This is a genomic window from Cypionkella sp. (assembly GCF_036782355.1).
GTDB lineage: Bacteria > Pseudomonadota > Alphaproteobacteria > Rhodobacterales > Rhodobacteraceae > Cypionkella.
Window position 1 is genome coordinate 1 of the sequence record NZ_DAIPZF010000010.1, and the last position, 54962, is coordinate 54962.

The window sequence follows — 54962 nt, forward strand, 5'->3', positions numbered from 1 at the left end:
ACCCGGATCTGGCGATGGTCTATCCAGCCTCGGCGGCGGCGGTGCTGAGTGCGGCACTGGTGGCGCTGGTCTTGCTGGGCTGGGGACTGGCCGAGCGGGGGGTGGCGCGGGCGGGGCTGATCTGGCTGCGCCGGGGCGGGCGCGGGCGTGCAGAGGCGGGCGTGCTGCGGCTGGCCGCGGGCTTTGGCAGCGCCGTGCTGGGCTTGGGGATTGCAGCCCTTGTGGTGCTGCTGCTGTGGTCTTTCGCCTTTCGCTGGAGCTTTCCTGACCCGCTGCCCGAAAGCTGGAGCCTGCGGCTTTGGGCCAATCCGCAAGGCGGTTGGGGCCGCGCGGCGGGGTATACGCTTGGGCTGGGGCTGGCGGTGACAGCGCTTTGCCTGACGCTGGCGGTGGCTTGGCTTGAGGCCGAAGACCGCAGCCGCGCGCCAAGGGCTGCTTGGGCGACCGCGCTGATCTATCTGCCGCTGTTGCTGCCGCAGATCGGGTTTCTTTATGGGCTGAACCTTTTGTTTTTGCGCATGGGGCTGACGGGCGGTGTGGCGGCGGTGATCTGGGCGCAGGCTTTGTTCGTGTTTCCCTATGTGATGATTGCGCTGTCAGAGCCTTGGCGCGCGCTGGATCCAGCGCTGATCCGCACGGCGGCAAGCTTGGGGGCGGGGGCCAATCGGCGGCTGTTTTCGGTCAAGCTGCCCGCCCTTTTGGGGCCGATCTTGGTGGCCGCAGCGATTGGCTTTGCGGTTTCGGTGGCGCAATATCTGCCGACGCTGTTCATGGGAGCGGGGCGGATTGCAACGCTTGCGACCGAGGCGGTGACGCTGGCGTCTGGCTCTGACAGGCGGGTGGTTGGCACCTATGCGGTGCTGCAAGCGGCGCTGCCCTTTGCGGCTTATGGGCTGGCGCTGGCGGTGCCGCGCGTGCTTTATCGCAACCGGCGGGCTTTGCGGGGGGGGATGTGATGGCCTTGCAGATCGAGGCACTGACGATCAGCCCGCGCGGCGGGCCAGCGCTGTTTGCGCCGCTGACGCTGACGGTGGCACCTGCGGCGGTGGTCACGGTGATGGGGCCTTCGGGGGTGGGGAAATCGACGCTGCTGGATGCGATTGCCGGGCATTTGGCGCCGGGTTTTGTGCAAAGCGGGCGCATTTGGCTGGGCGGGCGCGATCTGACCACCCTGCCCGCCGAGGCGCGCGGCATCGGCATGATGTTTCAAGACGCGGTGATGTTTGGCCATTTGTCGGTGGGCGACAATCTGGCCTTTGGCTTGACCGCCGCACTGCGCGGGCGCGCAGCACGCCGCGCCGCTGTCGAGGCGGCCTTGCAGACGGCGGGGCTTGCGGGGTTTTACAACCGCGATCCCGCCACGCTTTCGGGCGGGCAGCGCGCGCGCGCGGCCCTAATGCGCACCCTGCTGGCCGAACCGCAAGCCCTGCTGCTGGACGAGCCCTTCTCTCGGCTTGATGCAGGTCTGCGCGCCGAGATCCGCAGCTTTGTCTTTGACCATGCCCGCGCCCGCGCCTTGCCGGTGTTGCTGGTCACCCATGACGGCGAAGATGCCGCCGCCGCAGCTGGGCCGGTGGTGCAGCTTTAGCGCTTCAGGGCTTTAGCGCTTTGGCGTCAGATGCCAGACCTGCTCGGAGGCAGCGCGGGCTTGCAGCCCACCCTTCGCAGGCTGATCCGCCAAGGCGCGGATGTCATAGCGCGCGCCATAAAGGCTTGTGACCTCTTGCCCTGAAACCGAAAACGGCGGGCCGGAAAAGCGGCTTTGGTCATAGGCAAAACAGATCAGCAACTGCGGCGCGCTTTGCGTCAGCGCGGTCAGATGGGCTGCGTAGCGCTGCCGCATCGCGGCGGGCAGCGCCACCAAGGCCGCGCGGTCATAGACCGCATCAATGTGCCCCAGCAGATCCGGCGTCAGCGCAAAGATATCGCCCGCAAAGACCGTCAGCCCATCGGCCTGATAGCAGCGCAACTCGCCCTGCTGGGTGATCGCAGGCACCACGCCCAGATCGGCAAACAGCTGATCGACGGCAAGCGGGCTTAACTCGGCCCCCGCCACTTGGATGCCTTGTGACAACAGCCAGCCGATGTCTTTGGTCTTGCCACAAAGCGGCAAAAACACCCGCGCTTGTGGCGCCAAGGCAAGGGCCTGAATATGCGCAAGCAACAGCGGGTTTTCTTGCGGCTCGTGAAAGCCGATCTGGTTTTGGCTCCACCGCGCGTGCCAAAAATCGGGATCCATCTTGCGGCCTTTCAAAGTTGAGGCCGGCAGAATGCGGCAGGCCAGCGCCAAAGACAAGATCGCCGGCCTAGGCCAGCGCCTGCTGTGCCAATGCGCCGCGGTATTGGATCACGCGGCCCGCAAGTGCCGCCCCCGCCGCAAGTGCCGCCTCGACCGGCTGACCGGCCAGCCAAGCGGTCAGAAAGCCCGCGTTAAAGCTGTCACCCGCTGCGGTGCTGTCAGTGACGCTTTGCACCGGGTCGGGGCTATGGGCATAGCTTTGGCCACCGATCTGCGCCAGCATCTGCGCAGCCCCATCCTTGACCACCACCGCCCGAGCCCCCGCGCCCAGATAACGCGCCAGCGTGGCTTGGCGGTCACCGTCGCCAAAATGCGCCGCCTCGTCGTCAAAGGACGCCAGCACAATGTCAGACAGGCCAGCAAAGCGGGTCAGGCAGGCGCGCATCTCAGCGTCGCTGGCCCAAAGCCTGCGCCGGATGTTGGGGTCAAAGGCAATCCGCGCCCCTGCCGCGCGCACCGCTTGCAGGGCCTGCGCCAGCCTGTCGCGCCCCTGCCCTTCAAGGATCGCCAGCGTAATGCCCGAAAACACCACCAGATCGGCCCCTGCAAAAGCCGCGTCCAGCGCAGCCGCATCCTCGGCCAAGCGGCGCGCGGCAGACTGGCTGCGCCAATAGGAAAAGCTGCGCTCGCCGTTTTGCAGCGAAATCATGTAAAGCCCAAGGCTGCGCTCGGGGATCACCCGCAGATGGGCGGTGCCAATCCCCGCCGCGGCCACAAAGCCCGAAAATTCGGCCGAGATCGCATCATCGCCTATCGCCGAGACGAAATCGGTTTGCCAGTCAGGCGCCAGCTTTTGCGCATACCATGCCATGTTGAAGGTATCGCCCGCAAAGCCGCGCCGATAAAGCCCGCCCTCGGGGGCAAGTTCGACCATCGCTTCGCCCACAAAAACCATCCGCATCGGCTAGCCCTCGTCCGAGAACCACGCGGCATTGGCCGCGCGCAGATCGGCGATGATGCCTTCGATCTGGCCCAAATGGGTGCGCAATTCCGCCACCGCCGCCTCGCCATCGCGCGCGCGCAGCGCGGCCAGAATGCGGATATGGCCTTCCATCGCGCGCGCAGAGCCTTCTGACAGCGACAGATAGCGCACGCGGTCGGTGTGGGCTTTGTTTTCGTGAATGGTCTCCCAGACAAAGCCGACGCCCGCGCCTTGGCACAGCAGATGATGAAAGGCGTCGTCCAAGCGGTGAAAGCGCGCGCGATCACCGCTTGCCACGGTCTGCTTTTGCTCGGCCAGATTGGCGTCAAGCTGCGCCAGCGCCTGCGCCGTCAGCCCTTGTGCTGCGCGGCGCATCACCTCGACCTCGATCGAGGTGCGCACAAAGCGCGCCCGCAGGATGTCTTGAATATGAATAGGGCTGACCTGCGTCGCCTTTTGCGGTTGGATCAGCAAAAACCCCAGCTTGGACAAGCGGTAAAACGCATCGCGCACCGGCTGGCGCGAGACATTCAGCTGCTTGGCAATCTCGGCCTCTGACATCTTGGTGCCTGGCGGCAAGGCCAGCGACAGCACTTGCTGATGCAGCACATCAAACACCTGATCGGCGATTGAAGCGCGGACCACCGGCTCGAGTGGGCTGAGCAAAGCGGTTTCAGACATGATGCCTCCTCTCATTAATGCTTGCATCAAACTAGCATATTAGTTTACCAGAATGCTAGTTGTGAATCACTTTAACCGATGCCTTAGATGACGGGAAGAGCCGCCTTGCCAAAATTGGACGCCGATAGATTGCTGCCGATCGACCCGCGCACGCGGGATCTGGCGCGCGGGCTTTACGACAGCGTCAAGGCCCTGCCGATTGTCAGCCCGCATGGCCATACCGACCCGCGCTGGTTTGCCGAAAACCTGCCCTTCCCCGATCCGGCCCAGCTGTTTGTCACCCCCGACCACTATGTGTTTCGCATGCTCTGCTCGCAGGGCGTGCAGCTCGAGTCGCTGGGGGTGCCGCGCGTCGATGGTGGGGCGGTGGAAACTGACGGCCGCAAGATTTGGCGGCTGTTTGCGCAGCATTACTACCTGCTGCGCGGCACACCTTCGTCTTTGTGGATCGACCATGCCTTTGCCGAGGTTTTTGGCCTGCAAGACCGCTTTGGCCCCGCCACGGCGGATGCGTTTTACGACCATATCGCCGATTGCCTGACCCGCCCCGAATTTCTGCCCCGCGCACTGTTTGAACGCTTTAACATCGAGGTTATCGCCACCACCGAAAGCCCGCTCGACGATCTGCGCTGGCACCGGATGATCGCGCAAAGCGGCTGGTCGGGCCGCGTGATCACTGCCTACCGCCCCGACGCGGTGGTTGACCCCGAATTTGCCGGATTTGCCGAGAATTTGGCGCAGTTTGGCGCATTGACGGGCGAAGATTGCAGCACCTGGACGGGCTATCTGGCAGCGCATCGCAAGCGGCGGGCCTATTTCATCGGCTTTGGCGCGACCTCTAGCGACCACGGCCACCCCACGGCACGCACAGAAAACCTGCCGCCCGCAGAAGCAGAGGCGCTGTTTGACCGCGTCAAGGGCGGGCAGGCCAGCGCCGAGGAGGCCGATTGCTTTCGCGGTCAGATGCTGACGGAAATGGCGCGGATGAGCCTTGATGACGGGTTGGTGCTGCAAATTCACCCCGGATCTGTGCGCAACCATTCGGGCGCGATGCTGGCGCGCTTTGGCCGCGACAAGGGCTTTGATATTCCCAGCCGCACCGATTACGTCCATGCGCTGCGCCCGCTACTGGATGCCTTTGGCACCGACCCGCGGCTGTCGATCATCGCCTTTACCTTGGATGAAACCACGCAAAGCCGCGAGCTTGCGCCCTTGGCGGGGGTTTATCCCGCGCTGAAACTGGGGCCACCCTGGTGGTTCTTTGATAGCCCCGAAGGCATGAAACGGTTTCGTCAAAACACCACCGAAACGGCAGGGTTTTATAACACTGTCGGCTTTAACGACGACACCCGCGCCTTTTGTTCGATCCCCGCGCGCCATGACGTCGCGCGCCGCGTGGATTGCGCCTACCTCGCTGAACTTGTCGCCACAGGGCGGCTGGCAGAAGACGAGGCCTATGAGGTCGCCTACGACCTTAGCTACAGCCTTGTAAAAAAGGCCTACCGGCTCTGAGAGAGCCTTTATTTGGGAGGAGAAAACTATGAAGATGAAGACCCTTATTGCAGCTTTGCTGTCGACGGCGGCCTTGGCTTCTGCGGCAAGTGCTTGCGAAGTCACTTTGCGCTCGTCTGACACCCATCCCGATGGCTATCCAACCGTGGAAGCGGTGAAGGCCATCGACAAAATGCTGCGCGAACGCACCGGCGACCGCGTTTGCATCGAGATCTTTGCCTCGGCCCAGCTTGGCGAGGAAAAAGACACCATCGAGCAGACCCAGTTCGGCGTGATTGATATGAACCGCGTCAGCCTTGGGCCGTTCAACAACATCATTCCAGAAACCCAAGTGCCGTCGCTGCCCTATATCTTCCGCTCGACCGAACATATGCACAATGTGATGGACGGACCCGTGGGCCAGCAGATCCTTGATGCCTTCGAGGCGCATGATCTGGTGGGTCTGGCGTTTTATGACGGCGGCTCGCGCAGCTTTTACAACAAGGAAAAGCCAATCACCTCGATCGCCGATATGGCTGGGATGAAATTCCGCGTCATGCAATCGGATATGTTCGTCGATATGGTCGCAGCGCTTGGTGCCAACGCAACCCCGATGCCTTACGGCGAGGTTTACTCCTCGATCCAGACCGGCGTTATCGATGGCGCCGAGAACAACTGGCCATCCTATGACACTTCGGGGCACTTTGAAGTCGCGAAATACTATACTCTGGACCAGCATTTGATCGTGCCAGAAGTTCTGGTGATGTCGAAAAAGTCCTTTGATAAGCTGAGTGCCGAAGATCAGGCCGCAGTCCGGCAGGCGGCCCGCGAGTCGATGCCGATCAACCGCGAGCTTTGGGCGGCCCAAGAAAAAATCTCGGAAGATAAAGTCATGGCCGCAGGCGTGCAGCTGATCAAAGACATCGACAAGACACCGTTTATCGAAGCCATGGTGCCGGTTTACGAAAAATATGTCACATCGGATGTCTTGAAGAAGATGGTCGCCGACATTCAAGCCACAAAATAAGCCAGCTTTTGGCCCGCGCAGATCTGCGCGGGCCTGCTTTTTCAAGGGAAATCATATGGAACGCGTGGCTTTGGCGACGGGGATCTTGGCGCGCGTAGCGCTTTGGGTGGCGGGCATTGGGCTTGTCCTGATGACGGTGATCATCGCAGCCCAAGTGTTTTTTCGCTACATTCTGAATTCAAGTCTGATCTGGTCCGAACCCGCTTCGGTGCTGATCATGGGCTGGTTTATCTTTCTAGGCGCCGCTGTCGGCATTCGCGAAGGCTATCACCTGTCGTTTGATGTGCTGCTTTATGTGCTGCCCAATACGGCCAAGCTGTGGCTTTACACGATTTCGGATCTGGCGGTCACGGGCTTTGGCGCGGGCATGCTGTGGTTTGGCGTGCAGTTGGCGCAAAATGCTGCGGGCCATAATGTGCCCTCTTTGGGCATTTCCGGCGCGTTTGATTTCCTGCCAGTAATCGCGGGCGGGGTGCTGGTGATGTTATTCTCGATCGAACGCATTGCCCGCCGCGCCGCTGGCCTTCCGACCGCGCGCTTTGGCGAAACCGAGATGGAGAGCTAGCATGGAACTTTGGGTGCTTTTTGGCAGTTTCAGCTTTTTGTTGCTGATCGGCACGCCGGTGGCCTTTTGTCTGGGGATTTCCAGCTTTGCCACGGTGGTCTATCTGGGGCTGCCGCCGGTGGTGGTGTTTCAGCGGTTGAATTCGGGGGTTTCGGTCTTTGCGCTGATGGCAATTCCCTTCTTTATCTTTGCTGGCGATCTGATGGTCCGCGGCGATATTGCGCGGCGTCTGGTGGCGCTGGCGGGCGCGATGGTCGGGCATTTGCGCGGCGGTTTGGGGCAAGTGAACGTGCTGGCCAGCGTGATGTTTGGCGGGGTCTCGGGCTCGGCTGCGGCGGATGCAAGTGCGGTGGGCGGGCTGATGGTGCCGCAGATGAAGGCGCGCGGCTATGATGTCGATTACGCGGTGAACCTGACGGTGGTCGGCTCGATCATCGCGCTGATGATCCCGCCCAGCCATAATATGATCATCTATTCGATCTCGGCAGGCGGCAAAATCTCGATCGCCGATCTGTTCACGGCGGGGATTATTCCGGGGCTGATCTTGGCACTAAGCTTGATGATCGCGGCCTATTTCGTCGCCAAAAGCCGCGGCTATCCGACCGAGGCTTTTCCGGGTTGGGCGGCCTTGGGGCAGATTTTCACCTCGGCGGTGCCGGGGCTTATTCTGATCTTGATCATCTTTGGCGGCGTACGTTCGGGGATATTCACCGCCTCGGAATCTTCGAATATCGCGGTGGTCTATGCCGCATTGATCACGTTTTTTGTCTATCGCTCGCTTAGCTGGCATGACTTTGTCGAGGCCACCTTTGCCGCCGTGCGCACCACTGCGATGGTGTTGATGGTGATCGGCTGTGCGGCGTCTTTTGGCTGGCTTTTGGCCTATACCCGGGTGCCGGCGCAGATGGTGGCGATGCTGCAAGGCGTGTCGGACAATCCGATTGTGATTTTGTTGCTGCTGAATGTGGTGCTGCTGATCCTTGGCACCTTTATGGATATGTCACCGCTGATCGTGATCACCACGCCGATTTTCCTGCCCGTCGCACAAGCCTTTGGTGTGGATCCGGTGCATTTCGGAGTGATCTTGATCTTGAACCTTGGCATCGGGCTTTGCACGCCACCAGTGGGGGCGGTGCTGTTTGTCGGCTGCGCGGTGGGGCGCATTCCGATTTCGCAGGCGATGCGCACGATCTGGCCGTTTTATGGCGCGGCCGTGGCGACCTTGCTGATGGTCACCTATGTGCCTGCGCTATCGCTTTGGCTGCCGTCGTTGTTCCACTGATGCGCGCGCCGATTGTTCCCACAGCCGAAGGGGTGACGCGGCAGGTTTTGGCACAAAACCCGGCGCTGATGCTGGTGGAGTTTCGCTTTGCAACCGGGGCCATCGGCGCACTGCATCAACACCCGCATGTGCAGGCAAGCTATGTGCAGTCGGGCCGCTTTCGCTTTACCCGCGGCGATGAGGTGGTCGATCTTGCCGCGGGCGACAGCCTGATGATCGCGGCCCATCAACCGCACGGCTGCCTCTGCCTTGAGGCTGGCGTGCTGATCGACAGCTTTGCGCCGATGCGCGAAGATTTTCTTTGAAAGGAAGCCGTTATGCTGACCGTTGAGACCCGCTATGCGATTGATCCGGCCTCGGCCAAGGCGCTGGACACCACGGGCCTGCGGGCGCATTTTCATGCAGGTGGTCTGTTTGCGGCGGGGCAAATCCGGCTGATCTATAGCCATTATGACCGCATGATTGTGGGGGCGGCGGTGCCGGATGGCGCGGATCTGCTGCTCGATCATGTCAAGGAATGCGGCACGGCTTCGGTGTTGGATCGGCGCGAGATGGCGGTTTTGAACGTCGGCGGCGCGGGCGTGGTTTCGGCTGCAGGCGTTGACTATGCGATGGGCAAGGGCGATGTGGTTTATCTGGGGCTGGGCTCTGGCCCGGTGCGGTTTTCGGGCGCGGGGCGGTTTTATATTCTGTCAGCGCCAGCCCATGCCGCCTATCCGGCGCGGCTGATCACGATCAAAGACGCGAAATCCTTTCGCACCGGCGCGCCCGAGACCGCAAATGACCGCACCATCTTTCAGTTTGTCCACCCCGAGGTGATGCAAAGCTGTCAGCTGGTGATGGGCTACACCCAGTTTCACGGCGGATCGGTTTGGAACACCATGCCCGCCCATCTGCATGATCGGCGGATGGAGGCCTATCTTTACTTCGACCTCGACCCGGCCCAGCGGGTATTTCACATCATGGGGGCTCCGCAAGAAACCCGCCATCTGGTGGTGGCCAATGAAGAGGCGGTGATCTCGCCACCTTGGTCGATCCATTGCGGTGCAGGTACCGGCAGCTATTCGTTTTGCTGGGCGATGGCGGGCGATAACACCGATTACCGCGATGTCGATATGGTGGCGATGGAGGCGCTGCGGTGACGCTGTTTTCGTTGCAGGGCAAGCGCGCACTGATCACCGGCGCCAACACCGGCATCGGCCAAGCCGTTGCGCTGGGGCTTGCGCAGGCGGGGGCCGAGCTGATCTTGGCTGGCCGCACGCACCCCGAAGCGACCTTGGCGCTGATCCCAAAGGCGCAGGTCTTGGCGTTGGATTTCAGCGACCCGCTGGCCGCGCGCGACGCCTTTGCGGGCCAAGCGGTTGATATTTTGGTCAATAACGCAGGCATCATTCGCCGCGCCGATGCGGTGGATTTCAGCGAAGACGATTGGGACGCGGTGATCGACACCAACCTGAAGGCGCAGTTCTTTACCGCCCAAGCCTTTGCCCGCGCGATCTTTGCCCGCAAGGCAAGCGGCAAGATCGTCAATATAGCCTCGCTGTTGTCGTTTCAGGGCGGCATTCGGGTGCCGTCTTATACCGCGTCAAAACATGGGGTTGCCGGGCTGACCAAGGCGCTTGCCAATGAATGGGCGGCGCGGGGCATCAACGTCAATGCGATTGCACCGGGCTATATTGCCACCAATAACACCGCAGCCCTGCGCGCCGATCCGGCCCGCAACGCTGCAATTTTAGACCGCATCCCCGCAGGGCGTTGGGGCGAGGCCAGCGACATCGCCGGCGCTGCGGTTTTCCTTGCGTCGGCTGCGGCAAACTATATCCACGGCGCGGTGCTGAATGTCGATGGAGGCTGGCTTGCAAGATAGGGTGACACGCAGGGCGGGTTTGCGGCCAGCGGTTGGCATTGTGCATCTGGGCCTTGGCGCGTTTTTCCGCGCGCATGGGGCGATTTATGTGGCCGAAGCCATGGCGGCCTCGGGCGGCGATTGGGGCATTCTGGCGGCAAGCCTGCAATCGGCGGGCATGCGCGACAGGCTTGCGCCGCAAGGCTTTGCTTATACAGCGCTTGAGGCTGGCCCCAAAGGCGATACCGCGCAGATCGTTGATGTGATTGAAAATATCCTTGTCGCCCCCGAAGACCCTGCGGCGCTGCTGGCGGCTATGGCCGATCCTGCGGTGCGCATTGTCAGCCTGACGGTGACAGAGAAAGGCTATTGCCACCTGCCCGCCAGCGGCGCGCTGAACTTTGACCATCCCGATATTGTGCAGGATTTGGCGAACCCGCTGCCGCGCTCGGCGATTGGCTATTTGGTGCGGGCCTTGGCCCTGCGCCGCCAAGCGGGGGTGGCGCCCTTTACCCTGCTGTCTTGCGATAACCTGCCGCATAATGGTGCGGTGCTGCGCGGCGTGGTTTTGCAGTTTGCCCGCGCGCTTGACGCCGATTTGGCCGATTGGATCGCCCAAAACGCGCGCTTTCCCGCCACGATGGTTGACAGGATCGTGCCTGCGACCAAGCCCGAGGATCTGGCGCGGGTGACCACGGCCACGGGCCTGCTGGATGCCGCCCCGGTGATCCATGAACCCTTTCGGCAATGGGTGATCGAGGATGATTTTGTAGGCGGCGCGCGGCCCGATTTTGCCGCCGTCGGCGTGCAGATGGTCAGGCATGTCGCGCCTTTCGAGCTGATGAAGCTGCGGATGCTGAACGGCACGCATTCGGCCCTTGCCTATCTGGGCTATCTGGCGGGGTTCGAGACCATCTCGGACACCGTCGCCGACCCCGATTTTGCCGCCTTCGCGCAGCTGCTTTGGGCCGAGATCACGCCGGTGCTGACCCCGCCGCAAGGCGTCGAGCTGCAAGCCTATGCGGCGGCCTTGCTGGCGCGCTATCAAAACCCCGCGATCCGGCACCGCTGCTGGCAAATCGCGATGGATGGCAGCCAAAAGCTGCCGCAGCGGATTTTGGGCACCATGGCCGAGGCCAAGGGCGATTGCCCCGGTCTGGCTTTGGCGGTGGCGGGCTGGATGCGCTATGTCTCGGGCCGCGATGAGGCGGGGGCTGCGATCGAGGTCAAAGATCCGATGGCCGCAGCTCTGCATCTGGCAGCCAATAGCGCCGATCCGGTGGGCGCGCTTTTGGCAGAGCGCGCGGTATTCTCGGCCGCCCAAGCCGCCCAGATTGACCCGATCCTGCGCCGCAGCTATGCGCAATTGCATCGCTTGGGCGCGCGGACAGCTGTGACCCAAACTCTGACAAGGAACGCGTAAGATGATCGAAAGCTGGCGCTGGTTTGGCCCTTTGGATGCCATCACCCTGCCCGAAATCGCCCAGACCGGTGCGACTGGGATCGTGACCGCCCTGCACGAGATCAGCTATGGCGAGGTCTGGCCGCGCGAGGCGATTGCGGCGCGCCGCGCCATGATCGAGGCTGCGGGTTTCACTTGGGAGGTGGTCGAAAGCCTGCCGATCCACGAGCGGATCAAACGCGGCGAGGGCGATCTGGCACCGCTTTTCGCCAATTACCGCGACAGCCTGCGCAATTTGGCGGCCGAGGGCGTCAAGGTGATCTGTTACAACTTTATGCCGCTGCTGGATTGGACCCGCACCGACCTTAAGGCCCCCGTAGCCGGTGGCGGGGCCTGTTTGCGCTTTGAGGCCTATAAGATGGCGGCCTTCGAGATCAATATGTTGGGCCGCGCCGAGGCAGAGGCCGATTATCCCGCCGCGGTGCGCGCGCGCGGGGCGGCTTGGTTTCAATCTGCCGATGAGGCCACGCGCGAAGGTCTGCTGCATGCGATCATGTCGGGCCTGCCCGGGGCCTATGACCGCTATGACATCGCAGGGCTGCGCGCGGCGCTAAAGCTTTATCAGGGCATTGGCCGCGACGAGCTGCGCGCCAATTACAAACGCTTTTTGCAAGAGGTGGTGCCTTGTGCCGCCGAATTGGGCATGCGGCTTTGCGTGCATCCCGACGATCCGCCGCGCGATATTCTGGGGCTGCCGCGCATTGTCTCGACTGCCGAAGATATCGCTTGGGTCCTGGCAGCGGTGGATGATCCGGCCAATGGCTTGACGCTGTGTTCGGGGTCATTGGGCGCCAATCCGGCCAATGATGTGCCCGCGATTGCCCGCCGCTTTGCCGATCGGATCTGGTTCGCGCATCTGCGCAATGTGCGCAAAGAGCCCGATGGATCCTTTGAAGAGGCAGCCCATCTGGACGGCGACACCGATATGGTGGCGCTGATCGCGGCGCTGCTGGCGGCCGAGGCAGGGCGCGATACCCCCCTGCCGATGCGCCCCGATCACGGCCATGATCTTTTGGCCGATATTGGCCGCGCCACCCATCCCGGCTATCCGCTGATCGGGCGGATGCGCGGGCTGGCGGAATTGCGCGGTGTGGCGCGGGCGTTGCGGAAATAATATTCCCACATTCATCTTTATAGATGTAATTTCAGTCCTATCTGTCTTAGCCTGTGCCGCAACGCGCATCAGGCGCGAAAGACCGAGAGGAGTGTCGCTTTGGAAACCGCATTTACGCCGCTGCAATCGCTGTTTGGCGGCAGCTTGATTGGCCTGTCGGCCGTGCTTTTGATGTTGACCTTGGGTCGCGTCATGGGGGCCACTGGCATTTTGGCTGGCGTCTTCGCGCCTGCCTCGCAAAAAGACTGGCTGTGGCGGGTCGCTGTGATCCTTGGCATGATGACCGGGCCTTGGGTGGTGTTTCTGGCTACGGGCAAGATGCCGGTGGTCGAGGCCGAGATGAGCCATAACGCGCTGGTTGTGGGCGGGGTTTTGGTGGGCATTGGCGTGACTTTGGGGGCGGGCTGCACCTCGGGGCATGGGGTCTGCGGGCTGGCGCGGATGTCGCCACGCTCTTTGGTGGCCGTGCTGGTTTTCATGGGATTTAGCGTCGCCACTGTCTATGTGCTGCGCCATGTGGTGGGGGCATAAATGCGTCTGATCGTAACCTATCTTATCGGCGTGATCTTTGGCACCGGCATTGCGGTGGCGGGCATGGCAAACCCTGCCAAGGTCTTGAATTTCTTTGACATCACCGGCACTTGGGACCCAAGTCTTGCCTTTGTGATGGGCGGCGCGCTGGCGGTGACCTTTGTGGGCTACCGGCTGGTTCTGCCCAAGGGCATGCCGCTGTTTGACAGCACATTCACGCTGCCCACCAGCCGCGTGATCGACGCGCGGCTGATCGGCGGCGCTGCGATTTTTGGCATTGGCTGGGGCATCACCGGATTTTGTCCGGGCGGCGCGCTGCCTGCCCTTGGCACCCTGCTGCCCGAGGTTTGGACCTTTATCGCCGCAATGGCGCTGGGAATGGTCGCCACCTCTTTTGTGACCGAGAAGAAAAAGAAAGCCTAACGTTATGAATTTCCGCCCCTTGCTGCGCTATTTGCCCATTCTAGACTGGGGCAAAACCTATTCGCGCGCCAGCCTGTCGAATGATCTGGTCGCGGCGCTGATCGTCACCATCATGCTTATTCCGCAATCTTTGGCCTATGCCATGCTTGCGGGTCTGCCGCCCGAGGCGGGGATCTATGCCTCGATCCTGCCGATCATGCTTTACGCGGTCTTTGGCACCAGCCGCGCGCTGGCGGTGGGGCCGGTGGCGGTGGTGTCGCTGATGACGGCGGCGACGATTGGCAAGGTGGCCGAGGCGGGCACGGCAGATTATGCCACGGCCGCACTGACGCTTGCGCTGTTGTCGGGGCTGATGCTGCTGGCCTTGGGGGTGTTTCGGCTGGGGTTTATCGCGAATTTTCTGTCCCATACGGTGGTGTCTGGTTTCATCACCGCCTCGGGCCTGTTGATCGCGATGAGCCAGATGAAGTCGATCTTTGGCGTCAAGGCCGAGGGCGAGACTTTGGTGCAGGTGCTGCCGTCGTTTCTGTCGCATCTGGGCAATACCAGCCTGATCACGCTGGCGATTGGCGGCTCGGCGACGGCGTTTTTGTTTTGGGTGCGGCGCGGCGGGCTAAAGGCGCTGCTGCTGGCGCGCGGCTGGCGAGGAAAATCGGTCGAGGTGGCGTCAAAGGCGGGGCCCGTGGCTGCGGTTGTGGTCACCACCCTGCTGGCTTGGGGGTTTAATCTGGGCGAGCATGGCGTGTCGATTGTGGGCAGCGTGCCACAGCAATTGCCGCCGCTGACACTGCCTTCGTTTTCGCCAAAGCTGATTGGCGATCTGTTGCTGCCGGCGCTGCTGATCTCGATCATCGGCTTTGTGGAATCGATCTCGGTGGCGCAAACCTTGGCCGCGAAAAAGCGGCAACGTATTGTGCCGGATCAGGAATTGATCGGGCTTGGCATGGCCAATATCGGGGCGGCCTTTACCGGCGGCTATCCGGTGACGGGGGGATTTGCGCGCTCGGTGGTGAATTATGATGCGGGGGCCGAGACGCCAGCGGCGGGGGCCTTTACCGCCGTTGGTCTGGCGATTGCTGCCGTGGCGCTGACGCCTTTGGTCTATTACCTGCCCAAGGCGACGCTGGCGGCCACGATCATTGTGGCGGTGCTGAGCCTTGTGGATTTCTCGATCCTGACGCGGGCTTGGGCCTATTCCAAGGCCGATTTCGCCGCCGTGCTGGTGACGATTTTGGCGACCTTGGGCTTTGGGGTTGAGATCGGGGTTTCGGGCGGGGTGCTGATCTCGTTGCTGCTGTTTCTTTACAAAACCTCGCGCCCGCATGTGGCCGAGGTGGGGCTGGTGCCGGGGACCGAGCATTTTCGCAACATCAACCGCCATGCCGTGCTGACCGATCCGGCCGTGGTGACGCTGCGGGTGGATGAGAGCCTGTATTTCGCCAATGCGCGGTTTCTTGAGGATTACATGCTGAACCGCGTTGCCGCCAATTGCCCGGTGCGGCATGTGATCTTGATGTGCGGCGCGGTGAACGAGATCGACCTTTCGGCACTAGAGGCACTAGAGGCGATCAACACCCGCTTTATCAGCATGGGCGTAGGCTTTCATCTGTCCGAGGTGAAAGGCCCGGTGATGGACCGGATGCGCGGCAGCGAGCTGTTGGCGCATCTGAACGGGCGGGTGTTCTTGACGCAGTATCAGGCTTGGACCGCGCTGACCAAGCCCGCTTAGGGCTTGGTCGCGGCAGCCAAGCGGGCCCTATTCGGGCCGAATGCGCGCCGCGGTGCCTTTGGCAAAGGCGTCAAGCCTGTCGCGGGCTGCGGGCTGGGTGTTGACCACGCCCGCCACCACCGCCTCGGCATAAGAGGCGTCAAAGGCCGACATATTGCCCATATGGCTGATCGCCGAGCAGATGGCGAAATTGGTCAGCGGCAGGTTTTGTGCGGCTTTGCGGGCCAAGCCCAGCGCCACCGCAAAGCTGTCCTCTACCAGATATTGCGCAAGGCCTACGTCAATCGCCTCTTGCCCCTTATAGACGCGGCCGGTCAGCATCATGTCGATCATCCGCGCCTTGCCCACCAGACCTGCCACGCGAATGGTGGCGCCGCCGCCGGTGAACAGCCCGCGCTGCCCCTCGGGCAAGGCGAAATAGGTCGAAGCATCGGCAACGCGCACATGCGCCGAAGACGCAAGCTCTAGCCCGCCGCCCACTACAGCGCCCTTTAGCGCTGCAATCACCGGCACGCCGCCATATTCCATTTTGTTAAAAGCCTCGTGCCAGCGCATGCACAGATGCATGAATTCGGCAGGCGAGCGGTCGGCCTTATGGTGTTCCACCAGATCCAGCCCGGCGCTAAAGTGATCGCCATTGGCCGCCAGCACCACCGCCCGCACCCCCGCGCGCGGGATGGCCGAAAACAGCGTCACCAATTCTTCGATCGTATCGGCATTCAGCGCGTTGCGCTTGGCCGCACGGTCCAGCGTCATCACCAAAACGCCGTCCTCGTGCAGATCAAGCGTCAGGTTTTTGGTGCCAAAGCCCAGAATATCAAGCGTCATAGCATGTCCTTATGCGTCGAGTGGGCCAAGATCGCGGGCCATGTTGCGCAGGATAAATTTCTGCACCTTGCCAGTCGAGGTCTTGGGAAGTTCGGCGAAAATCACCGATTTAGGGGTTTTAAAGCCCGCCAGATGGCTGCGACAAAAGCCGATGATCTCGGATTCGGTGACCGCCGCGTCATCGCGCAGCTCGACAAAGGCGCAGGGCACCTCGCCCCAGCGTTCATGCGCGCGCGCCACCACAGCGGCGGCTTTGATCGCGGGGTGACGGTACAGCACCGCCTCGACTTCGACCGAAGACACATTCTCGCCGCCCGAGATGATCACATCTTTCAGCCGGTCGCGAATTTGCACATAGCCATCGGGGTGCAGCACCGCCGCATCGCCCGACCAGAACCAGCCGCCCTTAAAGGCTTCGGCCGTAGCTTCGGGGTCTTTGTAATAGCCCTTCATCACGGTGTTGGCGCGAATGCCGATCTCGCCTTGGGTGACACCATCGGCGGGCACATCCAGCCCGGTGGCGCGGTCGACCACGCGGATCGGTTCGACCATCGGAAAGGCCACGCCCTGCAACGCCTGCTTTTCCGCCTGCTGCGAGATCGGCAGATCGGACCAAGGCGCTTGCCACAGGCATTGGCTGATATGGCCATAGGTTTCGGTCAGCCCGTAAACCTGCATCACCTCGAGCCCCAGTTTGGCGGCCTTTTCCAGCACGGCGGGCGGCGGTGGCGCGCCTGCGGTAAAGGCCTTGATCGGCGGGGAAAACCCGTCGGGCGGGGCGGCGGGGCTTTCGCACAGCATCTGCAAGATGACAGGGGCCGCCCCCAAATGGGTGACGCCGAATTCGGTCATGGTGGCCAAAAGCCCCGCAGGCGACATATCGCGCGCAAACACCAGATGCGCGCCGACAATCGCCATCGCCCAAGGGTGGTTCCAGCCGTTGCAATGAAACATCGGCACCACCGACAGATAGGTCGGATGCGCAGGCAAGGCCCAGCCCGCCACCGTGCCCAGCGCCATCAGATAAGCGCCGCGATGGTGATAGATCACCCCCTTGGGCCGCCCCGAGGTGCCAGAGGTATAGTTCAGCGCCAAGGCCTGCCATTCATCCGCAGGCAGCGCCCAAGCCGCGGGCGGGCCTGCGGCCATGGATTCGTAATCAGCCTCGCCAAAGCCTGGCCCCGCGGGGTCGGCGATATCGACCACCGGCAAGACCTTATCGTTGATCGCAAAGGCCTCGCGCAGCAGGGGCGCAAGGCTGGCATCGGCAAAGACCATGCGGCTGTCGGAATGGTCAAGGATATAGGCGACGGTTTCAGCCTCGAGCCGGGTGTTGATCGCGTTCAGCACCGCCCCCGCCATGGGCACGGCGTAATGCAGCTCGAACATCTCGGGCCGGTTGGGCGACAAAACCGAGACGGTATCGCCCAAACCGATGCCGCGCGCGCGCAAGGCTGCGGTGACAGCGGCCACCCTTGCCCCCACCTGCGCCCAGCTGCGGGTGACGCCCTGATAGCTGGTCGCGGGCAGCGGCGCATAGACGCTTGCCGCGCGCTCTAGAAACGAGATCGGCGACAGCGGCACGAAATTCGCCGGCGTTTGTGGTGCAGCTTCATAATGCGCGCGCATGGTGGTCCCCCCCTTGGCAGGCCGTTGCTTAAAGGAACGGCAGCTCGACCAGTGTAGCCGAAACCGGCCCCTTGTCGCGCATTACTTCGACCGTCTGCCCGACCTTTGCGTCAACCGAAACAAGCGCATAGCCGATATTGGCGTGAATGCGCGGCGACCAGACGCAATTGGTCATCATGCCGATGATCTCGCCCTCCAGCCGAATATCTTCGCGCCGAAAGCCCAGCGGCTCGGGGATGCCGCCGTCCAGCACCAGCCCCAACTGATGACGCTTGATGCCCTCGGCCTTGATCCGGCGCAGGGCTTGGATGCCAACGACATCATCGGCCACATCCAGATCGACGTATTTGCCCAGACGCACCTCGAAGGGATTGGTCATATCGTCGGTATCGCCGCCAACCGAGACCAGACCGCTTTCGGTGCGCTCTGCCGTGGCGGGGGCACCGGGGCCAATGCCCCAAGGCTGGCCCGCCTCTTTGAAGATATTCCACAGCCGCGTGCCTTGGGTGCCGTCTTTCAGATAAATCTCGAACCCGCCCTGCTTGGACCACCCCGAGCGTTGAACCGCCACGGGAATGCCTTCGATTTCGGTTTCCTTGAACCAGAAATATTTAAGCCCACGCACCCAATCGCCCATCACATGCGCCACCACATCTTCGGCCATCGGGCCTTGCAGCGCCATCGGCGAGACGTCGGGTTCCGAGATCTGCACATCCAAGCCGCGCTCGGCCGCAATGGCAGAGGCCCAGAACCACACGTCGCTGTCGGCGATCGACAGCCAGTAAAGATCTTCGTCCAGTTTCAGCAAGATCGGGTCATTGATGATGGTGCCACGGTGGTTGCACAACGGCACATATTTGCCCTGCCCGACCTGACATTTCGACAGATCACGCGGCGACAGGATCTGCGCCAGTTTACCCGCGTCTGGGCCCTTTAGCTGCACCTGCCGCTCGACCCCGACATCCCATTGCGACACGCCATTGATCAGCCGCCAATATTCCGCCGCCGGATCGCCGTAAGAGGTCGGCATGATCATGCGGTTGTAGATCGAGGCGGCGGTCATGCCCTCGGCGACAGCGCTTTCGTAAAACGGCGAAGGGCGCAGGCGGGCGGTTGGAAAGACGGAAAACATCGGCAGAGCTCCAAGTGAATTTCGCCCCAGATGAGGCCGCTGGCGGGGTCTGGTCAAATGATGTATTCAGCGCCAATGCCCCTACAAAAGGTTATGGCTGGGTTTGGAGTTTGCACGATGATCACTGATCTGCCGCCACTGACATGGTTGCGCGCCTTCGAGGCCGCGGCCCGCTCGCGCAGCTTTACCCATGCCGCGGCAGAGCTGCATCTGACGCAAGCGGCAATATCCAAACATGTCAAAGCCTTAGAACAGCATCTGCGCCAGCCTTTGTTCATTCGCCATGCCAGATCGCTGGAACTTACCAAATCGGGCGAGGCCTATCTGCCGTCGGTGCAAGACGCGCTGGAACGCTTGGCTGCGGGCACGCGCGAGGTGTTTGGCCCGCGCCGCACCGGAGTTTTGACGCTGCGCTGTGCGGTGGCCTTTGCGGTCAACTGGCTGGCGCCGCGCTTGCCTGCGTTTTTGGACGCCAACCCCGACATAAACCTGCGGGTGATCTCGACAGTTTGGAATGGGCCTTTTGACAATGACGCCTTTGATCTGGACATCCAATACGGGCGCGGTGATTGGGCGGGTTTCACCAGCCACCGCCTGACGCAAGAGACGATTACCCCAGTTTGCGCCCCCGATCTGCGCCTGAAAAGCCCCGACGATCTGCGCGACCAGCGCTTGTTGCATGTGCTGGGCTATCAAGAGGGTTGGGGGCTGTGGTTAAAGGCGGCGGGGGCCAGCGGGGTCGATGCAGGCAAAGGCCTGCAATTGGACAATTCGCTGACCGCTTTGGCGCTGGCGCGGCAGGGTGGCGGGGTGGCCTTGGGCCGCGCCTCGCTTGCCGCTGCGGATCTGGCCGAAGGGCGGCTGATCGCGCCCTTTGATCTGGCGCTGGCGTCCGCCGAAGGGTTTCATCTGTTGCAGCCCAGCCTTGGCAAGGGTCATGCCAAGGCGGGCCGCTTTGTCGATTGGATCCGGGCAGAGGCGGCTTAAACCTCGTCGTAACGCCGCAGCTTGTAGATCGCCATCGAGGCCAGCCAGCCAAAGATGAACAGCCCGATGATGCCATAGCCCAAAAGGCCAAAGTTTTCATTCAGCCCTGCGACACCGTCCCAGAACATACCGCCCAGCCCCAGCTTTTCTTGTAAAAGCCCAAGCGTTTCAATGCCCCCCACCAGCACAGCGACCGAAACCGACAGCGAGGTGATGGTGAGGTTGTAGAAAATCTTACGCATCGGTTTTTGAAACGCCCAGCCATAGGCGCCCAGCATCAAGATGCCGTCGATGGTATCCACCAAGGCCATGCCGGCGCAAAATAGCAGCGGAAAGATCAGGATCGCCCAATGCGACAGCCCGTCGCTGGCGGTTGCCGCCGAGATGCCCAAAAGGCTGACCTCGGTGGCGGTGTCAAAGCCAAGGCCAAACAGCAGCCCCAGCAAATAGATCTTCCAACCGCGATCCATCAGTCCAAACAGCCGCCGGAACCCGCGCGCCATCATGCCGCCGCCTGCGGTCATCAGGCTCATTTCGCCCTCTTCCAGCCTGCCTCCCGCCTTGACGCGTTTGAAATTGCTCCAGGTGGTGCGCAGGGCTGCGAAATTCATCGCCGCAATCGCAAACAGGAACGAAGCCGAGATCAAGGTGCTGATTATCCCGCCCATCTCGCGGTATTGGCTGAAAGAGCCTTCCAAGGCCTTGGCGGTAAAGGCCACCACCACCGTAAGCGCGACCACAGTGGTCGAATGCCCCAGCGAGAAATAAAGCCCCACCGAGACCGGACGCTGGCCCTCTTGCATCAGCTTGCGGGTGATATTGTCGACCGCCGCGATATGATCGGCGTCAACCGCATGGCGCAGACCAAAGCTATAGGCCAACAAGGATGTGCCGATCAGCAGCGGATGGCCGGCAAAGGCCACGAAAGCCACGCCCCAAGCCATAATATTAAAAACTATCAGAAAACTTATCATCAACACGACATTCCGCTTTAACTGCGGCGTCGCGGAATCGAAGATCCGGTTCAGCATCGTCATCACTTTCTTCGCGGCACCGCCCGTGCGCGAAACAAGGCCCCAAAGGACCGACCACAGGGTGACGGGCAGGTCTCCTGGCTCGCGGGTCATCCCACCTGCCCCACCTTCCCGGTTTCCCAGTGGCTTTGTGGACAGACAGTCGCCGCTTACAGTTGCGGGGGCAGCTGCGGATTGGGCCCCGATTGGGTCGTCCCTACCGCATTCCCTATTAATCCAGCAGGCTGCGCCTCGCATGGAACCAGTCAGAAACCTGTGTAGCTTGCGGGGTTCGGACTTGTCTAGCGGGGAAAGCGACCTGTTTGCGCGCGCCGCCGCCAAAACCGCGAGAGCGGCATTTGTGTCAAGATTGGTAACCAATTCGAAACAGAGCCGCGTCAAGACTTGACCAAAGCAAGGCTTCACGCAAAAACCAAAGCGTAAACGGCCGAAATGCCGAATAGGATAGTTGAGACCCATGCCAGTGACCGACCCCAAGACCGCGCCACAGGGCGACGCGCCCGCGCAGGGCGTGTTGATCAGGGCCGAGAATGGCGATGTGGTTGGCTTTGACGAAACCGGCCTGACGCTGCGGCTGTCAGATCGAGTGATTGCCGATTTGCGGCGACGTTTGGGCTTGCCTTTGACCGTCGAGCCGCAGGCAGCCCAGCTTTTGGGTGATATCGATGCTTGGGGTCTGCGCCAGATTGGCGATTGGCTGCATTTCACCGCAAGGTTGGAACCCGACCGACCGCCGCGCGATTTTCGCAAACCGCTGGATGGCGGCGACATCATCGCCGATGCAATTGGCCCTTTGCAAGCGATCCTCAGCATCGGCGGCGCACGACGTGCGGGCTTTAACAACGGCCCTCCCAGCTTTGCCTATCACATTCTGGCCCCTGCTGATGACATCTTTTCGGTCGGGCTTGAGGGCACGGATGAGGCGCATCCGGTCGCGGGTCTGCAACGCCTGCCCCATTGCAGCCGTGATGCGCTGACAGCCCAAGCCTTGTTGCAGATGCGCTATGAGGCGATGCAGGCGCTGCCCCTAATGCTGGTGCGGGCCGAGACGGATAATTCCGCCAGCCTCGAGGCTTTGATTGGCGGGCAGGCCTATGTGAACTTTCTCGCAGCGCTCGATTCGCTGAATTTGGCCGCCGCAAGCTTGGGCAAGCCCGCGCGGGTGCTGGCGGTGGCGATTGATCTGTCGCTGGAAGACCAGCTTGGCGCGCCTGACAGCAAACTTGTGGCGCTGCGGCGGCTGATGGCGCGGATCGAGGCCGATATGGCGGCGCGCGGCCTGCATCGGCCAACGTTTCTGCTGACAGCCGAGGCAGGCACCCAGCATCTAAGCCGACATCCAATGATCTTGGCGCATGCGGCTTTGGCTTGGGCGCATGGGCCGCACCGTGTGGCGCTGCCAGCACCGGGCTATATGTTTGAACAGACCCGATTTGCCCGCCCCACCCCTGCTGCGCGCATCCGTATGGCCGAGATGGACGCCTATGCGATTTCGGCCTTGGCGCGGCGGCAAGACTGGCGCTGCCCGCAGATCTTGCTGGCCGAGGTGATGGGGCGCACGCTGCGCGTCACCTGCCGCGCGATGGGCAATCTGGTGCTGGACGATCGCTTGGGCGCGGGGCCGGCGGGCGGCTTTCGTATTGAAACCAGCGGCAAGCCCGTGGCGATTACCGCGCTGCGCATCGCCGAGGATGACCCGCAGGCGTTGATCCTGACGCTGGACCGCGCGCTGACGGGCAAGGCCGATCTGGCCTATGCTTACGGCGCGCCAACGCCTTCTAGCGATGCTTTTCCCGCCAATCGTGGCGGATTGCGCGACGGCTGGTCCGCCCCCAGTCGGGCCGAGGGCGGCGCGCTGCATCGCTGGGCTCTGCCCGCGCTGATTCCTATTCATCAAGGGGTCTGGTGATGGTGATCTTCTATCCGGGCATGCTGCCCGCAGGCGTCTTGATTGACGCCGATTTCACCCCGCCCCCGGCGCCGGTGGTGATCGCGCCAAAACCGCTTGGCCCGCCTGCCCCGATCTGGTTTTCTACCCGCGACGCTGACAGTCTAGAGTTTACCAGCGCCAGCCGGGTCACCGGCTGGGCCGCCTGCGCCCCCAGCACCGCGCGCGCGCGGCCTGTGGGCTTTAACAAGGACGGCACTGGCTGGGATGCAGCCAGCCAATCGCTTGATTTCGTAGAAAAAACCCATGGCGGGCTTTGTGTTGCTGATGCGATTTCTGATGGCCGCTGCTTTAGCCTTGGGCTGATCTATACACCGCCGCCCAAGCGGGATGCGCAAACCCTGCTTAGTCTGCAAGCGCGCGAGGATGAGAGCTATGCGTTTCTCTCGGCGGAAAGCGGCTTTATCCGCTTTGGACTGAAGGGCGGCGAAGCCAGCCTGCATCTGCCAGACCCGCAGCGGCTGACGCTTTTGCTGTTGTCTTCGGATGGGCAGCGGGTGCGGATGAGCGCGAACCGCGATCTGGCGATTTCGGTGGCTTGCGCCCTGCCCGCCGCGCCGCTGGATCTGTTCTTGGGCTGTCGGGGGGGCAGTCGCAGCCTGCTGGGCAAATTAGGCAGCTTTCAGGCCAGCGATCTGCTGATCTGGCCTGATCAAGACGTATTGGCGGGCGAGGTTGCCCGCGCGCCCGAAGCCGCCCTTTCGCTGTGGCAAGAAAGGCTTCGCAATGGCAACTAAGACCAAATCTCGCGTCGCAGCCTTTGACCGCGCTGCGGCCGAGGCCAGCAATATCTGTGTGATCTGGATCGACGATATGATCGACATTTTCACATGGCGCGATGCTTTTGGCGTGACCATCCAAACCCCGAATATTGATCGGCTGATGGCCGAGGGCACGCGTTTTGCCAATGCCTATGCCACCATCCCGCTCTGCGCGCCCTGTCGGGCCGAGCTGACCACGGGCTTGTCGCCATTTCGCACCGGACTGGTAGATCTGAACCGGTTTTGGCGCGATGTGCTGCCCCCCACGGCGGCTTGGCAGTTTGATCTGCGCCGCGCGGGCTTTCGCACCTTTACCACCGGCAAGACCGACGCAAATTATCGCCCGATGCCAGAAGAGTATCGCCGCGTGCTGTTTCATGAAGATGTCTTGGCCGAAGATGCGGGCCGTCGCGGGCCGCTGACCGAATATCTTGACCGCGGCCCCGGCATTGCGGGGGTGAATGGGCCAAATGACGATGGCTCGGCCGATGCGACCTTTTACGATTATAGCGTGGCGCAAAACGCCATCGACTATCTGGGTCGCGCCGATCCTGCGCGGCGGCATCTGATCCAGCTTGGCTTTAAGCACCCGCATTACAATCTGGTTTGCCCGGATCGGTTTTATCAGATGTATGATGCAGCCGCGATCACCTGGCCTGCCAGCGCGCATCCCGATGATTTTACCGGGCCGCAACCCGGCATGGCGGTTTACGAGCTGGCCTATATCGTCAACGGCGCTTGGACGCCTGAAAAGGCCGGCGATGAAGGCTGGCGGCAGGTGGTGCGCGGCTATTTTGCGGCCTGTAGCCATGTTGACCACGAAATCGGCCGCTTTATGCAGGCCTTGCGGGCGTCAAAACTGGGCGATTGCACGACGGTGGTGCTGCTCTCGGACAATGGCTTTAACCTTGGCACCCACGACAGCTTTCACAAAATGAGCCAATGGGACAGCGCGGCCCATGTGCCCTTGGGGATCTGGCACGCCGGCATGACCCCGCAAGTGATTGATCTACCAGTGTCTTTGCATAATCTGCCCAAGACTATTCTGGATCTGGCAGGCCTGCCAGCGCGGCCTGAGTGGACCTCGGGGCAATCACTTTTGCCGCTGATAAATGCAGATTTCGGCAGCTTTGACCGCAGCAAATCGCCGCTGACGGCGGTGTTTGGCACGCTGTCGGTGCGCCCTTCCACCGAAGGGCTGACGCAATATCGCTATTTCCGCTATCCGAACGGCGAAGAGCATATTTATGATGTCGTCGCCGATAAGGGCGAGACGACCAATCTGATCGGCTGCGCTGACACCCAAGCCCTGCGCGACGAGCTGGTCGCGGCGGGTGCCCATATCGGCCTTGATCTGCGCGGGCTTGAACGGCCTGACAGCGGCATCTCGGCGATGATGGCGATGGACGGGATGGTGGTGTTGCAGGGCGGTTTTGCCGACACCCAAGTCTGGGCTTACGGTCAGGCCGCCGAAGCCGTGCGGGTGACCGAAGCCACCTATGACACGCTGTTTTATCTGGCAGGCCCTGATGGCTATAGCCTGAAAGTGCCGGCAGGCATCAATGTGGTAAAAATGGCCACCGTGGTTGCGCGCAATGAAACCGAAAGCGAGATCGGCAAGGCGGTGCGGATTGTGGCGCATCCTGACAGCGCGATTGAATTTGAAGCCTCGGAACGGGTTTCGGTGCATGTCACCGGCAGCCGTGGCGATGATGTTATGGTTGGCCCTGTCTATGCAGGAGCAGTGTTTGAAGGCGGTGCGGGCAATGATCTTTTGGTCGCGGCCTCGATGCGGCGCAATGACGATCATGCGTTTTATGGTGGGGCGGGCAATGACACCCTGCGCGGCGGAAATGGCCGCGACACGCTGGACGGCGGGCCGGGGGATGACGAGATCTACGGCGGCGACGGCTTTAACACCATCTATGGCGGGCCGGGGAATGATAAGATTTTCGACGGCGACCACAGCTCGACCATCCACACCGGACCAGGGCGCAACGAGGTCACTTCGGGCGCTGGGGCGGATCAGTTCTTTGTGGGGCCAGGCGAAAATCGCATCACCGGCGGCGAAGGCGGGGTAACCTATCATGTTGCTTGGGGCGGCGTCTTGACCATCACCGACCTGCGCGACGGCGATACGATTTCGCTGGCAAGCTGGCCGATCGCACCCAGTTATCATCAAGAGAGCGACCGCATCATCATCTCGGGCGGGCTCAGTTTCATCGAGGTGCTGAACATCTGCGATATCGCGGCGGTGCAGGCCATGGTGATCGGACGCAGTTAGCCTTGCCGCAAAATTGCCCCATTGTTGCCATTCAGGCGACAATGACCAAGGGCACTTTGGCGCGCAGCCCAAAGCCTTTTGTGATCGTGTTGTAAGTGGAAATGCAGTGCCCCTGACCCAAAGCCCGTTGCAGACAAAATGGACCAACCTGCCGATGTCGCAAGATCTTGCGGGCTTGCAAGAGGTGTTGCTGGTGCCTTGGGGGCAAAATGAGGTCAAGGGTGCCAAACGCGCTGCGGGGCTTTTTGATGCACAGGGGCAGTTTTTGCCCAGCGGCGACTGCCTGCGCTGGGCCAATGCGCCGGTGACGGTCGAACCCGAGATTGACCCAAGCGCCCCGCTTACCCGGCTGGAGGGGCGCTATCTTTATGGCGGCATGCTTTACGGCCATTTCGGACATTTTCTGTGTGAAAGCACGGCACGGCTTTGGGCATTGGCGCGCGATCAGGGCTTTGACGGCGTGGTCTGGTTGCCCAAGGTGCGACTGGGCCATGCAGCAAAGCTGGTCAAACCCTATCACAGCTTTTTTGCCGCCCTGGGCTTTGAGCGCATTGGCCTGTTTGCGCCACAAACCAATACGGTGATTGAAAGCCTGGTTATCCCCGAACAGGGGTTTGGCATCGGCGATCTGTCCTCGGGGCGGCCCGAATATCGCGATTTCATGCGCAAGCATCTGGGGGCCAACCTTGCGGCAGAAGGGGCGGAAAAGCTCTATATCTCGCGCGCGCGCCTGCCGGGAAAGCGCGGCTCGGTGCTGCTGGAACACCTGATAGAGGCGCGGCTGGAGGCCGAGGGCTATACGGTTTTTCATCCGCAAGATCATAGCCTTGCCGAGCAAATTGCCCAGTATAAGGCCGCGCGCCAGATTGTGGCGCTGGATGGCTCGGCGCTGCATCTGGCGGCGATGGTGATGCATCCCGCCTGCAAAGTTGCCATCATCAACCGCGGCCCTTCGCAGAATATCGACGACTATCTGCGCCAGTTCGAAGCCTTTACCGGGGCGGTGCCGACGCGGATTGATGCGGTGAAATCATATTGGTTTTACGAAGGCCGCCGGGTGGTGAAACGCGAAACCCACGCGCTGCTGGATTTTCCGGCGCTGGGGCGCGCGCTTGCCGCTGCAGGCTTTCGCTCCGCCACCGCCTGGCGCGCGCCCACCGCAGCCCAGATCGCCGCCGAAGTGGCCCTGCGCGAAGCCCGCGCCGAAATGCGCCTGACCCGATACGAGGTGTCAGACCAAGCCGAAGAGGCCGAAGCAGACCTGGGGGCAGCCCGATGAAAAAAGGCGACCTCAGCTTTGTCTTCGTGATCGAAGGGCCAAGGCTGCAAACCCAAAGCCTGCTGCTGGCCGACAGCCTGCGCCGCCATCATCCTTTGGCCGAGATTATCGCCTATTGTCCGGCAGGCTGTGATTTCCCGCCGGAAATTGCGGCGGTGTTACAGGCCTGCGCCGTGTCCTGTCGCCCGCTTGCGGTGCCGCAGGGGCTTTGGGCGGCGCCCTATCCGCACGGCAATAAGATCCTTGCGCTGGCCCAGCCGCGCGAGACGCGGTTTTCGATGTTTCTAGACACCGATATGGCAGCGATTGCGCCGATCGACCCCGATGATTTGCCTGGCGCGATGCAGGTCTCGGTGGTGCCCGAAGGCATTGCAAGCTGGGGCAAGGATCTGGCCCGCTGGGAAGTGGCGCATAGGTTTTTCGATCTGCCGATGCCAAGCGAGCGAATTCACTTACTGCGCGGCCGCAAGCGCGCGTTTTTGCCCTATTTCAACGCCGGCATGGTGGCGATCCGCGAGGAAGACCGCGTGCAAGGTTTAGGCTTTGGCGCTTTGTGGCGCAACACCGCCAGCGCCTTTGATTTTGGCGCAAAGGTCGGCGGCAAGCGGCCGTGGCTGGATCAGATCACCCTGCCGCTCACCATGCGCCGCTTTGGTTTTGCCCATAAAATCGTGGACGAGCGTAACAATTGTTCGATCTCGAATGACCGCAGGCTTGATGGGTTGAACCCTGCAATTTTGCACTATCACCGCTCGGGATTTTTGCGCAATTGGCCAGACTATGGCGATCTGATCAGCGCCATGCTTGACCGGCTGCCGCAACATCGCGCCGCCCTGAGCAATTGGCTGACCCAAGGCGGCTATTTGGGCGATCCGCAGCCAGAACCTGATGCGGCAGAGGGCGAAGACCATGGCTGACACAAGCGTGCACATGCGTGCCAAGGCTGGGCTCTGATGGGCTTTGTTGTCGCGGCGATTGTCAACGAACCAAGCGCGGTGCTAGAGCGATTTGTCAGCTGGTATTTGCGCCAAGGCGCGGATCGGGTGGCGCTGTATTTCGACGACCCTGCGCATCCCGATATAGCCCGCTTTGCCGCTCTGCCCTACGTCACCGTTACACCCTGCACGGCAGAGTTTTGGGCCAGCCTTGGGCTATCGGCCGAGGTCCGCTTTACGCTGCGGCAAAATGCTGCGCTGACCCATGCCTATCGCGCTCAGACCGAGGGCTGGCTGTTGAATGTCGATGCCGACGAGCTGATGTATGCAGCGGGCAAAACTTTGGCGGCGTGGTTGGCCACGCAAACCGAGCCGCAGAGCCTCCGCATCGCCAGCGCCGAACAGATCCACACCGCAGGCCCCCAGCAGCTGTTTCGCCTGCAAATCGCCAAGGCCGAGGTCAATGAGATTTATGGCGCCGAGTCCGATCTGTTTCGCCGCCGCTATGGCTTGATCGGTCATGCCGATGGCAAGTCTTTTCACCGCGCGGGGCGCAGCGATCTGCGGCTGCGCCAGCATTGGGCCGAGGATGCCAGCGGCGCCGAAGTGATCGGCACAAGGCTCTTTGCCCGCGATGGGGTGCATCTGTTGCACTATATGGCGCCCAATTACGCCGCATGGCGGAACAAGCTGGATTGGCGGTTAAACGCGCATGGCTTCCCCGCCCCGATCAAAGAACGTCTGCGCGCCTGTCAGGCCAGTGCCGACCCAGAGGCAGGCTTTCGTGCCCTGTTTGATCTGTTACACGCCCCCGACCCCAAGCAGATTGCGGCGCTTGAAGCCATTGGCGGGATTTTGCGCCTGCCTGCGGATTTTGGAGCCCCGCAGACAGGCTAAATCGGCCATGTTACACCGTTACAGTCGCAGCCTGTTACGGCGTTACACCCCGAAACGCTATCACGTTACAGCGTTACAGCTGTCAGCAGTGGCTGGCCGGAAAAATGCGCGGCAAGGTTGTCGCGCTGCAATTGCCCCATCGCGCGACGGGTGGCCTCGGTGGCTGAACCTTGGTGCGGTTGCAGCAAGACATTGGCCAGCGGCTTGAACCGCGGGTTGATGGCGGGTTCGCCCTCAAACACATCCAGCGCAGCCCCTGCGATCTGATTGGTCTCGAGCGCAGTCAGCAAGGCGTCTTCGTCGATATTGGCCGCACGCGAGATATTGATCAGCATGCCATTCGGCCCGAGGGCGCGCAGCACCTCGGCGTTGACGATATGGCGGGTTTCGGCATTGGCCAGCGTGACCACAAACAGAAAATCCACATGCGCGGCCAAAGCCACGGGATCGGGGATATAGGTATAGGAAACCGGCTTTTCGCTGCGCGCAGAATAGGCGATCTGCATGTCAAAGCCTTCCAGACGGCGCGCGATTTCGCTGCCAATCCGGCCCAGCCCCAAAATCCCCGCCTTGGCGCCAAAAAAGCGGCGTTGCAGCGGGAAATTCGCCGCCTCCCAAGCGCCCGAGCGGGCATGGGCATCGGCAGCAGGCACCGCACGGCTGAGGCCAAGCGCCATTGCCAGCGCCAGATCGGCGCAATCGCCGTCCAGCACCCCGGGGGTATTGGTGACACTGACACCACGCGCCTTGCACAGGCTAAGATTGATTGCATCATAGCCCACGCCATTGACCGCAATCAGCTCGAGCTTGGGGCAGGCCTGAATAATCGCATCGGAAACGCCTGCGCCGCCGGTGGTGGCAATGGCGCGGATCTCGCTGAGGTCTGGCGCAGCGCTCAGGTGATGCACATGGTAGGCCGCGTCGAGCGGGGTTTGATCCCATTCGGCATAGGGGCTGATTTGCAAGATATCCGGTTTGGTCATAGCGTTCCCTTGGGTTGGGCGTGAATTTCCGCGGCAAAGCGCGCCGCAACAGGCGGCAAAATCGCCCCTGTGCGGGTGATAAGTCCGAAGGCCGCAACCTCGATGCCAAGGTCGATGGCCAGCGCACGGTAGGGCGCATCAGCGGCAGAGGCAAAGCACTCGGCGACAGTGCGCGCCAAGGGCGCGATGCTGTCAGAATGCTGCAACAGCGCAAAGATCATCAAAAAGCTGTCCGTCGCCAGCACCTGTTTCGGGCTGGGCAGGCCGTGGGCGCGCAGGCGTTCCAGCACGGTACGGGTCAGGATCGCAGCGGGCGGCGGCATCACCCAATCATAGGCAGACAGATCGGCGGGCAAAAGCTTGGGTTTGCTTATCAAAGGATGGCTGCTGCGCACCACAAGGCTGACCGGCTCTGTCGCAATCGGTGTGATGTCAAACAGCGCACGGCTGGGGCCTTCGGGCAGGCGACCAATCGCAAAATCCAGATTTCCCGCCAAAAGCTGCTCGCACAGCTGCTCCGAGCCTGCGATCTTGACCTCGGCAGAAATGCGTGGCGCATGCAGGCAGACTTCGCGCAGCGCCGGCAGCACACGGCCAATCGCAGGCCCCGTGACAGAGCCGATGCGCACATGGCCGGTCTCGCCCGCCGCCACCTCGGCGATATCGCGGGCGGCATCGCGCAATTCGGTCTGAATGCGTTGCGCGCGCAGGGCCAAAGCCTCGCCCACCGGCGTCAGCACCATACCACGCCCCGTGCGCAGATGCACCGGCGCACCGACGATCCGCTCGACCTCGGCCAAAAGCCGCGAGGCCGCAGGCTGGGCGATGCTCATCCGGTCCGCAGCCTGCCCGATCTGCCCCGTCTCGGCCAAAGCCGCAAGCAGGCGCAGGTGGCTGAGTTTCAGTCCCCGATGGGCAAGCGTAGCGCTGTGCTGCGCAAGATGCATATCATTTCAGCCATAAATTACCTGCTTTGCATGTTCTAACCACAGGCGTGCAGATTGCAACTGGGACTGAAGCAGGTAGCGATTTTTAAACCCAAAGCCCCGAGGCAGACGCGGGCTGTTGCCGCTGGTGCCCGCACGCGCGGCGTGGCATTCTGCCCCCTGCCCCCTGCCCACAGTCTTATGGGCGCAATGCAAGGACAGACCATGCCCGCAGCCCCAGCCGATTCCGCGCTTTACCGCGATCTTTTTGCCGATCTGGACAGCGCGCGGCTGTTTTCGGATGCCGCCGAGCTGCGCGCGATGCTGCTGGTTGCGGGGGCTTTGGCGCGTGTGCAGGGCGATTTGGGGCTGATCCCCTTGCAGGCCGCGGGCTTTATTGAACGCAGCGCACGCGAAGTGCAGCTTGACCCATCGGCCATGGCAGCCGAGACAGCCAAGCTTGGCGATCCGGTTCCGGCCTTTCTGGCCGCCTTTCGCAAGGCAGCAGAGGCGCCCGATCTGATGCACTACCTGCATTGGAACGCGCAAAATCACGATCTGCACGCCACCGCTCAGGCGCTGCGGCTGCGGCGGGTGATGGATCTGTGGCAAGCGCGGCTAGAGGTGCTGATCGCGCAGGGCATCAAAGGGCTGCGCGCGCATCAGACCGCGCTGAGTGCCCTGCGCCCTGCGGTCGAGGTGGTCAGGCTTTCGGGCGATAACGCCGATCTGGCGGCGGCTTTGGCGGCGGCCTTGGGCTTGCAAGCCCCCAGCGCAGAGGCGCGCGGTTTGGCAGCGCTTGCCGCTTGGATGGCGGGGGTTTGTGGCTGTTTGGCCGATGATCTGGCCGGCCGCGCCCCGCTGTTGCGCGCGCTTTCGCGGCAGGTGACGGCGCTTTCGGCGCTGATCACCGAGCCTGCGCAAACCGCCAGCGAAGCGCGCTTTGCTGAATGGCTGGCGCTGGCGCAACTTGCCATCTCGACCGGGCGTGCCTTGGCGCTTGCGGTCGAAATCGCAGCGCCGCAGCCTTAGCCAAGCCAAGCCGCGTAATCGCTGACCAAAAGATGGGTCGGGGCGACATCTTCCTCGATCTCGGCAAAGCGCCCGATCGGTTCACGAAAGATATTGTCGGTCTCGTCATCATTGACCGTCGAGACCTCGCCGATCAGCACATCGCCGCCCTCGCCCCAAAACGCATGCCAATCGCCCGGCATCAGGGTGACGGATTCACCCGGCGCAAGTTTCAGCTTGTCGCCCGCAGCATAGGGCCGCGCGATGCCGTCGCAAAGCACCACGCCGCCGCGATCAGGCGCGCAGTGGCCGATGTCGTCCGAGCCAAACAGCTCGACCACCAAGGTCGCCCCGCCTCGGTTGATGATGTCTTCGGCCTTGATTGCATGGGTGTGCATCGGCGAGAGTTGATCTTGCCGCGAAATCAACAGCTTTTCGGCATAGCACATGCCCCCGCCGCGTTGCAGATCCGACAACAGCCCATTGCGCAGGGTGAACAAAAACAAGCCCATCTGATCAAAGCGGCCTTGGCCGTAATCGGTGATATCCCAACCACAGCGCCCCGAAATCACCCGCGCCGCAGCGGGCGCATTGGCTTTGAACTGATCGGGCGACCAATTGGCAAAGGGCGGCAGCACAAAGCCGTAGTGATGGATCAAATCCTCGGCTGCGGCCATGATCTCGTTGATTTTGGACCGTTTCATTGCTGTGCCCCCCTTGGCTGATTTTACCGCAGCAAAGCGGTTTTTGGCCGCGATAGCAAGGGAGGCAAAGCGAGCGCGCGGGCGCTTTTGATCAAGCGCCCGCAGCCAGATTACATCTTGCCCCAGATCTTGGCATAGGCCTCACGGTAGCCGTTTTGCGGATCAAAGGCATTGCTGTCGCCCATCGCCTTGAGCCCCTCTTCGGTGACAAGTGCGGGCGCTGTGACATAGCCCGAGCAAGCTGCCCCCGAGACCGCGCGGTTCATCTCGTCAACCAACTGCCAGCCTTGCAGGTTCAGCGGTTCGGCCACGGTCACGGCCTGATATTGGCCGGTGCGAATGCGCTGGAAGGCGGCTTCCGAGCCATCGCCCGCAGAGCCTGCCTTTGGATTGGCCTTACCATCGATGCCAGCCGCCGCCAAAGCAGGGCCCATAAAGTCGAAATACAGGTCATTGATCGCCAGCGAATGCGTCCATTTCGCGCCGTATTTCTGCAAAAGGCTGGTGGTCAGCGGACCCATCCGCGTCGAGGTTTCCGCAATCGGGGTGTCGACATATTCCAGCACGGTGCCGCCGGCCGCTTCGATGTCTTTCTTCATGCGGTCGGCTTTGTCGATGGCGATCTGATAGGTGGAATCGGTAAAGATCACCACGCCTGCGTCTTTGCCGCCATCCTCCATCGCCCAATTGGCCGCCACATCTGAGACTTGCATCGCATCGGTCGAGACATTGGCAAAAATGCCGCCGGGGGCATCACAGCCGATTTTTGGGCCCGAGTGCCAAGACACCATCGGAATTTTTGCGGCAACCACGCCTTCAAGGGCTGCTTGCTGTTCGGTGGCGTCAAAGCCGTTGATGATGATGCCATCGGGCATAAGCGCCATCGCCTGACCAAAGGCCGCCGTGCGCCCCTGCACCGAGCCTGCGCCATCGAGCACCCGCACCGTCCAGCCGATTTTGGCCGCAGCCTCTTCAACGCCCGTGGTCACGCCCAAAATGCCGCCGTTTTTCATATCGGCCGCCAGCACGACGACGGTTTTGCCCTCGGCAGCGGTGGGGCCAGAGCTGGGGCCGTCAAAGGCGCTGTCGGCAAAGGCAGGCAGGCCAAGCCCTGCGATCATGGTGCTTGCCATAAGGGCTTTTAGAAAGATCCGTTTTTGCATGTGTCGTCCTCCCGTTTGATGATGATTACTTGCGCGCGGCGCCTTTTTTGCGTTGCGCGTATCCTGCGATGCCGATTGCGATCAGCAGCGTAGAGCCGTTGAACAGCGGCTCGACCCAGAACGAACCGCCGAATTGTTGAATGCCCGAGATGCCAACCGCCAGAATGGTCACCCCGATGATGGTGCCCCAGACGTTGACCCGCCCCGGCTTGATGGTGGTCGAGCCCAGAAACGCTCCAACCAAGGCGGGCAGCAGAAACTCCAGCCCCACCGAGGCCTGACCGATGCGCAGCTTTGACGCCAGCAACACCCCCGCGAGGCCCGAAAGCGTGCCCGAGGCGACAAAGGCCGCGACAACGAATTTGCGGGTGGGAATGCCGTTCAGCTCGGCCGCCTTTTGGTTGGCACCGATGGCGTAAAGATACCGCCCAACGGGGGTGAATTCCAACACCAGCCACATCACAAGGCTGATCACCATGACGTAATAGGCGGTGATTGGCAGGCCAAAAACGAACTTGCCGCTGAGTTGATAGAACGAAGGATCCAGCGCGCCCACCACCTGCCGCCCACCCGAATGCCACAGCGCAATCGCATAAAGCACCGTGCCCGTGCCCAGCGTGGCGATAAAGGCGTCGATCTTGGCGACCTCGACCAAGATGCCATTGGCCACGCCCACAAGCGCGCCAAGGGCGATCACAATCACCACCGCCAAGGGCCAGGGCAGGCCGTAGTTGACTTGAAAAGAAATCGCCAAAATATGCCATAAAACAATGCCGTAACCGACCGTCAGATCAATCCGCCCCGCCACCATCGGGATCATCGCAGCAAGCGACAGCAGGGCGATGATCGCTTTATCCGACAAGATCGCGCGCAGGTTCAGCAGGGTCGGAAAGGTATTCGGCAGCAAGACCGAAAACAGCACGATCAAAAAAGCTGTCAGGATCACAAGCCCGTAAACCGGTGCCAATCGCAGCAAGCGATGCGGCAAAGATTGCCCCGCCAATTCGTCCTTGGTGGGTTCCAGCGCATCTGATTGGATCGAGTTCATGGCCTATCCCGTTATGCGGCCTGATCGCCCGCCGAAGCGGCTTGGATCAGGGTTTCTGTCGAAAGTGCCGCACCCGACAGCTCGGCCACCACTTGGCCCCGGCTGAACACCACGGCGCGGTGGCAAATATTGGCGATTTCCTCGAAATCGGTCGAGACCACCAGCACCCCCATGCCCGAGGCAAGCGCTTGGAACAGCAGATGATAAATCTGCGCCTTGGCCCCCACATCGACGCCAGCGGTCGGGTCTTCGGCGATCAGCAAGCGCCGTCCGGTGTCCAGCCAGCGGCCCACCACCACCTTTTGTTGGTTGCCCCCCGAAAGCGCCTCGATGGCAAGGCTGGGGTCATTGGGCTGCAAGCCCAGCTGCGCGCCAAGGCGCTGCGCATGGCCAGCTTCGGTTTTGGCGGTCATGAACGACCACAGCCGCCGCCCGGTGGCCGAAGGGTTCAAAAAGGCATTCTCGCGGATACTCAGCGCAGGGGCCACCGATTCCACCACGCGGTCGCGCGCGACAAAGCCGATGCCGGCGGCCATAGCCCTGCGCGCCGAGGTCAGATCAGGCGCCTGACCATCCAGCAAGATCGTGCCCGAATGTGGTTCCAAACCAAAGAGCGCGCGGCCAATCTCTTCGTGGCCTGCCCCACGCAGCCCGACCAGCCCCACCATCTCGCCGCGACGGATGGTCAGATCAATCGGGCCAGCCTTGCGGGTCGCCAGCGCGGTTGCGGACAAAAGCTTGGGGCCTTGCTGCACAGCGGGGCGGTCAATCTCGCGGGTTTTGCGCCCGACGATCAGATCGACAAGGTCTTCGGCCGTGGTTTGCGCAGTGTCGCGCGCGCCCACCATTTGGCCATCGCGCAACACCGCCACGCGGTCGGAAATCTGAAACACCTCGTCCAAGCGGTGCGAGACATAGATCATCCCAACACCCTTGGCCTTCAGCGGCCGCAGCGCTGCAAACAGCCGTTCCACCTCATCGGCAGGCAGGCTGGCGGTGGGTTCATCCAGCACCAGAAAATCACATTCCACCGCCAAAGCGCGGGCGATCGCTACCAGCGATTTTTCGGTGCGCGTCAGGCTTGAGACCCGGGCCGTTGGTTCAAAATCTGCCTCGACAAGCGCAAGCGCTGCGCGCGCCCGCGCCTCGGTTGCAGGCCAGTCGATCCTTCCGCCGCGCTTGGGGTAGCCCACCGCAAGCGCGATGTTTTCGGCCACACTCATCCATTCGATCAGCCCAAGGTCTTGGTGAATAAAGGCCACCGCCTGTTTGGCCGCCAGCTTGCCGCTGATGTGTTTATAGGGCGCGCCATCGACCAGAACCTGACCACTGTCTGGCGCATAAATACCGCCCAAGGTTTTGATTAGGGTTGATTTTCCAGCACCATTCTCGCCCAAAAGCGCGACAATCTCGCCCCGACGCACCTGCAAGGACACCCCGCGCAGCGCCCGCGTGCCGCCAAAGGATTTGACGATTGCGTCAAACACCAATCCTTCTTGCTGCGCCATTATCCCCCCCGCCTTGACGATTGCACCCCTCCTCGGGCGCATCATCCTTTGATCACATTTGCGGCAATGAGACTCTGAGTCAAGAAAAAAGTTATCGATAACATTTATCGTGATGCGCCGCCAAACTCTGGCGTTGTGGCAGGGCCTTGCATCGCCTAGGGTGACGCCAAATCAAAGGAGAGACCATGACGTTTTTTGCCAACACCCTGCGCCTAACCCATAGCGCCACCTTGCAGATGCTGACCGCTGCCGTGGCGAAAGCCGAAGCCATGGGCCAGCCGCAATGTATCGTGATTGTCGATGCAAGCGGTGAAGTTTTGGGCAAAATTCGCATGACAGGCGCAAAGTTTCTGAGCCTGCGCTCGGCCTTTGCCAAGGCGCAGACCGCAGCCTCGATCGGCGCACCGACAGAAAACGTGCCCGAAATCATGCGCCCCGCGCTTAGTCTTGCCACTCAGGGCGGCATCACTTGGTTGAAGGGCGGCTTGCCCATTCGCATCAAGGGCGAATTGGTCGGCGGCATCGGCATCGGATCGGGCACCGGCGATCAGGATTACGAGGTGGCGCTTGCCGCTTTGGCGGCGATTGGCGCGGATCTGCCCGCCTAGTCAAACACGATCTGCGCTTTCATCGCGCGGCTGCGGTCGCCTGCGGTTTGAAAGGCTTGCAGCGCCTGCGACAGCGGGAATGTCTGGGTGATAAAGGGCTTGACGTCGATCAAGCCCTTTTGCATCAGACTGACCCCGGTGGCGAATTCTTCGTGAAAGCGGAAGGATCCGCGCAAGCTCAATTCCTTGGCCGTCATCGCCTGCACCGGCAGCGTCATATCGCCGCCAAGCCCCAGCTGAATGATCACGCCGCCCGGCCGCATCGCCGGAATTGCTGCGATCAGCGCAGGGGCCGCCCCCGAGCATTCATAAAGCACATCAAAGCGGCCCTTGTCTTGGGTATAGGCGGCCAAAGCCTCGGGCACTTGCGCGGTGTTGAGGGTAACATCGGCCCCCGCTTGCCGCGCAAGGCCCAAGGTGAAATCCGAAAGATCGGTGGCGGCGATAAAATCCGCACCTGCGCGGCGCGCCGCAAGGATGCACAAAATCCCAATCGGGCCGCAGCCGGTGACCAGCACCGATTTGCCAAGCAGCGGCCCCGCGCGGCGGGTGGCATGCAGGCAGACCGCCAGCGGCTCGGCCATCGCCGCCTCGCCCGCCGTTAGCCCATCGGCTGGCACGCATTGGCTGGCATCGGCCACCAAGACCTGCCGAAACGCGCCCTGAATATGCGGAAAAGGCATGGCCGAGCCGTAAAAGCGCATATTCAGGCAGTGGTTGAACATCGCCTTTTGGCAATAGCTGCACTGATGGCATGGCCGCGAGGGCGAAACCGCCACCAATTGCCCCAGCGCCAACCCCGTCACCCCCTGCCCCAGCGCGGTGATATGGCCCGAAACCTCGTGGCCCAGCACCATCGGTTCGCGCAAGCGGATCGCGCCAAAGCCGCCGTGGTTGAAGTAATGCAGATCCGAGCCGCAAATCCCCCCCGTGGCCAGCCGAATTTCGACTTGGCCCGCACCAAGGGGTTCGGGCGCGGTTTCTTCGATCCGCAGGTCTTTTGCGGCATGGATGACGATAGATTTCATTCAGATCACCAAACTTGGCAGGGGCTGGCCTGCAAAATGCGCGCTTAGGTTTTGGCGCAGCAACGCGCCCATGCCCTGACGGGTCTCATAGGTGCCAGAGCCGTGATGCGGCTGCAAGAAGGCTTGCGGCAGCGCCTTAAAGCGCGGGTTCAGCGCGGGTTCGCCCTCGAACACATCAAGGGCGGCGGCGCGCAGGGCGCCAGTTTCCAGCGCGTCCAGAAGTGCGGTCTCATCAACATTGGCGGCGCGGCTGACGTTGATCAACATGCCCTGCGGGCCAAGCGCCTTGATCACCGCAGCATTGACGATATGGCGGGTTTCGGCACTGGCGGCGAGGGTGACAAACAGAAAGTCGACCTCTTGCGCCAGCGCCACAGGGTCTTGGATAAAGGCCCAATCGGCGGGCACCTCTTTGCGGCTTTGGCTGGAATAGGCGATCTGCATATCGAAACCCGCCAGCCGTTTGGCCACCGCATGGCCAATCCGGCCCAGCCCCAAGACCCCCGCGCGCCGCCCCCAGACCCGGCTTTGCAGCGGATAGCCGCCCTTGGCCACCCAATCGCCCGAGCGCGCCCAAACCTCGGCCGCAAGCATGCCGCGCGTCTGCGCCAGCATCATCGCCACCGCCAGATCGGCGACATCATTGGTCAGCACATCGGGGGTGTTGGTCACCCGAATGCCGCGCGCGCGGCAAGCCGCCAGATCAACCGCATCATAGCCCACCCCGTAAACCGAGATCAGTTCAAGCTGTGGACAGGCCGCGATGATCTGCGCCGAGGCCCCCAATTCGCCCCGCGTGGCAATGGCGCGAATGCGCGGGCCAACCTGAGCCAGAAAGGCAGGCTTATCAGCGGCCTCGAAATAGCGATGCACCTGAAAGGCCGCCTCGAGCGGAATTTGGTCCCAATCAGGATAGGCGCCCATTTGCAGGAGATCTGGTTTTGACATATTTGACTTTCCAAGGCGGGCTTTATGGTTGACCTAGAGTCGCAGCTGCTACATGTTATCGATAACATAGCCGATTCATTTTCCCCCTGTCGAGCCTAAAAGGATGACCATGAGCCTAAGCTTATTTGACCTGACCGCAAAACGCGCCCTGATCACCGGATCGTCGCAGGGCATAGGCATGGCCTTGGCGCGCGGCATGGCCGCAGCAGGGGCCGAGATTGTGATGAATGGGCGGGATGCGGCCAAGCTGACAGCGGCGGCAAATGTCTTGCGCGGCGAAGGCTTTACCATCCACGAGCTGGTGTTTGACGTCACCGACCACAACGCTGTGCGCGCCGCTGTTGATGGCTTTGAGGCCGAGGCTGGCGCGATTGACATCTTGGTCAACAATGCCGGCATGCAGCATCGCGGCCCGCTGGAGGAATTTCCCGCCGATGCCTTCGAGCGGCTGTTACAGACCAATGTTGCTTCGGTGTTTCATGTCGGCCAAGCCTGCGCACGCCATATGATCGCGCGCGGCGCGGGCAAGATCGTCAATGTGGCCAGCGTGCAATCGGCCCTCGCCCGCCCCGGCATCGCGCCTTATACCGCCACCAAAGGTGCTGTGTCGAACCTGACCAAAGGCATGGCCACCGATTGGGCCAAATACGGGTTGCAATGCAATGCGCTGGCACCGGGCTATTTCCTGACGCCGCTGAACAAGGCGCTGAGCGACGATCCCGCCTTTACCGATTGGCTGTGCAAGCGCACCCCCGCAGGGCGTTGGGGCAATGTCGAAGAGCTGGTCGGGGCCTGCATCTTCCTGTCGTCGCAGGCCTCGTCCTTCGTCAATGGCACCACGCTTTACATTGACGGCGGCATCACGGTTTCGCTGTGACGCGCTATGTGGTGATGGGGGTTTCGGGCTGTGGCAAAAGCCGGATTGGTGCGGGGTTTGCGCAGGCGCAGGGCTTGCGCTTTGTCGATGGCGACGATCTGCACCCTGCTGCCAATATCGCCAAGATGCGCCGCGGCGCGCCGCTGACCGACGCCGATCGCGCGCCTTGGCTGGCGCAGGTTGGCGCGGTTCTGGCGCGTGACGGCACGGTTGTCGCCTGTTCGGCGCTGAAACGCGCCTACCGCGACCAGATCCGGCAGGCGGCGGCGGCCTCGGTGACGTTTCTATACCTGCGCGGCAGTCGCGCGGTTTTGCTGGCACGGATGCAGGCAAGGCCGAGGCATTTCATGCCGCCTTCGCTTTTGGACAGCCAGCTTGCAACGCTGGAAGAGCCCAGCTTGGATGAGACCTTTGTGATGGCTGATATTGACCAGCCCCCCGAAGCGATTATTGCCCAGTTTCAGGAGGCCTTGCGATGAGCCAGAAAATCGCCTTGATCGGTGCGGGTGCCATGGGCGGCGCGATTGGCGCGCGGCTGGTGCAGATGGGGCAAGATCTGACGGTCTATGATCTGGACGCCGAGAAGGTGGCAGCGCTTGTAAGCTTGGGCGCGACGGCCGCAAGCTCGGCGGCCATGGCGGCAGCGCAGGCCGATTTTGTGGTGATCAGCCTGAACGCGGCGCAGATTGTCGAGCGGGCCGTGTTTGGCCCGCAGGGCGTGGCCGAAGGCGCGAAGGCTGGCAGCTTGCTGATTGATATGTCCTCGATTGACCCCGATGCCACCAAGGCGCTGGCGGCCAAAGCCGCAGCGCTTGGTCTGCGCTGGGTGGACAGCCCGCTGTCAGGCGGCGCGCCCAAGGTGGCACTGGGGCAATTGACCCTGATGGTGGGGGGGGCCGCGCAGGATGTGGCCGAGGCGCAGCAGATCTTGCAGCATCTGGCCAGCAATTACACCCATATGGGGCCCGTTGGCGCAGGCCAGACCACCAAGCTGATCAATCAGGTGCTTTGTGGATTGAACTTCATGGCAGTGGCCGAAGCGACGCAGCTGGCGCTTGCCGCAGGCGTGGATGCGGCAAAAATCCCGCAAGCGCTGCGCGGCGGGCGGGCCGACAGCGCGATCTTGCAAGAATATATGCCGCGCTTTGCGACGAAGGATTATCGCCGCACAGGCCGGATAGATAATATGGTCAAAGACCTGAATGCCGCGCAAGATTTGGCACGGCGCAGCAACACATCAATGCCGCTGACCGCCGTTTGCGCCGAGATCCACCGCATGCTGACCGCCGCCGGTTTGGGCGGCGAAGATCAAGCCGCACTGATGGAATATTTCACCGGACCAAATAAGGATTTGTTCGAATGATCACCCGATTTGCTTTGTTTGAGGGCCAATTAAAGCCGGGCACCACCGAGGCCTTTCGCGCCGCCGTCACCGCGCAGCTTGTGCCTTTGTGGCGGCAATTTCCCGGCAATACCGATGTGCGTGTCAGCTTTGGCTGCGAACGTGACGAAGGCGCGCCGGAATTTCCGCTGATGCTGGCGATCAGCTACCCCGACCGCGCTGCGCTGGACCAAGCGCTGACCAGCCCGTTTCGCGCCCAATCGCGCGATGTCACGGCCCAAATCGTGGCGCAGTATTTCGAGGGCCGCATCCATCATCATGTCACCGAGGCCCAAGAATACAAAGGCTAGTCAGCATGGACAGCGCCGCGCAAAGCTGACAAGCAGCGCGGCGAAAGCGGGGAAAGATGCAGCAAAGCGCGAAAACCATGAAGGATGTGGCCCAAGCGGCGGGGGTGTCGGTGATGACCGTCAGCCGCGCCTTTAAGGCTGATCGCTCGGTTTCCGACAGCACGCGCGAGCGCATTCGCCAGATTGCCGATGATCTGGGCTATGTCTTTGACAGCACTGCCGCCAATCTGCGCACCCAAAAAACCAGCTTTGTTGCGGTGACGATTCCGTCGATTAACAATGCCAACTTTGCCGATACGGTGGGGGCGCTGTCTGATCGGCTGGCCGAGGCGGGGATGCAGGTGCTGCTGGGCTATAGCGGCTATAGTGTGGCCAAAGAAGAAGAGCTGATCGAGCAACTGCTGCGCAGGCGGCCCGAGGCGATTGTGGTCACAGGCGGGCGGCACAGCCCGCGCAGCCGCAAGATGCTGGCCAATGCGGGCATTCCAGTGATTGAAACCTGGGACCTGCCCGAAGCTCCGCTGGGTCATGTGGTGGGCTTTTCCAATGCCGATACCATGGCTGCAATGGTCGATCACCTTGCCGCGCGCGGCATGCAGCGGATCGGCTTTATCGGCGGCGATACCGATGGCGACACCCGCGGCGCGGACCGCCGGCGCGGCTTTATCGCGGCGATGCAGCGCCACGGCTTGGCCACTGACCGGCTGATTGGCGCAGGCCGCCCGCCGATCTCGATGCGCGAGGGGGCGGCGGCAATGGGGCAACTTCTGGACAGTCTGCCCGACACCCAAGCGGTGGTTTGCGTCTCGGACCTATCGGCCTTTGGGGCGCTGACCGAATGCCAGCGCCGCGGCATCAAAGTGCCCGAGCAGATCGCGATTGCAGGCTTTGGGGCCTATGAAATCGCAGGGATTTCGCATCCGACCATCACCACCATCGACCCGCGCCCGCGCCTGATTGGGCTAGAGGCCGCAAACCTGATCCTGACCTTGCTGGACCCAAAGCGCGCAGCACTTGCGCCCAAGACCGTCAAGATCGACTGGCAGCTTTGCGCCGCCCAAACCACCTAAAGTGTCAGAACCACTGCCCCGGCTCCATCAGCCCCAGATCCATCAGCTGTTGGCTGTGCCATTCAAACGGAATGGAATTGTGCCAGCGGAAATTATGAATATCAAAGCGCGAACCTGCATTGGTGCGCAGGGCTTTGGCGGTGCGAAACGACACGATAGCGGTGGTTATGTTATGGTGCCAGGCGCAAGCATAGGTGTTGTATTCCTCGTCTGAAAAAGTGAAATCGGCGCGCAATTTCAGCCCGGGCTTGGCGCGAAACAGTGCGATGCGGTCGATCTTGCGTTTGGCAGGTGGGATATGCTCTTCAAAACGCCAACGCAGACCACCAAAAAAATCCAGCTGCCGCTCTTTGGGGTGATTGTGGTTGGCAGGGTCTGGACGCGCCAAAGCGTAATAGCCCGATTTGTCCAGACAGGCGCGCTCGAGCGAGACAGCATTCGGGGCTTCGGACAGATCATCGGCATAAAGATCAACCACATAAGACAGAAAAGCTTCGCGGCGCTCTTCAATCTGAAAGCTGATCATCTCGCGGATATTGCGGGTCTCGCAAAACGGAAAGAACAGATATTCGGCATTATAACAGTAATACATCCAGATGCCGGGCGCTGCCTCGATCAGGCGATTGACCGCCGAAAGCAGCGCCTGTTCGGCATGGACATCATAGCGAATACGGTGGATTTTTTCTTCGACCTCGGCGGGCAAATCAAAGATATCGGGCGACAGCAGCACCACCTCGGCAAAGCCTGCATTCAGATGGTGGCGCAGGGTGGTATCCAGCTCGATCTCGTCTTCGGCAAAGACAATGGCCAGCGGTCCCTTGGCAAGGGCCGGTTTCGACTGGCTTAAAAACGCCTCAAGCGAGGTATATTTCATCATGCGCCCTATTGGCCTTAACTCGTATCGCGCCAAAGTCCGCGAACTGCGGCCGCATTGCAAGCCCCAGACCGCGGCGACGTTGCGAAAGCCGCACTTATGGCGTAAGCGGGCGGCGACAATGAGGTGTGTTATGGCCGATCCGAAAAAGCTGTTCATCAAGACCTATGGTTGCCAGATGAACGTATATGACAGCGAGCGCATGGCCGAGGCGATGGGCGCGGATGGCTATGTCAGCGTCGATAGCGCCGAGGGTGCCGATATGGTGCTGATCAACACCTGCCATATTCGCGAAAAGGCTTCGGAAAAGCTTTACTCCGACCTTGGCCGCCTGCGCAAACTCAAGGCCGAAAACCCCGCGATGAAGATCGGCGTGGCCGGCTGCGTGGCCCAGGCCGAAGGCGCAGAGATTTTGCGCCGGATGCCTTTGGTGGATCTGGTGGTCGGGCCGCAGGCCTATCACCGCCTGCCCGAAATGGCGCGCGCGCCTGGGCAAAGCATCGACACCGATTTCCCGCTTGAAGATAAATTCGACGCCCTGCCCGAACGTAAGGCCCTGCGCGGCCCTGCGGCGTTTCTGACAGTGCAAGAAGGCTGCGACAAGTTTTGCGCCTTTTGCGTGGTGCCCTATACCCGCGGTGCCGAAGTCTCGCGCCCTGTCGAGCGGATCTTGACCGAGGCGCGCGGGCTGGTGGCGCGCGGGGTGCGCGACATCACTTTGCTGGGGCAGAATGTGAATGCCTATCACGGCATGATGCAGGATCAAGACTGGACGCTGGCGCGGTTGTTGCGCGAAATGGCGCAGATTGATGGGCTGGAGCGGCTGCGCTATACCACCTCGCATCCCAATGACATGGACGACGATCTAATTGCCGCCCATGGCGATTTGCCCAAGCTGATGCCCTATCTGCATCTGCCCGTGCAATCTGGATCTGACCGCATCTTGAAGGCGATGAACCGCAAACACAGCGCTGAAGATTACCTGCGGCTGATTGAACGCATTCGCGCCGCGCGGCCGGATATCTTGTTGTCGTCAGACTTCATCGTTGGCTTTCCCGGCGAGACCGAGGCTGAATTCGAGCAGACCCTGGATCTGATCCGCGCTGTTGGGTTTGGCATGGCCTATTCGTTCAAATACTCGGCCCGCCCCGGCACGCCTGCGGCCGAAAAGCCCGAATTGCCCGCAGACGTCTCGGACGCGCGCTTGCAGCGCTTGCAGGCCTTGCTGGGCGAGCAGCAGCGCGCCGCACAATCGGCCATGGTGGGGCGTGAGGTCGGGGTGCTTTACGAAAAGCCCGGACGGCAAGAGGGCCAGATGATTGGCAAATCCGATCATTTGCACGCGGTGCATGTCAACGACTCGACAGGGCAAATCGGCGATTTGGTGCGGGTGCGGATCACCGCCGCTGCATCGAATTCCTTGGCAGGAGAGCGGCTGCCAGCCTAGCCCTGCGCCGCGTTGTTTCCAAGATTGTGGGTAATGTAGCATATTTTGCCCCATTGGGGCGGATATTTACTACAATTGGTTATCAATTAACCTCAAACGTATATATTTTGCTTTACTTCAAGGTAGGCCAGCGGCAAACCTTCTGCTGAGTGTAGTTGTTTTCCTATGAGTAAGGGGCCTGCCGCCATGGAACGCATTTCCAGAGCAGTAAAACGAGGGATCGGAGGCGCGGCCTTGGCCGTGGGCCTGCTGACCGCCACAATATCCGCTGCTGACACATATGCTGCGAAAAACAGCGTGGCGGGTCCGGTGGTTGCTGGCAAGATTATCTGGGGCGCTTGGATCGACCCCGATGGCTGCATGCATTGGTGGGCCGATGGCGGCCTTGAAGGCTATATGCTGGATCGGGTTCATCCGACAACCGGCAAGCCCGTTTGCCTGAAGCGTAACACCTGCCTTGTGGAAAACACCGACCAAATGTTTGCCACCGACAGCGCCCAATTGACCGGCGAAGGGCGGCGTCGCTTGCAGAATTTCTTCACCAACTCGGGCGCCTTTGGCTATGCCGTCTACGGCCATACCGACAGTCGTGCCTCGGATGAATACAACATGAGGCTGTCGCAACGTCGCGCCGAAGCCGTGGCCCGCGTCGCCCGCTCGGTCGGGGCTGTGGTGGATCGTCAGATCGGCTTTGGCGAGCGCGAACCACGCGCCAGCAATGCTTCGGCCGAAGGCATGCGCCAGAATCGCCGCGTCGAAATCGTTTGCTATAGGTGGTAACGGATATGGTAAAGTTTCTAAGTCTTGCGGCAAGCCTATCGGTCGCCACGCTGATCTCGGGCTGTGTCGGTCTGACGCCTTATAAAGCGGGTCAAAATACCGTGATTGCGACAAATCAGGACACCGGATTTGACAAGTCAGGCTTGGCAAATGCCAAGGCCGCGATTGCCTATGATCCTGATGGCTGTCAGGGCTGGATCATCGACGATGGCGCCGAGGGCTATTCCGGTCGCCGGTTTGACCCTGCCTCCGGCCTGCCAGTGTGCAACAGCCTCTATCCGCCGGGAACCGTGCTGGGCAATTACACCTTTAGCGGTGGCGAAGCGCGCTCGGATTGGGTGCCAAAGCGCTAGATGCGCGCAAAAGGATAAGATCGGGCCGCAGTGCAAGCTGCGGCCTTTTTCTTTGCGCAATTCTTAGGCATGCAGGCAATTGTCACGGCTTTGACATGGCGCGGGGCCATCTTGGCCTTGCCAGAGCAAACTTATAGGCTCACACTATATCTAGACGTCACCTTCATTAAAAGGAGCAGCCTTTGGGCATCAGCGCGTTGACACCCCCGAGCAGACCCGAGGATATTGTGGAAACCACCTTGGAATTTCCCGACAATCGGCTTTTGATCAGCCTCTGTGGCGAATACGACCGCAACCTTGCGCAGATCGAGCATCAGATGGGGGTGAATGTGCTGCGCCGGGGCAATCGCTTGGCAGTGATTGGCGATTTGGGCGCGCGCGAGCAAGCCGCAGCGGTGCTGCGTGCGCTTTATGCGCGGCTGGAGGCCGGGCGCGATTTGGTGGCGGGCGATATCGACGGCGCCATCCGCATGGGCCAACCGATGCCAAATGTGATGCGCACTGACCCAGCCGAGCAGATCGAGATGTTCAATGGCGGCGATTTCGAGCTGCGCACCCGCAAGAAACCCATCGCGCCGCGCACCGAGGCGCAAAAGGCCTATGTCGCCAATCTGTTCGCCAATGAAATGGGCTTTGGCATTGGGCCTGCGGGCACCGGCAAGACCTATCTTGCCGTGGCGGTGGGGGTGACGATGATGATTTCCGGCGCGGTGGAAAAGATCATCCTGAGCCGTCCAGCTGTCGAAGCGGGCGAGCGTTTGGGGTTTTTGCCTGGCGATATGAAGGAAAAGATCGACCCCTATATGCAGCCGCTTTACGACGCGCTGAATGATTTTCTGCCGGCCAAGCAGTTGCAAAAACTGATGGAAGACAAGCGGATCGAGATTGCGCCCCTGGCCTTTATGCGCGGGCGGACCTTGTCAAACGCCTTTGTGGTGCTGGATGAGGCGCAAAACGCCACCACCATGCAGATGAAAATGTTCCTAACCCGCCTGGGCGAAGGCTCGCGTATGGTGATCACAGGCGACCGTACGCAGGTCGATTTGCCGCGCGGCACGGCTTCGGGCTTGGCGGATGCCGAGCGTATTCTGGCGGGGGTTAAGGGGGTATCGTTTAACTACTTCACCTCGAAGGATGTCGTGCGCCACCCGCTTGTGGCGCGGGTGATCGAGGCTTATGAGCGCGACGAGGCTAAAGGCTAGCGACGGGATTTGTGGCGGGCGACGCAGGGGGGCTTTGCCCCCCTCACGGCCTGCGGCCTCTCCCCCCAGGATATTTAGAGACAGATGAACGGGCTTGAGATGTGCGCTGCGGCACCATATGAGGCGGTGATGGAGCCATTTTTGGACATAGTGATTGAGGATGCGCGCTGGGAGGCACTTGGGCTTGCGGCCTTGGCGCAGCCTGCGGTGCTGGCGGCCTGTAGCGAGGTTGGGCTGGAGGTTGAAGGCTTTAGTCTTTGTCTGATGGGCTGCGATGACGCGCGGATCGCAGTTTTGAACGGCGACTTTCGCGGCAAGGCGGCGGCGACCAATGTGTTGAGCTGGCCATCAGAAGAGCGCGGGGCAGAGCTTGGCTGCGTGCCGGATTTGCCAGCGGCGGGCGAGATCGACGACCCTGAGCCTTTGGGCGATATTGCCATTGCCTATGACACCTGTGCGGCAGAAGCGGCGGCGGCGGGCAAGCCGATGCGTGATCATGTGCAGCATTTGGTTGTTCATGGATTTTTACATTTGCTGGGCTACGATCACATTGATGACGCAGATGCCACGGTGATGGAAGCAACTGAGGTGCGGATACTTGCGCGCTTGGGGCTTTCTGACCCATACTAGCGGGGCCCTCTGTGCGGGGGCGGTTTTGGAAAAAGGGCCGATGGGCAGTAGTAGTGACGGGTCTGGGGCTGCGCCGCGCGCGCAGCTTGGGACGGAGGAGGCCGAGGCCTCTCCACGCGGATTTTTCGGGCGGCTTTTAAGCGCCTTTCATGCAAGCGACAGCGCGCAAGCCGGGGCAGAGACCGGCAGTGCAGAACCCAAGGGTGTGATGTTGCCCGGCTTTGGCAATTTGCGCCGTTTGCGGGTGGATGATGTCGCCATTCCCAAGGTTGAGATTGCCGCCGTGCCTTTGGACATTGGCCGCGACGATTTGGTAGCGGCTTTCCGCGAGCATGGGTTTTCGCGTCTGCCGGTTTACAAGGGCACGCTGGATCATCCGCAGGGCTTGGTGCTGCTGAAGGATTTGGCTTTGCAGCATGGCTTTGGCACAGGTGCGCGGTTTTCGTTGAAAAAGCTGCTGCGGCCGGTGCTGTTTGCGCCGCCCTCGATGCCTGCCGCGATCTTGCTGCAAAAGATGCAGCGCGAGCGGGTGCATATGGCTTTGGTGATTGACGAATATGGTGGCGTTGATGGTTTGGTGACGATTGAGGATTTGATCGAGACCATCATCGGCCAGATTGAAGACGAGCATGACGAGGCCGAAGGCGCGCTGTGGAAAGAGGAAAAGCCAGGGATTTACCTTGCGGCCTCGACGGTGCCTTTGGCGGAGTTTGAGGCGGCCATTGGCTTGACGCTGCGCAATGGCGAGGATGACGAGGATATCGACACGCTGGGCGGCTTGGTGTTCTTGCGCACAGGGAGGGTGCCGGTGCGCGGCGAGATCGTGCCCCACGAATCGGGGGCCGAGTTCGAGGTGCTTGACGCTGATGCGCGCCGGATCAAGCGCTTGCGGGTGCGGTTGCCGGGGTCGGTGGTGCGGCCTGATCCTGCTGAAGTTGACGGCTAAGATGCCGATGTGGCGCTGGCGCGCGGCGGCGGCGGCTTTGGGCGCTTTGGCGGCTTTGGGTCAGGCGCCTTGGGGGCTTTGGGCGGTCAGCCTGCCAGCGTTGGCAGGGCTGATCGTGCTGGTGTCAGGGCCAGGCCGGCGCGAGGGTGCTTGGCGGGCGTGGTTCGGCGGGGCAGGCTATTTTGGGCTGGCGCTGAACTGGCTGGTGCAGCCTTTCATGGTGGATGCGGCGCGCGACGGATGGATGGCGCCCTTTGCGCTGCTGTTTATGGCCTTTGGTTTGGCGCTATTCTGGGCGCTGGCGGCTTTGGTGCCGGCGCGCAATCGGGCATTGGGGTTTGCGCTGACGCTGACGCTGGCGGAATTGGCGCGCGGCTATGTGCTAACCGGTTTTCCTTGGGCGCAGATTGGCCACATCTGGATTGACACACCCGTGGCGCAGGTGGCGGCTTGGGTCGGACCCTCGGGCTTGACGCTGCTGACGCTGCTGCTGGCTTACGGGCTGACGCGCGGGCGCGCGGCTTGGCGGGTGGCTTTGGGCTTGGCCACGGTTTGGGGCTTTGGGCTTTGGCTGCTGGCAGCACCAATGCCCGAGCCGCGGGCGATCACGCTGCGGCTGGTCCAGCCTGATGCCGCCCAGCAGACAAAATGGGATCCAGATCTGGCACAGCAGTTCTTTGACAGATTGCTAGCCTATACGGCGGTGAAACCTGCGCCGGATCTGGTGATCTGGCCCGAAACTGCCCTGCCCTATCTGATCGAGCGACACCCCGAGATTGCCCAGATCATCGCCGAGGCCGCCGATGGCGCAACGGTGGCGCTGGGATTGCAGCGCAGTGAGGGCGCGCAGGGCTGGAATTCGCTGCGGGTGATTGGCGCAGATGGCAGCACTCTGGCCAATTACGACAAATTCCATTTGGTCCCCTTTGGCGAATATATTCCCTTTGGCGATGCGCTTTTTGCTTGGGCCAATATCTCGGCCTTTGCCTCGGCCAGCGGCAATGGCTATATGGCAGGCCCCGGGCCACAGGTGATCGACCTTGGCGCTTTGGGCAAAATGCAGCCACTGATCTGCTATGAGGCGGTGTTCCCACAAGATCTGCGCGGCGCGGGGCGGGCGGATTGGCTGTTGCAGATCACCAATGATGCGTGGTTCGGGGTCTGGAGCGGGCCATTTCAGCACGCAGCCCAAGCGCGTTTGCGCGCCATCGAGCAGGGTTTGCCGATGGTGCGGGTGGCCAATACCGGAGTGACGGCAGTTTATGATGCGCGCGGGCGGGTGACGGCAAGCCTGACCTTTGGCATCGCCAGCTATCTGGATGTGGCACTGCCAAGCCCCTTGCCTGCCACAATTTACGCACAATTTGGTGAAATTCCTGTCTTACTGTTGCTTGGTGGCCTGTTTGGGCTGCTGTATCTAAGACGCACCCTCGCTCGGGCTTGACCTTTGCCAAGCTTTGGCACAACAGAAACCTTATTCCCGCACAACGGCTTCCTGGCGTGACGGGTTAACCAATCGGAGCACGTCCCCATGACTCGTAAATCTTATATTTTCACCTCGGAATCTGTTTCCGAGGGCCATCCAGATAAACTTTGTGATCGCGTCTCGGACGCGGTGCTGGATGCGTTTTTGACCCAAGAACCCAATGCCCGCGTCGCCTGTGAAACCTTTGCCACCACGGGCCGCGTTGTCGTCGGCGGCGAGGTCGGACTGGCCGATAAGGCCGCGACCGCCCAGATGATGGAGCAGGTCGAAGGCATCGTGCGCGATTGTGTGCGCGACATCGGCTATGAGCAGGACGAGTTTCATTGGAACACCCTGCAAGTGCAGAATTATCTGCACCCGCAATCGGCCCATATCGCCCAGGGCGTCGACCGGGATGGCGCAGGCGATCAGGGTATTATGTTCGGCTATGCCTGCCGCGAGACGCCCGAGCTGATGCCGGCGCCGATCCAATATTCACACGCTATCCTGCGCCGTCTGGCCGAAGTGCGCAAATCAGGCCAAGAGCCGACGCTGCGGCCAGACGCAAAATCTCAGCTGTCCTTGCGCTATGAAGACGGTGTGCCGGTCGAGGTGACCTCGATCGTGCTCTCGACCCAGCATGCGCTGGAAAGCCAGACCTCGGATGATATTCGCGCCATTGTCGAACCCTATATCCGCGAAGTTCTGCCCTCGGGCTGGATTTCGGAAAAGACCGAATGGTGGGTCAACCCGACCGGCACCTTTGTGATTGGCGGGCCGGATGGCGATGCGGGTCTGACCGGGCGCAAGATTATTGTCGACACCTATGGCGGGGCGGCGCCGCATGGCGGCGGCGCGTTCTCGGGCAAGGATCCGACCAAGGTTGACCGCTCGGCCGCCTATGCGGCGCGCTATCTGGCCAAGAACGTGGTCGCGGCAGGTCTGGCAGATCGCTGCACCTTGCAGGTGTCTTATGCGATTGGGGTGGCAAAGCCCTTGTCGATCTATGTCGATACCCATGGCACCGGCCGCGTTGAGGCCGAAGCGATTGAACGCGCGGTGGCGCAGTGCATGGATCTGACCCCGCGCGGCATCCGCGAGCACCTGGCGCTGACGCGTCCGATCTATGCCCGCACCGCCGCCTATGGCCACTTTGGCCGCGCGCCCGAGGCAGATGGCGGGTTTTCCTGGGAGAAAACCGATCTGATCGAGGCGCTGAAAGCCGCGGTTTGATCTGAAGACAAGGGCGGCTGTGCCGGGCATCGAGCCCGGCACAGCCGCTGCTGCCGCGCGCCCTTAGTGGGGCGGGGGTTGACGCTTTGGCCGCTGCAGGGCAAGAGACCGCAGACCAAACCAGAGGCTTTCGCGATGTATGATCCAGTCGAGCGGCGCAATTTTTATGGCCGCATTCACGGCAAAACCCTGCGTGACAGCCAGAAAACCTATTTGGCCGAAGATCTTGAGGCTTTGAGCCTTAAGGGCGTGACGCGGGAGGACAATCCAGAGCGCACACCGATTGATCTGTCGCGCTTTGAAGGCAAGCCGCTGTGGCTGGAAATCGGCTTTGGCGGCGGCGAGCATTTGGTGCATATGGCCGCGACCTATCCGCAGGTCGGGCTGATTGGCTGCGAGCCTTTTGTGAACGGCATTGCCATGCTTTTGGGCAAAATTCGTGCAGCCGAGGTGAGCAATCTGGCGCTGCACCCAGGTGATGTGCGCGATTTGTTTGACGTTTTGCCCAGCGCTTGTTTGGACAAGGCGTTTTTGAACTATCCCGACCCTTGGCCAAAAGCGCGGCACCATCGCCGCCGTTTTGTCACCCAAGGCTATCTGACAGCGCTTGCTCGGGTGATGAAGCCGCAGGCCGAGTTGCGCATTGCCACCGATATTGCCGATTATGTGCGCCAGAGCTTGGAAGAGGTGCCGCTGGCGGGCTTTGCCCTGCAAGATCAGGGCGATACGCCTTGGGCGGATTGGTATTCGACCCGTTATGAGCAGAAGGCTTTGCGCGAGGGGCGGCCACCCTATTATTTAACCTATCGGCGCAATGGCGGGGCGGGCGAGGTCTGAGGCGGGGCGATTGGCTTTGGGCCTAGGAGCCTCCGGCGGGGATATTTGCGCCAAGATGAAAGCCCAAGCCGCGCGATAGGGGCATAGACCGCGCAGATTGGTTGCGGTATCAGGGCAGCGAATTCTTGCAGGAGACCGATCATGTCTGCCCATGGCACCGCCCAACCGATGACCGCGCATAAATCTGGCCCTTTGACGGGGACGGCCTTGGTGCCCGGTGATAAGTCGATCAGCCACCGGTCGTTGATTTTTGGCGCGATGGCTTTGGGCGAGACCCGGGTAACCGGGCTTTTGGAAGGCCAGGACGTTTTGGACACCGCCAAGGCGATGCAGGCCTTTGGGGCGACGGTGACGCGGCATGGCTTGGGCGATTGGTCGGTGCAGGGGGTGGGCGTTGGCGGCTTTCAAGAGCCTGCCGATGTGATTGACTGCGGCAATTCGGGCACGGGTGTGCGGTTGATCATGGGCACCATGGCGACCTCGGCGATGACGGTGACCTTTACCGGCGATGCGTCTTTGCGCAAGCGGCCGATGGGACGGGTGACCGAGCCTTTGGCGCTGTTTGGCACCGAGGCCTACGGGCGCAAGGGTGGGCGTTTGCCGATGACGGTGGTGGGCGCGGCGCGGCCGAAGCCGGTGCGCTATGCTTTGCCGGTGGCCTCGGCGCAGGTGAAATCGGCGATTTTGCTGGCCGGGTTGAATTGCCCCGGCGAGACGGTGGTGATCGAGCGCGAGCCGACGCGGGATCATTCGGAGCGGATGTTGATCGGCTTTGGCGCCAAGCTGGAGGTCGAGCGCCGCGCGGAGGGGTCGGTGATTACGCTGCAAGGCCAGCCGGACTTGCGCGCGCAAAGCGTGGCGGTGCCGCGCGATCCGTCTTCGGCGGCCTTTCCGGTCTGTGCGGCGCTCTTGGTGGAAGGTTCGGACATTTTTGTGCCGGGCGTCAGCCAGAACCTGACGCGCAACGGGCTTTACATCACCTTGATGGAGATGGGCGCCGAGATTGAGTTTCAGAACCCACGCGAAGAGGGCGGCGAGCCTGTGGCCGATTTGCGGGTGCGGTTTTCGGGGAATATGAAGGGCATTGAGGTGCCGCCAGAGCGTGCGCCTTCGATGATTGACGAATATCCGATCCTGTCGGTGGTGGCGGCCTGTGCCACCGGCAAGACCGTGATGCGCGGCGTGAAAGAGCTGCGCGTCAAGGAATCCGACCGCATTGACGCGATGGCGCGCGGGCTGGAGGCTTGTGGCGTGCGGATCGAGGAAGACGAGGACACGCTGATTGTGCACGGCATGGGCGCGGGCGCGGTTCCGGGTGGGGCGGTTTGCGCCACCCATATCGACCACCGCATTGCGATGTCTTTCCTTGTGCTGGGGCTTGCGTCAAAGCAGCCGGTTTCGGTTGATGATGCCTCGCCGATTGCGACGTCTTTCCCGATTTTCACTGGGCTGATGGCGCAGCTTGGCGCGACCCTGACGCAAGCGTAATCCGCTTTGACCTTGGCGGCGGCGGCGCGGGCCGTTAAGGCTGGGGCAAGACGCAACCGAAAAGGATGACCCGATGGGAACCTATTATATCGCCGTAGAGGCGCATGACCCCGAAGGTCAGAACGCCATGCCCGAGGGCGCCCTTTATGGCGGCGAGGCGCGGTTCTTTGTGCTGATGGCCGATGATCTGGGCGATGCTTTGATGGTTTTGTCCAATTCCATCGTGGTCAACGGGCTGCGCTTGGACCGGATTTTACATGCGGGCGATGTTGAGGCCTTTGACGATGAAATTCTGCCCTTTGAGGTGGATATCGACGAGATGGTCGAGGCGGCGCAATCTTCGGGTGAGATCTGTGTCTCGGAGCCGCATCCGTTTGAACCCGATGCCACCGATGGCACCGGCTCGGGCGTTTTTGCCTGCTGCATTGATGCCTGCGACCCCGAATGGGCCGATGAGGATGAGGGCGCCTATCTGGGCCATTACCAGCTTGCGGTGATGAAGGCGCAGACCGCCACCGAGGCCTTGCAGATGTTGGTGGCAGAGTTCGAGGCCGAGGGTATTATCCTGATCGCCATTGAAGGGCTTGTTGATGCCGAAGCCTTCCCCTTTGACGGCTATGAGTTTGAATTTGAAGAAGAAGATGCTGTCGGCGATGTGCTGGACGATGGCGGTATGATCCTGTCGAACGCCTATGCCTATGGCCCGCAAGAGCCGCAAAAGCTTGACAGCTAAAGGATCGGCGATGCGCTTTACCGTTGCCATTGACGGGCCAGCCGCTGCCGGAAAAGGCACGATCAGCCGTGCGGTGGCTGCCGAATTTGGCTTTGCGCATCTGGACACCGGGCTGTTGTATCGCGCGGTTGGCGCGATGGGCGGCGATCCGATTGCGGCGGCACGGGGCTTGCAACCGCAGGATCTGGCGCGCGACGATCTGCGCAGCATGGCGGCGGGTCAGGCGGCAAGCCGCGTTGCGGTGATCCCCGAGGTGCGCGCGGCCCTGCTGGCGTTTCAGCGCCACTTTGCGCGCAGCGCCGGTGGTGCGGTGTTGGATGGC

The 54962-nt window shown here is 61.6% G+C and carries 56 protein-coding genes and 2 riboswitches (1 of these 58 running past the window's edge); of the genes, 40 read left to right on the plus strand and 16 right to left on the minus strand.

Annotated elements, in window-relative coordinates:
* Positions 1 to 956, plus strand: a 956-nt coding sequence (locus V7Q10_RS05350; protein WP_333868026.1) for an ABC transporter permease subunit, incomplete at its 5' end; no start/stop codon positions are given.
* The gene (locus V7Q10_RS05355) at positions 956 to 1588 is read left to right on the plus strand and encodes an ATP-binding cassette domain-containing protein (protein WP_442885825.1); all 633 of its coding nucleotides are present in this window, start codon (positions 956 to 958) and stop codon (positions 1586 to 1588) included. The genes V7Q10_RS05350 and V7Q10_RS05355, both read left to right, overlap by 1 nt.
* Positions 1589 to 1600: 12 nt before the next feature.
* Here V7Q10_RS05355 and tmpT read toward each other — a convergent pair whose 3' ends face one another.
* The 3 genes from tmpT to V7Q10_RS05370 form a co-directional block, all read right to left on the minus strand.
* On the minus strand, positions 1601 to 2239 hold the full coding sequence (gene tmpT / locus V7Q10_RS05360; RefSeq protein WP_333868028.1) for a thiopurine S-methyltransferase: 639 nt from the start codon (positions 2237 to 2239) through the stop codon (positions 1601 to 1603).
* 67 nt (positions 2240 to 2306) lie between these two features.
* Complete coding sequence (locus tag V7Q10_RS05365) at positions 2307 to 3200, minus strand: sugar kinase (protein WP_333868029.1); 894 nt, start codon at positions 3198 to 3200, stop codon at positions 2307 to 2309.
* Positions 3201 to 3203: 3 nt separating this feature from the next.
* On the minus strand, positions 3204 to 3902 hold the full coding sequence (locus tag V7Q10_RS05370; RefSeq protein WP_333868030.1) for a GntR family transcriptional regulator: 699 nt from the start codon (positions 3900 to 3902) through the stop codon (positions 3204 to 3206).
* A gap of 105 nt (positions 3903 to 4007) precedes the next feature.
* Between V7Q10_RS05370 and uxaC the strand changes: the two genes are divergently transcribed.
* The 12 genes from uxaC to V7Q10_RS05430 all read left to right on the plus strand — a co-directional run bounded on the left by uxaC (position 4008) and on the right by V7Q10_RS05430 (position 15372).
* Positions 4008 to 5414: a glucuronate isomerase gene (gene uxaC, locus V7Q10_RS05375; RefSeq protein WP_333868031.1), complete on the plus strand. Its 1407-nt coding sequence runs from the start codon at positions 4008 to 4010 to the stop codon at positions 5412 to 5414.
* A gap of 28 nt (positions 5415 to 5442) precedes the next feature.
* On the plus strand, positions 5443 to 6420 hold the full coding sequence (locus tag V7Q10_RS05380) for a TRAP transporter substrate-binding protein (protein ID WP_333868032.1): 978 nt from the start codon (positions 5443 to 5445) through the stop codon (positions 6418 to 6420).
* 55 nt (positions 6421 to 6475) lie between these two features.
* A complete protein-coding gene (locus V7Q10_RS05385; protein ID WP_333868033.1) occupies positions 6476 to 6985 on the plus strand; it encodes a TRAP transporter small permease in 510 nt (169 codons plus the stop codon).
* Between the two features lies 1 nt (position 6986).
* Positions 6987 to 8267, plus strand: a complete 1281-nt coding sequence (locus tag V7Q10_RS05390; protein WP_333868034.1) for a TRAP transporter large permease — start codon at positions 6987 to 6989, stop codon at positions 8265 to 8267.
* Positions 8267 to 8572: a cupin domain-containing protein gene (locus V7Q10_RS05395; RefSeq protein ID WP_333868035.1), complete on the plus strand. Its 306-nt coding sequence runs from the start codon at positions 8267 to 8269 to the stop codon at positions 8570 to 8572. The genes V7Q10_RS05390 and V7Q10_RS05395 overlap by 1 nt, the downstream gene beginning before the upstream one ends.
* A 12-nt stretch (positions 8573 to 8584) precedes the next feature.
* Positions 8585 to 9409 (plus strand): 5-dehydro-4-deoxy-D-glucuronate isomerase, encoded by an 825-nt coding sequence (gene kduI / locus V7Q10_RS05400; protein WP_333868036.1) that lies wholly within the window; start codon positions 8585 to 8587, stop codon positions 9407 to 9409.
* Positions 9406 to 10134: a 2-dehydro-3-deoxy-D-gluconate 5-dehydrogenase KduD gene (gene kduD / locus V7Q10_RS05405; protein ID WP_333868037.1), complete on the plus strand. Its 729-nt coding sequence runs from the start codon at positions 9406 to 9408 to the stop codon at positions 10132 to 10134. The genes kduI and kduD overlap by 4 nt, the downstream gene beginning before the upstream one ends.
* A complete protein-coding gene (locus V7Q10_RS05410) occupies positions 10112 to 11536 on the plus strand; it encodes a mannitol dehydrogenase family protein (RefSeq protein ID WP_333868115.1) in 1425 nt (474 codons plus the stop codon). Before kduD ends, V7Q10_RS05410 begins: the two co-directional genes overlap by 23 nt.
* A 1-nt stretch (position 11537) precedes the next feature.
* A complete protein-coding gene (uxuA, locus tag V7Q10_RS05415) occupies positions 11538 to 12689 on the plus strand; it encodes a mannonate dehydratase (protein WP_333868038.1) in 1152 nt (383 codons plus the stop codon).
* Between the two features lie 99 nt (positions 12690 to 12788).
* Complete coding sequence (locus V7Q10_RS05420; protein ID WP_394974050.1) at positions 12789 to 13220, plus strand: YeeE/YedE family protein; 432 nt, start codon at positions 12789 to 12791, stop codon at positions 13218 to 13220.
* Positions 13221 to 13643 (plus strand): DUF6691 family protein, encoded by a 423-nt coding sequence (locus V7Q10_RS05425; protein ID WP_333868039.1) that lies wholly within the window; start codon positions 13221 to 13223, stop codon positions 13641 to 13643.
* A 4-nt stretch (positions 13644 to 13647) separates the two neighbouring features.
* The gene (locus V7Q10_RS05430; RefSeq protein WP_333868040.1) at positions 13648 to 15372 is read left to right on the plus strand and encodes a SulP family inorganic anion transporter; all 1725 of its coding nucleotides are present in this window, start codon (positions 13648 to 13650) and stop codon (positions 15370 to 15372) included.
* Positions 15373 to 15399: 27 nt separating this feature from the next.
* Here V7Q10_RS05430 and V7Q10_RS05435 read toward each other — a convergent pair whose 3' ends face one another.
* The 3 genes from V7Q10_RS05435 to V7Q10_RS05445 are packed head-to-tail and all read right to left on the minus strand — an operon-like array spanning position 15400 to position 18961.
* Positions 15400 to 16200, minus strand: coding sequence for a crotonase/enoyl-CoA hydratase family protein (locus tag V7Q10_RS05435; protein ID WP_333868041.1), 801 nt, complete (start codon positions 16198 to 16200; stop codon positions 15400 to 15402).
* 9 nt (positions 16201 to 16209) lie between these two features.
* Positions 16210 to 17829, minus strand: coding sequence for an AMP-binding protein (locus tag V7Q10_RS05440; protein WP_333868042.1), 1620 nt, complete (start codon positions 17827 to 17829; stop codon positions 16210 to 16212).
* Positions 17830 to 17857: 28 nt separating this feature from the next.
* A complete protein-coding gene (locus V7Q10_RS05445; protein ID WP_333868043.1) occupies positions 17858 to 18961 on the minus strand; it encodes a glycine cleavage T C-terminal barrel domain-containing protein in 1104 nt (367 codons plus the stop codon).
* Between the two features lie 117 nt (positions 18962 to 19078).
* Here V7Q10_RS05445 and V7Q10_RS05450 point away from each other — a divergent pair, with 117 nt between their 5' ends.
* The gene (locus tag V7Q10_RS05450) at positions 19079 to 19948 is read left to right on the plus strand and encodes a LysR substrate-binding domain-containing protein (protein ID WP_333868044.1); all 870 of its coding nucleotides are present in this window, start codon (positions 19079 to 19081) and stop codon (positions 19946 to 19948) included.
* Here the strand turns inward: V7Q10_RS05450 and V7Q10_RS05455 are convergent.
* Positions 19945 to 21075, minus strand: a complete 1131-nt coding sequence (locus V7Q10_RS05455; protein ID WP_333868045.1) for a HoxN/HupN/NixA family nickel/cobalt transporter — start codon at positions 21073 to 21075, stop codon at positions 19945 to 19947. The two genes, V7Q10_RS05450 and V7Q10_RS05455, sit on opposite strands and share 4 nt — an antisense overlap.
* A riboswitch (cobalamin riboswitch) is annotated at positions 21033 to 21243 on the minus strand. (Overlaps the previous gene by 43 nt.)
* Positions 21244 to 21439: 196 nt before the next feature.
* On the opposite strand from V7Q10_RS05455, the gene V7Q10_RS05460 reads away from it, so the two are divergent.
* The 6 genes from V7Q10_RS05460 (at position 21440) to V7Q10_RS05485 (ending at position 29086) form a co-directional block, all read left to right on the plus strand.
* Positions 21440 to 22891, plus strand: coding sequence for a hypothetical protein (locus tag V7Q10_RS05460; protein ID WP_333868046.1), 1452 nt, complete (start codon positions 21440 to 21442; stop codon positions 22889 to 22891).
* On the plus strand, positions 22891 to 23667 hold the full coding sequence (locus V7Q10_RS05465) for a hypothetical protein (RefSeq protein WP_333868047.1): 777 nt from the start codon (positions 22891 to 22893) through the stop codon (positions 23665 to 23667). The genes V7Q10_RS05460 and V7Q10_RS05465 overlap by 1 nt, the downstream gene beginning before the upstream one ends.
* A complete protein-coding gene (locus V7Q10_RS05470) occupies positions 23657 to 25975 on the plus strand; it encodes a sulfatase-like hydrolase/transferase (RefSeq protein ID WP_333868048.1) in 2319 nt (772 codons plus the stop codon). Before V7Q10_RS05465 ends, V7Q10_RS05470 begins: the two co-directional genes overlap by 11 nt.
* 154 nt (positions 25976 to 26129) lie before the next feature.
* Positions 26130 to 27254: a glycosyltransferase family 61 protein gene (locus tag V7Q10_RS05475; protein WP_333868049.1), complete on the plus strand. Its 1125-nt coding sequence runs from the start codon at positions 26130 to 26132 to the stop codon at positions 27252 to 27254.
* Complete coding sequence (locus tag V7Q10_RS05480) at positions 27251 to 28171, plus strand: hypothetical protein (protein ID WP_333868050.1); 921 nt, start codon at positions 27251 to 27253, stop codon at positions 28169 to 28171. The genes V7Q10_RS05475 and V7Q10_RS05480 overlap by 4 nt, the downstream gene beginning before the upstream one ends.
* A 36-nt stretch (positions 28172 to 28207) precedes the next feature.
* Positions 28208 to 29086, plus strand: coding sequence for a glycosyltransferase family 2 protein (locus tag V7Q10_RS05485; RefSeq protein ID WP_333868051.1), 879 nt, complete (start codon positions 28208 to 28210; stop codon positions 29084 to 29086).
* A 65-nt stretch (positions 29087 to 29151) separates the two neighbouring features.
* Here V7Q10_RS05485 and V7Q10_RS05490 read toward each other — a convergent pair whose 3' ends face one another.
* Both V7Q10_RS05490 and V7Q10_RS05495 read right to left on the minus strand, forming a co-directional pair.
* Positions 29152 to 30069, minus strand: a complete 918-nt coding sequence (locus tag V7Q10_RS05490) for a 2-hydroxyacid dehydrogenase (RefSeq protein WP_333868052.1) — start codon at positions 30067 to 30069, stop codon at positions 29152 to 29154.
* Complete coding sequence (locus tag V7Q10_RS05495) at positions 30066 to 31016, minus strand: LysR substrate-binding domain-containing protein (protein WP_333868053.1); 951 nt, start codon at positions 31014 to 31016, stop codon at positions 30066 to 30068. Before V7Q10_RS05495 ends, V7Q10_RS05490 begins: the two co-directional genes overlap by 4 nt.
* Positions 31017 to 31220: 204 nt before the next feature.
* On the opposite strand from V7Q10_RS05495, the gene V7Q10_RS05500 reads away from it, so the two are divergent.
* On the plus strand, positions 31221 to 32027 hold the full coding sequence (locus tag V7Q10_RS05500) for a hypothetical protein (protein WP_333868054.1): 807 nt from the start codon (positions 31221 to 31223) through the stop codon (positions 32025 to 32027).
* Here the strand turns inward: V7Q10_RS05500 and V7Q10_RS05505 are convergent.
* From V7Q10_RS05505 to V7Q10_RS05520, 4 genes are all read right to left on the minus strand, one after another.
* Positions 32024 to 32710 (minus strand): D-lyxose/D-mannose family sugar isomerase, encoded by a 687-nt coding sequence (locus tag V7Q10_RS05505; RefSeq protein ID WP_333868055.1) that lies wholly within the window; start codon positions 32708 to 32710, stop codon positions 32024 to 32026. The two genes, V7Q10_RS05500 and V7Q10_RS05505, sit on opposite strands and share 4 nt — an antisense overlap.
* Before the next feature lie 110 nt (positions 32711 to 32820).
* The gene (locus V7Q10_RS05510) at positions 32821 to 33873 is read right to left on the minus strand and encodes a substrate-binding domain-containing protein (RefSeq protein ID WP_333868056.1); all 1053 of its coding nucleotides are present in this window, start codon (positions 33871 to 33873) and stop codon (positions 32821 to 32823) included.
* A gap of 25 nt (positions 33874 to 33898) precedes the next feature.
* Complete coding sequence (locus tag V7Q10_RS05515) at positions 33899 to 34921, minus strand: ABC transporter permease (RefSeq protein ID WP_333868057.1); 1023 nt, start codon at positions 34919 to 34921, stop codon at positions 33899 to 33901.
* A gap of 11 nt (positions 34922 to 34932) precedes the next feature.
* Positions 34933 to 36429, minus strand: a complete 1497-nt coding sequence (locus V7Q10_RS05520; RefSeq protein WP_333868058.1) for a sugar ABC transporter ATP-binding protein — start codon at positions 36427 to 36429, stop codon at positions 34933 to 34935.
* Positions 36430 to 36614: 185 nt separating this feature from the next.
* Here V7Q10_RS05520 and V7Q10_RS05525 point away from each other — a divergent pair, with 185 nt between their 5' ends.
* Positions 36615 to 37037, plus strand: coding sequence for a GlcG/HbpS family heme-binding protein (locus V7Q10_RS05525; protein ID WP_333868059.1), 423 nt, complete (start codon positions 36615 to 36617; stop codon positions 37035 to 37037).
* Here the strand turns inward: V7Q10_RS05525 and V7Q10_RS05530 are convergent.
* A complete protein-coding gene (locus tag V7Q10_RS05530) occupies positions 37034 to 38065 on the minus strand; it encodes an L-idonate 5-dehydrogenase (RefSeq protein ID WP_333868060.1) in 1032 nt (343 codons plus the stop codon). The genes V7Q10_RS05525 and V7Q10_RS05530 overlap by 4 nt on opposite strands.
* Entirely contained in the window at positions 38066 to 39013 is a 948-nt protein-coding gene (locus V7Q10_RS05535) for a 2-hydroxyacid dehydrogenase (RefSeq protein ID WP_333868061.1), read from the minus strand.
* 109 nt (positions 39014 to 39122) lie between these two features.
* Here V7Q10_RS05535 and V7Q10_RS05540 point away from each other — a divergent pair, with 109 nt between their 5' ends.
* Genes V7Q10_RS05540 through V7Q10_RS05560 form a run of 5 tightly spaced genes read left to right on the plus strand, consistent with a single transcriptional unit; the run spans position 39123 to position 42652 of the window.
* A complete protein-coding gene (locus V7Q10_RS05540; RefSeq protein ID WP_333868062.1) occupies positions 39123 to 39890 on the plus strand; it encodes an SDR family oxidoreductase in 768 nt (255 codons plus the stop codon).
* Positions 39887 to 40369, plus strand: a complete 483-nt coding sequence (locus tag V7Q10_RS05545) for a gluconokinase (protein WP_333868063.1) — start codon at positions 39887 to 39889, stop codon at positions 40367 to 40369. Before V7Q10_RS05540 ends, V7Q10_RS05545 begins: the two co-directional genes overlap by 4 nt.
* Entirely contained in the window at positions 40366 to 41253 is an 888-nt protein-coding gene (locus V7Q10_RS05550) for an NAD(P)-dependent oxidoreductase (RefSeq protein WP_333868064.1), read from the plus strand. The genes V7Q10_RS05545 and V7Q10_RS05550 overlap by 4 nt, the downstream gene beginning before the upstream one ends.
* Positions 41250 to 41582, plus strand: coding sequence for a hypothetical protein (locus tag V7Q10_RS05555; protein WP_333868065.1), 333 nt, complete (start codon positions 41250 to 41252; stop codon positions 41580 to 41582). The genes V7Q10_RS05550 and V7Q10_RS05555 overlap by 4 nt, the downstream gene beginning before the upstream one ends.
* Before the next feature lie 56 nt (positions 41583 to 41638).
* Entirely contained in the window at positions 41639 to 42652 is a 1014-nt protein-coding gene (locus tag V7Q10_RS05560; protein ID WP_333868066.1) for a LacI family DNA-binding transcriptional regulator, read from the plus strand.
* Positions 42653 to 42656: 4 nt separating this feature from the next.
* Here the strand turns inward: V7Q10_RS05560 and V7Q10_RS05565 are convergent, their stop codons facing one another.
* Positions 42657 to 43526 (minus strand): glycosyltransferase family 2 protein, encoded by an 870-nt coding sequence (locus tag V7Q10_RS05565; RefSeq protein WP_333868067.1) that lies wholly within the window; start codon positions 43524 to 43526, stop codon positions 42657 to 42659.
* 133 nt (positions 43527 to 43659) lie between these two features.
* On the opposite strand from V7Q10_RS05565, the gene miaB reads away from it, so the two are divergent.
* From miaB to V7Q10_RS05625, 12 genes are all read left to right on the plus strand, one after another.
* Entirely contained in the window at positions 43660 to 44973 is a 1314-nt protein-coding gene (gene miaB, locus V7Q10_RS05570) for a tRNA (N6-isopentenyl adenosine(37)-C2)-methylthiotransferase MiaB (RefSeq protein WP_333868068.1), read from the plus strand.
* A gap of 186 nt (positions 44974 to 45159) precedes the next feature.
* A complete protein-coding gene (locus V7Q10_RS05575; RefSeq protein WP_333868069.1) occupies positions 45160 to 45753 on the plus strand; it encodes an OmpA family protein in 594 nt (197 codons plus the stop codon).
* 5 nt (positions 45754 to 45758) lie between these two features.
* The gene (locus V7Q10_RS05580) at positions 45759 to 46106 is read left to right on the plus strand and encodes a hypothetical protein (RefSeq protein ID WP_333868070.1); all 348 of its coding nucleotides are present in this window, start codon (positions 45759 to 45761) and stop codon (positions 46104 to 46106) included.
* Positions 46107 to 46288: 182 nt separating this feature from the next.
* Positions 46289 to 47308 (plus strand): PhoH family protein, encoded by a 1020-nt coding sequence (locus tag V7Q10_RS05585; RefSeq protein ID WP_333868071.1) that lies wholly within the window; start codon positions 46289 to 46291, stop codon positions 47306 to 47308.
* A gap of 129 nt (positions 47309 to 47437) precedes the next feature.
* Complete coding sequence (ybeY, locus tag V7Q10_RS05590; protein ID WP_333868072.1) at positions 47438 to 47938, plus strand: rRNA maturation RNase YbeY; 501 nt, start codon at positions 47438 to 47440, stop codon at positions 47936 to 47938.
* A gap of 40 nt (positions 47939 to 47978) precedes the next feature.
* Positions 47979 to 48884, plus strand: coding sequence for a hemolysin family protein (locus tag V7Q10_RS05595; protein WP_333868073.1), 906 nt, complete (start codon positions 47979 to 47981; stop codon positions 48882 to 48884).
* 7 nt (positions 48885 to 48891) lie between these two features.
* Entirely contained in the window at positions 48892 to 50328 is a 1437-nt protein-coding gene (lnt, locus tag V7Q10_RS05600) for an apolipoprotein N-acyltransferase (protein ID WP_333868074.1), read from the plus strand.
* A 32-nt stretch (positions 50329 to 50360) separates the two neighbouring features.
* Positions 50361 to 50408, plus strand: a riboswitch (SAM-SAH riboswitch).
* Between the two features lie 7 nt (positions 50409 to 50415).
* The gene (metK, locus tag V7Q10_RS05605) at positions 50416 to 51582 is read left to right on the plus strand and encodes a methionine adenosyltransferase (protein WP_333868075.1); all 1167 of its coding nucleotides are present in this window, start codon (positions 50416 to 50418) and stop codon (positions 51580 to 51582) included.
* 135 nt (positions 51583 to 51717) lie between these two features.
* A complete protein-coding gene (gene trmB / locus V7Q10_RS05610; RefSeq protein ID WP_333868076.1) occupies positions 51718 to 52419 on the plus strand; it encodes a tRNA (guanine(46)-N(7))-methyltransferase TrmB in 702 nt (233 codons plus the stop codon).
* Positions 52420 to 52560: 141 nt separating this feature from the next.
* On the plus strand, positions 52561 to 53907 hold the full coding sequence (aroA, locus tag V7Q10_RS05615; protein WP_333868077.1) for a 3-phosphoshikimate 1-carboxyvinyltransferase: 1347 nt from the start codon (positions 52561 to 52563) through the stop codon (positions 53905 to 53907).
* 73 nt (positions 53908 to 53980) lie between these two features.
* Positions 53981 to 54640 carry a hypothetical protein gene (locus tag V7Q10_RS05620; RefSeq protein WP_333868078.1) on the plus strand — a complete coding sequence of 220 codons (660 nt, stop codon included), beginning with the start codon at positions 53981 to 53983 and terminating at the stop codon, positions 54638 to 54640.
* A gap of 10 nt (positions 54641 to 54650) precedes the next feature.
* Positions 54651 to 54962, plus strand: partial view of a (d)CMP kinase gene (locus tag V7Q10_RS05625; protein ID WP_333868079.1) — the 5' portion only. Its footprint extends 270 nt past the window's final position; only the first 312 of its 582 coding nucleotides appear in the window; the start codon lies at positions 54651 to 54653; its stop codon lies beyond the right edge, outside the window.

What these genes read in the sequence shown, in the direction of transcription:
- V7Q10_RS05355 (WP_442885825.1), top strand. Translation starts at nt 956, where the DNA reads ATGGCCTTGCAGATCGAGGCACTGACGATCAGCCCGCGCGGCGGGCCA.
- tmpT (WP_333868028.1), bottom strand. Translation starts at nt 2,239, where the DNA reads ATGGATCCCGATTTTTGGCACGCGCGGTGGAGCCAAAACCAGATCGGC.
- V7Q10_RS05365 (WP_333868029.1), bottom strand. Translation starts at nt 3,200, where the DNA reads ATGCGGATGGTTTTTGTGGGCGAAGCGATGGTCGAACTTGCCCCCGAG.
- V7Q10_RS05370 (WP_333868030.1), bottom strand. Translation starts at nt 3,902, where the DNA reads ATGTCTGAAACCGCTTTGCTCAGCCCACTCGAGCCGGTGGTCCGCGCT.
- V7Q10_RS05380 (WP_333868032.1), top strand. Translation starts at nt 5,443, where the DNA reads ATGAAGATGAAGACCCTTATTGCAGCTTTGCTGTCGACGGCGGCCTTG.
- V7Q10_RS05385 (WP_333868033.1), top strand. Translation starts at nt 6,476, where the DNA reads ATGGAACGCGTGGCTTTGGCGACGGGGATCTTGGCGCGCGTAGCGCTT.
- V7Q10_RS05390 (WP_333868034.1), top strand. Translation starts at nt 6,987, where the DNA reads ATGGAACTTTGGGTGCTTTTTGGCAGTTTCAGCTTTTTGTTGCTGATC.
- V7Q10_RS05395 (WP_333868035.1), top strand. Translation starts at nt 8,267, where the DNA reads ATGCGCGCGCCGATTGTTCCCACAGCCGAAGGGGTGACGCGGCAGGTT.
- kduI (WP_333868036.1), top strand. Translation starts at nt 8,585, where the DNA reads ATGCTGACCGTTGAGACCCGCTATGCGATTGATCCGGCCTCGGCCAAG.
- V7Q10_RS05410 (WP_333868115.1), top strand. Translation starts at nt 10,112, where the DNA reads ATGGAGGCTGGCTTGCAAGATAGGGTGACACGCAGGGCGGGTTTGCGG.
- uxuA (WP_333868038.1), top strand. Translation starts at nt 11,538, where the DNA reads ATGATCGAAAGCTGGCGCTGGTTTGGCCCTTTGGATGCCATCACCCTG.
- V7Q10_RS05425 (WP_333868039.1), top strand. Translation starts at nt 13,221, where the DNA reads ATGCGTCTGATCGTAACCTATCTTATCGGCGTGATCTTTGGCACCGGC.
- V7Q10_RS05430 (WP_333868040.1), top strand. Translation starts at nt 13,648, where the DNA reads ATGAATTTCCGCCCCTTGCTGCGCTATTTGCCCATTCTAGACTGGGGC.
- V7Q10_RS05435 (WP_333868041.1), bottom strand. Translation starts at nt 16,200, where the DNA reads ATGACGCTTGATATTCTGGGCTTTGGCACCAAAAACCTGACGCTTGAT.
- V7Q10_RS05440 (WP_333868042.1), bottom strand. Translation starts at nt 17,829, where the DNA reads ATGCGCGCGCATTATGAAGCTGCACCACAAACGCCGGCGAATTTCGTG.
- V7Q10_RS05445 (WP_333868043.1), bottom strand. Translation starts at nt 18,961, where the DNA reads ATGTTTTCCGTCTTTCCAACCGCCCGCCTGCGCCCTTCGCCGTTTTAC.
- V7Q10_RS05450 (WP_333868044.1), top strand. Translation starts at nt 19,079, where the DNA reads ATGATCACTGATCTGCCGCCACTGACATGGTTGCGCGCCTTCGAGGCC.
- V7Q10_RS05455 (WP_333868045.1), bottom strand. Translation starts at nt 21,075, where the DNA reads ATGACCCGCGAGCCAGGAGACCTGCCCGTCACCCTGTGGTCGGTCCTT.
- V7Q10_RS05460 (WP_333868046.1), top strand. Translation starts at nt 21,440, where the DNA reads ATGCCAGTGACCGACCCCAAGACCGCGCCACAGGGCGACGCGCCCGCG.
- V7Q10_RS05465 (WP_333868047.1), top strand. Translation starts at nt 22,891, where the DNA reads ATGGTGATCTTCTATCCGGGCATGCTGCCCGCAGGCGTCTTGATTGAC.
- V7Q10_RS05470 (WP_333868048.1), top strand. Translation starts at nt 23,657, where the DNA reads ATGGCAACTAAGACCAAATCTCGCGTCGCAGCCTTTGACCGCGCTGCG.
- V7Q10_RS05475 (WP_333868049.1), top strand. Translation starts at nt 26,130, where the DNA reads ATGTCGCAAGATCTTGCGGGCTTGCAAGAGGTGTTGCTGGTGCCTTGG.
- V7Q10_RS05480 (WP_333868050.1), top strand. Translation starts at nt 27,251, where the DNA reads ATGAAAAAAGGCGACCTCAGCTTTGTCTTCGTGATCGAAGGGCCAAGG.
- V7Q10_RS05485 (WP_333868051.1), top strand. Translation starts at nt 28,208, where the DNA reads ATGGGCTTTGTTGTCGCGGCGATTGTCAACGAACCAAGCGCGGTGCTA.
- V7Q10_RS05490 (WP_333868052.1), bottom strand. Translation starts at nt 30,069, where the DNA reads ATGACCAAACCGGATATCTTGCAAATCAGCCCCTATGCCGAATGGGAT.
- V7Q10_RS05495 (WP_333868053.1), bottom strand. Translation starts at nt 31,016, where the DNA reads ATGCATCTTGCGCAGCACAGCGCTACGCTTGCCCATCGGGGACTGAAA.
- V7Q10_RS05500 (WP_333868054.1), top strand. Translation starts at nt 31,221, where the DNA reads ATGCCCGCAGCCCCAGCCGATTCCGCGCTTTACCGCGATCTTTTTGCC.
- V7Q10_RS05505 (WP_333868055.1), bottom strand. Translation starts at nt 32,710, where the DNA reads ATGAAACGGTCCAAAATCAACGAGATCATGGCCGCAGCCGAGGATTTG.
- V7Q10_RS05510 (WP_333868056.1), bottom strand. Translation starts at nt 33,873, where the DNA reads ATGCAAAAACGGATCTTTCTAAAAGCCCTTATGGCAAGCACCATGATC.
- V7Q10_RS05515 (WP_333868057.1), bottom strand. Translation starts at nt 34,921, where the DNA reads ATGAACTCGATCCAATCAGATGCGCTGGAACCCACCAAGGACGAATTG.
- V7Q10_RS05520 (WP_333868058.1), bottom strand. Translation starts at nt 36,429, where the DNA reads ATGGCGCAGCAAGAAGGATTGGTGTTTGACGCAATCGTCAAATCCTTT.
- V7Q10_RS05525 (WP_333868059.1), top strand. Translation starts at nt 36,615, where the DNA reads ATGACGTTTTTTGCCAACACCCTGCGCCTAACCCATAGCGCCACCTTG.
- V7Q10_RS05530 (WP_333868060.1), bottom strand. Translation starts at nt 38,065, where the DNA reads ATGAAATCTATCGTCATCCATGCCGCAAAAGACCTGCGGATCGAAGAA.
- V7Q10_RS05535 (WP_333868061.1), bottom strand. Translation starts at nt 39,013, where the DNA reads ATGTCAAAACCAGATCTCCTGCAAATGGGCGCCTATCCTGATTGGGAC.
- V7Q10_RS05540 (WP_333868062.1), top strand. Translation starts at nt 39,123, where the DNA reads ATGAGCCTAAGCTTATTTGACCTGACCGCAAAACGCGCCCTGATCACC.
- V7Q10_RS05550 (WP_333868064.1), top strand. Translation starts at nt 40,366, where the DNA reads ATGAGCCAGAAAATCGCCTTGATCGGTGCGGGTGCCATGGGCGGCGCG.
- V7Q10_RS05555 (WP_333868065.1), top strand. Translation starts at nt 41,250, where the DNA reads ATGATCACCCGATTTGCTTTGTTTGAGGGCCAATTAAAGCCGGGCACC.
- V7Q10_RS05560 (WP_333868066.1), top strand. Translation starts at nt 41,639, where the DNA reads ATGCAGCAAAGCGCGAAAACCATGAAGGATGTGGCCCAAGCGGCGGGG.
- V7Q10_RS05565 (WP_333868067.1), bottom strand. Translation starts at nt 43,526, where the DNA reads ATGAAATATACCTCGCTTGAGGCGTTTTTAAGCCAGTCGAAACCGGCC.
- miaB (WP_333868068.1), top strand. Translation starts at nt 43,660, where the DNA reads ATGGCCGATCCGAAAAAGCTGTTCATCAAGACCTATGGTTGCCAGATG.
- V7Q10_RS05575 (WP_333868069.1), top strand. Translation starts at nt 45,160, where the DNA reads ATGGAACGCATTTCCAGAGCAGTAAAACGAGGGATCGGAGGCGCGGCC.
- V7Q10_RS05580 (WP_333868070.1), top strand. Translation starts at nt 45,759, where the DNA reads ATGGTAAAGTTTCTAAGTCTTGCGGCAAGCCTATCGGTCGCCACGCTG.
- ybeY (WP_333868072.1), top strand. Translation starts at nt 47,438, where the DNA reads ATGGAGCCATTTTTGGACATAGTGATTGAGGATGCGCGCTGGGAGGCA.
- V7Q10_RS05595 (WP_333868073.1), top strand. Translation starts at nt 47,979, where the DNA reads ATGGGCAGTAGTAGTGACGGGTCTGGGGCTGCGCCGCGCGCGCAGCTT.
- lnt (WP_333868074.1), top strand. Translation starts at nt 48,892, where the DNA reads ATGTGGCGCTGGCGCGCGGCGGCGGCGGCTTTGGGCGCTTTGGCGGCT.
- metK (WP_333868075.1), top strand. Translation starts at nt 50,416, where the DNA reads ATGACTCGTAAATCTTATATTTTCACCTCGGAATCTGTTTCCGAGGGC.
- trmB (WP_333868076.1), top strand. Translation starts at nt 51,718, where the DNA reads ATGTATGATCCAGTCGAGCGGCGCAATTTTTATGGCCGCATTCACGGC.
- aroA (WP_333868077.1), top strand. Translation starts at nt 52,561, where the DNA reads ATGTCTGCCCATGGCACCGCCCAACCGATGACCGCGCATAAATCTGGC.
- V7Q10_RS05620 (WP_333868078.1), top strand. Translation starts at nt 53,981, where the DNA reads ATGGGAACCTATTATATCGCCGTAGAGGCGCATGACCCCGAAGGTCAG.